Origin of the sequence: Streptomyces amritsarensis (assembly GCF_001953875.1) — a bacterium.
Taxonomy (GTDB): domain Bacteria; phylum Actinomycetota; class Actinomycetes; order Streptomycetales; family Streptomycetaceae; genus Streptomyces; species Streptomyces amritsarensis.
Genome location: NZ_MQUR01000056.1, coordinates 1 through 52,007, shown reverse-complemented (window position 1 = coordinate 52,007; position 52,007 = coordinate 1). Strand labels below are relative to the sequence as shown.

Below are 52,007 nucleotides of genomic sequence, written 5' to 3'. Positions count from 1 at the left end.
GGGGTGGGGGGGGAGGGGGGGGGGGGGCCGGGGTGACGGGGGCGGGGGTGCCGGCGCCGGCGGTGAGCCAGGGGGAGGGCTGGTGGGTCGTCGGCGGGGCGGGGGGCGCGGCGGGTGCGGGAGGTGCGGGCGGGGTGACGGCGGCTGCGGGAGCCGGCTCCTCGTCCACGCTGACCCCGAAGTCGGTCGCGATGCCGGCGAGGCCGTTCGCGTACCCCTGGCCGACCGCGCGGACCTTCCACACACCGCCGCGCTGGTAGATCTCCACGACGACAAGCGCGGTCTCGGTGGCCAGCTGCGGCGGGGTGAACGAGGCGATCACCGCGCCGCCGTCGGCATTGCGCACGGTGGCGGTGGGCTCGATGCCCTGGAAGGTCTGCCCGGCGGCGTCGGGGCTGGCGGTGACCACGATCCGCTCGATGCCCGGGGGCACCGCGGAGGTGTCCACGGTGACCGAGTCCGGCGCCGTGCCCCCGCCGGACCGGTAGGCGACACCGGGACCGGAGGGCTGGTTGAAGAAGATGAAGTCGGCGTCGGAGCGCACCTTGCCGTCCGCCGTGAGGAGCAGGGCGGACACGTCGAGCCGCACCGGCGCAGCCACGTCGACCGTCACGCGGACGGCGTTGAGCGGCAGGTTGGATCCAGGGGTCATAGCGGTCATGCCCGGAGAACGAGCGGAGGTGCTTTGCCGTTCCCTTACCTTCGGGGGATATTTCCGCGCCGGTTGCGGGGGTGGTTCTTCGCGGTGCGCTCGTTGCCGAACTTGTACGAGCCGGTCCAGCGGGCCATCACCAGCTGCGGATCCCCGGCCTCCACCTCGGCCAGGAAGGCGGCGGCGCGGTCCCCGCGCAGGGTGGCCGCGGTGCGGCCCTGGTGGGTGATGACGACGCTGCCGCCGCCGCGTCGGTCGTACGTGAACCCGTGTGGTCTCGGCATGGCCGCAGCCTGCCGCGCGCGGGGCGGGCGGGGCAACAGGATTGTTCGTGCGCGAAGGGCGGGGCGGCCGGCCCCGGGCCCGCGGGACCGGCGCCGCCCGGGCCCGCCCCGGGGCCGCTCGGTGGTCCTGGGCCCGCTCGGTGGTCCCGGGCCCGTTCCAGGGCCCCGGGCTCCATGGCCGTGGGCCCGCCCCGGGCCGGCCCGCCCCGGGCGCCCCGGGGGGCCCACGGGTGTTGGGGCGTCGGGGTCAGCCGCGGGTCACCCGGCGCGGCAGGCCCAGCGGATTGGCCTCGCGCAGCTCGGCCGGAAGGAGAGCGTCCGGCACCGACTGGTAGGCCACCGGCCGCAGCCAGCGCTCGATCGCCGTAGCGCCCACCGAGGTGGAGTGCGAGGTGGCGGCCGGGTACGGCCCGCCGTGGTGCTGGGCCGGCGCCACCGCGACCCCGGTCGGCCAGCCGTTGACCACGATCCGCCCCGCCAGCTGGGTGACCTGCCCGATCAGCTCGGTGGCCGGGCCCGGGGCGCCCTCGGCCTCGGCGGCCGACAGCTGGAGGGTGGCGCTCAGGTTCCCCCCGAGGCGGCCGAGGACCGCGCCCGCCTCGGCCTGCCCGGCGTACCGGACGACCACGGTGACCGGGCCGAAGCACTCCTCCAGGAGGATGTCGTGCCCGTCGCCCGCGAGGAGGTCCTCGGCCCGCACCGTCAGGTAGCCCGCACCCACCGTGTGCTCGCCGCCGGATCCCGGGGTGACGGGGGCCTCGACGCCGGGCAGCGCGGCCCGCTCGCGCACCCCGGAGACGAAGTTCTCCCGCATCCGGTGGTCGAGCAGCACCCCGGGCTCGGTCTCGCCGAGGGCCTTGGTGAGCTCTGCGGTGAGCCGGTCGCCGTCCGCGCCGTCGGGCACCAGGACCAGGCCCGGTTTCACGCAGAACTGGCCGACGCCCAGCGTGACCGAGCCCGCCAGACCGGCGCCGATCTCCTCGGCCCGCTCGGCGGCCGCGGCCGGGGTGACCACGACCGGGTTCAGGGAGCCCAGTTCGCCGTGGAAGGCAATGGGCACGGGCCGGGCGGCGGCCGCGTCGAACAGCGCCCTGCCGCCCCGGATGGAACCGGTGAATCCGGCGGCCGAGACCAGCGGGTGGCGGATCAGCTCCAGGCCCGCGTCGAACCCGTGGACCACACCGACCACTTCGGGCGGGAGCCCGTTCGCGACGGCAGCCCGGCGCAGCAGCGAGGCGCACAGCTCGGACGTGGCCGGGTGGTCGGGGTGCGCCTTGACCACCACCGGGCAGCCCGCGGCCAGCGCGCTCGCGGTGTCCCCGCCGGGGACGGAGAAGGCGAGCGGGAAGTTGGAGGCGGCGTAGACCGCGACCACGCCGAGCGGCACCTTGTAGCGGCGCAGCTCGGGGCGCGGCGGGGTGAGTGAGGGGTCGGCCCGGTCGATCCGGATGTCGAGGTAGGACCCTTCGTCGACGGCGTCGGCGAAGGCGCGCAGCTGGCCGGTGGTGCGGGCCAGTTCGCCGGTGAGCCGGCCCGGTCCGAGCGCGGTCTCGGCGTCGGCGGCCTCGACGACGTGGGCGGCGGCCTCGTCGAGCAGTGCGGCCGCGGTGCGCAGGAAGGCGGCGCGGACGGCGGCGTCCGCGAGCGGGCCGCGGGCGGCATGGGCCGCCCGCACGGCTTCGTCCACCTCGCGGCCTGTGGCTTCCACCGCAACCTGCTCGCGCTGCTTCCCGGTGCGGGGGTCCACACTCCAGACTGGTGTCGTTGTCATGGCCCACTGCCTCCTGGATCGTTCAGTATTCTGAACGCGGTTCCGGTGGATGAATGATCACATCTGCTGCGGACTCTATTTCCGGGTCCTCCGCGTGACAAGAGGCGACCAGAGGGGAAGCAGGCGCATGACGACGACCGACTCGGGGTTCCCCGCCCAGGCGGCACCGGTCAAATCGGCGGTCCGCACCGTCCTGCTGCTGGAGCACTTCGCCGCCAGGCCGGGGCTGCACAGCCTGGCCGACATCCAGAACGACCTCTCCCTGCCCAAGTCCAGCCTCTACATGCTGCTGCGCACGCTGGTGAACCTCGGCTGGGTGGAGACGGACGCGACGGGCACGCGGTACGGCATCGGTGTACGGGCCCTGCTGGTCGGCAGTTCGTACATCGACGGCGACGAGGTGGTCGCCGCGGCCCGGCCCACCCTGGACCGGCTCTCCGACGACACGACGGAGACCATCCACCTGGCGCGGCTCGACGGGACGAGCGTGGTGTACCTGGCCACCCGGCAGTCCCAGCACTACCTGCGGCCCTTCACCCGGGTCGGGCGGCGGCTGCCCGTGCACTCGACGGCGCTCGGCAAGGCGCTGCTCGCCACGCACTCGGACGCGGAGGTGCGGGCGCTGCTGCCGCGGCGGCTGGAGGCGGTCACCGAGCACACCATCACCGACCGGGAGCAGCTCATCGAGGAGCTGGAGCTGGTGCGGGAGCAGGGCTACGCGCTGGACCGGGAGGAGAACACCCTCGGGCTGCGCTGCTTCGGGGTGGCCGTGCCGTACCGTACGCCGGCCCGGGACGCGGTCAGCTGCTCGGTGCCGGTGGCCCGGCTGACGCCGGGGCACGAGCAGGTGATCAAAGCGGCGCTGTTCGAGGCGCGCGACCGGCTGTCGGTGGTCACGCGCCGCATGTGACGACCCGTCGGGCTGCCTGCGCCTCCCCCGCGTGGGGGAGGCGGTTCCCCATTGAGGGGGAGGTGGCGGGACGCTGCGCGCGGGACCGTTGGGGCATGACCACACGAGCCGTTCACACCACGCACGCACCGCAGTCCTACGACCCGGCCCCTGCACCGGCCCCTCCCGCTCCCGCGCCCGGGAGGCGCGTCCTCACGGCGGTGGCCCTGGCGGCCACGGTGCCGTATCTGGCCCTCAAGGCCGCCTGGCTGTCCGGCAGCCGGATCGGGATACCGGACGGCAGTGTGCTGCTGGAGGGCGGTACGTTCCTCACGGTGGCCAACGCCGTCACGCTGGCCATGGACGCGTGCGTGATCCTGCTCGTCCTGGTGCTCACCAGAGCCTGGGGGCTGAGAACGCCCGCCTGGATGCTGACCGTTCCGGTGTTCACCGCCACGGGCCTGCTGACCCCGATCCTCCTCGGGTTCCCGGGCCAGCTGCTCGTACGGGCCCTGGGCTTCGGGGCCGGCCCGGAGGCCGCGGCCGCGCGGGAGCCCTTCCTGGACTCCTGGGTCTTCATCGTCGTCTACACGGGATTCACCGTCCAAGGCCTCGCCCTGGCCGGGCTGTTCGTGCCCTATGCGCGGCGCCGCTGGGGCCGCAGGTGGCAGGGCGCGCTGGGAGAGCGGCTGCCGTCGCCCACGGGGGTGGTGGCGGCAGCCGCGGCCTCGGGCGCCCTGGTGTCGGCCGCCATCTTCCTCCACTGGGCCTTCGGCGGTACCGCCGGGCTGAGCGCCGAGCGGGCCGAGGCGTATGCGGTGGAGAGCGCCGTCGTGTCGGTCGCCCACGCCGTGTGCGCGCTCGCCGCCGGAGCGGGGGCGCTGCTCCTGGCCCGCGGCGGGGCGCTGCGGGCGCGGTGGCCGCTCGGGCTCGCCTGGGTCGGGGCCGCCGCGACCCTGGCATGGGGGGCCTGGATGCTGATCGCCTCGCTGGGGCCGCAGCCGGACGGCGGCGAAGGACCGTCCCCCGCAGCGCAGTTGATCTACGCTGGCCAGATGGCCACGGGATCGCTCACCACCGCCGTCCTCACCCGGTTCCTCATAGCGCGACGCGAGGGCTGATGCGCGACGGCCTGAGCCGGCTGCTGGGAGCGCGGGCCCGGCTGCGATGGGTGCACCAGATCCTCGGCGGCGCCCTGCTGATGCCGTACTTCCTCCTGGCCGCGGTGGGCGTCGGCATGGCGGCCGACGGAGCCAACGCACTGTCCTCCCTGCCGCTGTCCCTCGCGGCCTACGCCGCGGCGCTGCCGCTTGCCGCCGCCACCGGTGTGTACGGGCTGATCCGGCCGCTGTCGGTGAGTGCCGTCCGGGCCATGTGCGCGGTGCCGGGGGAGCGGCTCGCCGAAGGCCCGGCGCGGTCCTGGGCCGCTCGGGGGCGGGCCTCGGCCTGGTGGACCCTGCACCTGGGGGTCGGAGCGCTGGTCAGCGGCATGACCCTGGCGGTGCCGCCCATGGCGGTGGTGCTGATGGTGCTTCCGTTCGTGAGCGGTCTGCGCGAGGTCCGGCTGGGCTTCGGATGGTTCAACACCGGCGTCGAGACGTACACGGCCCCCCTCCTCGGGATCGGCCTGCTGGCCGCACTCGCCCTGTGCGCGGCCGGGGCCGGGGAGCTGCTGGGCCGGCTGGCGCCCGTACTGCTCGGGCCCACGGCGGCGGACCGGCTCCTGGCGGCCGAGGAGCGCGCAGCCGACCTGGCCGTGCGCAACCGGCTGGCCCGGGAGCTGCACGACGCGGTGGGGCACGCGCTCAGCGCCGTCACCCTCCAGGCGGCGGCCGCCCGGCGGATGCTGGAGCGCGATCCGGACTTCGTCCGGGAGGCGCTCGCCGCGATCGAGGACACCACGCGGCGGACCGTGGGCGAGCTGGACGCCGTACTGGGCCTGCTGCGCGAGGGGGACGCGGCCGGCCCGGACGGTCGGACCGCCCCCGCGCCCACCCTCGCCGCCGACCTCGACGGGCTGCTGGCCCGCACCCGCGCAGCGGGCACCACCGTCACCGCGCACCAGGATCCCGGCCCCGCGGGGGACTGGGCCCGGCTCCCGGAGATCACCTCGCGGGAGGCCTACCGGATCGTGCAGGAAGGCCTCAGCAACGCACTGCGCCACGGCACCGGCCCGGTGGACCTGCGGATCCTCGTCCGGGCCGGCCGCGACACCGGACCAGGAGAACTGGAGATCACCATGACCAATCCGCCCGCCCCGACCGAGGGCCGGGAGCCCCGCACCAGCGGGGGCCGCGGGCTGTGCGGCTCCGCGGAGCGGGCCGCACTGCTCGGCGGCAGCGTCGAGGCGGGCCCGCACCAGGACCGGTGGCGGCTGCGCGCGGTCCTCCCGCTGGCCGGAGACGACCGATGACCGCGGCCGCCCCGGCGGCGCGCCGGCCGCCCCTGCGCATCGTGCTCTGCGACGACGAGCGGATGGTCCGCACCGCGCTGCGGGCCATCCTTGAGGCCGAAGCCGACCTGGAGGTCGTCGGCGAGGCCGCCACCGGCGCCGAAGCGGTCCCGCTCGTGCGGTCCCTCGCCCCCGACGTGGTGCTGATGGACGTCCGGATGCCCGAGATCGACGGCATCCGGGCCACCGAGCAGATCCTCGCCACCATGGCGGAGCCGCCCCGGATCGTGGTCGTCACCACCTTCGAGAACGACGCCTACGTCTACGACGCGCTGCGCGCCGGAGCCGTCGGCTTCCTCCTCAAGCGCGCCGACCCCGACGAGCTGATCGGAGCGGTCCGGCTCGTCGCCCGCGGCGACTCGCTGCTCTTCCCGGCCGCCGTCCGCTCCCTCGCCGCCGCCCACGCGGCAGCCACCGCCCCCGCGCCCTGGATCGCCAGGCTCACGGACCGCGAGGCCGACGTACTGCGCCTGATGGCCACCGGACTGACCAATCACGAGGTGAGCGAACGCCTCGGGGTCGGCCCGCAGACCGTCAAGACCCACGTCGCGTCGGTCCTCGCCAAGACCGGCTCCCGCGACCGCACCCAGGCGGTCATCGCGGCCTACGAGGCAGGCTTCATCATGAGGAAAGTCTGAGAAGTCGGCCACAATCGGGGCAGAGCGGAACGCCCCGGGCCGGCGGGACGTCCTTTCGGGGGATGAACAAGACGATCAGGCGTGCGTCGGTCTTCTGTCTGCTCCTGGTGCTGGCCCTGCTGGTCCGGGTCACCTGGGTGCAGGCGTACCAAGGCCAGGCCCTCGCAGACGACAAGCACAACCGCCGCAACGTCATCGGGCAGTTCGAGAACCCGTTGGGCAACATCATCGTGGGCGGGGAGGCGATCACCGGCTCGGAGAAGACGGCCGGCAAGGACTTCGGCTACAAGCGGACCTATGTCGACGGCCCCCTCTACGCGCCCGTCACCGGCTACAGCTCCCAGGCCTACGGCGCGAGCATGCTGGAGGGCGTCTACAAGAACGTCCTCAACGGCTCCGACAGCCGGCTGAAGACCGTGATGGACACGCTCACCAACAAGCGGGCCGCCCCCGGCAACGTCCTGACCACGATCGACAAGGACGTGCAGAAGGCCGCCTACGACGCCCTCCAGGGCAAGCAGGGCGCGGCCGTGGCCGTCGACCCCGCCACCGGCGAGATCCTCGCCGTCGTGAACAACCCCTCCTTCGACCCGGGCAGCATCACCGGGGCCACCGACCAGAAGGCCTGGGACGCGCTCTCCGCCGACAAGGGCAAGGCCATGGAGAACGTGGCGCTTCGCAAGCCCCAGGCGCCCGGCTCCACCTTCAAGCTGGTCACCCTCGCCGCGGCCATCGAGAACGGCCTGGTCACCGACATCGACCAGCAGACCGGCATCCCCGACCCGTACACGATCCCCGGCACCCGTACCCCGCTGCCCAGCGAGGCGGGCTCCGCGGCCTGCAACAACGTCTCGGTGCGCACCGCCCTGCGCCTGTCCTGCAACAACGTGTTCGCCGAGCTCGCCTCCAAGCTCGGCCAGGACAAGATGCGCGCGACCGCCGAGAAGCTCGGCTTCAACACGCAGATCGACACCCCGGTCCGCACCAACCCGCCGAGCAGGTACCCCTCCAAGAAGATGTCGATCGACCAGGTCGCGCAGACGGGTATCGGCCAGTTCGACGTCCAGGCCACCCCGCTGCAGATGGCGATGGTCACGGCCGCGATCGAGAACGGCGGCAAGCTCGTCGCCCCGCACATGGTCTCCGAGGTCACCGACGCGGGCGGCAACGTGCTGGAGAGCTTCAAGGACCCGAAGTCCCAGCAGGTCATGAAGGAGAGGACGGCCTCGATGATCCGGGACGCCATGCGCACGGTCGCGACCGAGGGCGGCGGCAAGCCGGCCCAGGTGTCGGGCGCCGAGGTGGGCGGCAAGACCGGCACCGCGCAGCGCGGCGTGAACAACAGCCTCGCGCCGCTGGCCTGGTTCACCTCCTACGGCAAGGCGAACGGCAAGCAGATCGCCGTGGCCGTGGTGATCGAGAACTCCGACACCGACCGCTCCGAGATCGGCGGCGGCAAGCTGGCCGCGCCCATCGCGCAGAAGATGATGCAGGCCTGGCTGAAGAAGTAGGCGGACGCGGGCACGTGGGGCCGCGTGCCCGCCGCGCCGGGAACCGGCGGGCTTCCCGGCGCGTATCCGTCTTCATGATCAGGACTGCGCACCCCGCCGACCTCGACGCCATCGCCGCCCTCCACACCAGGGCCCGGGCCACCTACTACCAGGGCCGCATACCCGAAGAGGCCTACGCCGGAGAAGCCGAGCTGGCCCGCACCCGCGAGGGCTGGGCCCTCGCCGTCGCCCGCGAGCGCGCCGAGGGCGGAGTGCTGTGCGCCGAGGAGGACGGCGAGCTCACCGGTGTCGCCGCCCACCGCACGCGGGACGGCGTGACCACCCTCACCCAGCTCCACGTCGATCCGGTCCACTGGCGCCGTGGTACGGGGGCCGCCCTGCACGCCGCCTGCCTGGAGGTCTGGCGCCGCGCCGGCGTCCGCCGGGTCCGCCTGGAGGTCTACGAGCACAACCTCCGGGCCCAGGCCTTCTACGCCGCCCAGGGCTGGCTGGCCGATCCTGCCGCCGCCCCGTCGGGCAGCCACCGCACGCTCTGGCTGGACGTCGCCCGAAGCAGCCGCGCCGCCCCGCAGCGTCCCGGGGAATGAGACGGCAGGGCGGATGGTTCACACCACTGATCGTTGAACGGAAAACCGTCCCGTTCGGCGTCCCGTCAGCGACCCCGGAGAGAAGAAGGATCATGCGCGTCGAGATCTGGAGCGACATCGCCTGCCCCTGGTGCTACATCGGCAAGACCCGTTTCGCCAAGGGCCTGGCCGAGTTCGCGCACCGCGACGAGGTGGAGGTCGTCTTCCGGTCCTTCGAGCTCGACCCGGGCAGCCCCCGCGGCGTGACCGCCCCCGTCGTGGAGATGCTCGCCAAGAAGTACGGCCGCACCCTCGACGAGGCGCGCGGCATGGAGGAGCACGTCGCCGCGAGCGCCCGCGCCGAGGGGCTGGCGTACCGGACCGAGGGGCGCGACCACGGCAACACCTTCGACATCCACCGGCTGCTGCACCTGGCCGGCGCCAGGGGCCGGCAGGAGGAGCTGCTCGACCTCGCCTACCGGGCCAACTTCGCCGAGGAGCGCTCCGTCTTCGACCCCGAGGTGCTGATCGCGCTCGCGGTCGAGGCCGGCCTGGACGGGGCCGAGGCCCGCGCCGTCCTCGCCGACGGCTCCGCCTACGCCGACGAGGTCCGCGCCGACGAGCGCGAGGCCGCCGAGCTGGGCGCGAACGCCGTGCCCTTCTTCGTCCTCGACCGCCGCTACGGGATCTCCGGCGGACAGCCGGCCGAGGTGTTCACGCGGGCCCTGGAGCAGGCCTGGGCCGGGCGCGAGGTGGAGGAGCCGACGGCCGCGGCCGACGCGTGCGAGCCCGACGGGGCGTGCGCCGCCCCGCAGGCATAAGCACTCCTTTGGGGTGGCGGGTGAAACTCGGCAATGGACTTTGGGTCCTTCCTGGCGCAGAGTTGACGGCATGGATCTTCCGATCGCCGAAGCGACCCGTGCCGAGTTCGCCCACACCACCACCTACCTCAACTCCGCCAACTGCGGAGTGGTCCCGCGTGCCGCCGTCGCGGCCGTACGGGAGCTGGCCGAGGCGGCGGGGGCCGGGAGCCCCGCCGGATTCGGCGACTTCGACCGTGTGAACCGCGCCCGCGCCTCCTTCGCCCGCCTGGTCGGGGTGGACGCCGACCGCGTGGCCGTCGGCTCCGCCGTGTCCACCCACGTCGGCCTCGTCGCGGCCTCGCTCCCCTCCGGCGCGCAAGTGCTCTGCCCGGAAGGCGACTTCGCCTCCGTGATCAACCCGTTCGTCGTGCGCGACGACCTCACGGTGCGGTTCGCGCCGCTGGAGTCCCTCGCCGAAGCCGTCGGCCCGGACACCGCCCTGGTCTCGCTGAGCGCCGTACAGTCCGCGGACGGGCGCAAGGCCGACCTGGCGGCGGTGCGCGAGGCGACGGCGGCGCACGGGGCCCGGATGCTCGTGGACGCGTCCCAGGCGGCGGGCTGGCTCCCCTTCGACGCCTCGCCCTACGACTACACCGTCACCGTCGGCTTCAAGTGGCTGCTCAGCGTCCGCGGAGCCTCCTTCATGACCGTGTCGCGGGAGGCCCAGGACACCCTGACCCCGCTGCACGCCGGCTGGGTGGCCGCGGAGTCCATGTGGGACGCCGTCTACGGACCGATGTCGAAACCGGCCGACTCCGCACGGCGGTTCGACGAGTCCCCGGCCTTCCTCGCCTACCACGCCGCGGACGTCTCGCTCGCCCTGATCGAGCGGATCGGCATCGAGGCCGTGCACGCCCACAACACCGCCCTGGCCGCCCGCTACCGCGCCGGACTGGCCGGCCTCGGCCACGAGCCCGTGCCCGGCGACGCCGCCATCGTCTCCGTTCCGGGCCTCGCCGACCGGCAGCCCGCCCTGCAGGCGGCCGGCATCCTCACCTCGGCCCGCGCGGGCCTCCTGCGGGCCTCCTTCCACCTGTACAACACCGAGGTCGACGTGGACCGGCTCCTGGACGTGGTCTCCGCCTCCTGACGCCGCGGGGGCCGCACGTACAGTGCCGCCATGAGCGATGTGAGCGATGTGAGCGGCACGGGCGAGGTGCTGCACGTGAAGGGGCGGGTGCTGGTCGGGCCCGACGAGGTCCGCGACGAGCTCTGGGTGGTCGGCGGGCGCGTCTCCTACGAGCGCCCGCCCGGCGCCCGCGAGACCACCACGGTCACCGGCTGGGTCCTGCCCGGCCTGGTCGACGCGCACTGCCACGTGGGACTGGACGCCCACGGCCCGGTCGACGCCGACACGGCCGAACGCCAGGCCCTCACCGACCGGGACGCGGGCACCCTGCTGATCCGCGACGCCGGATCGCCCTCCGACACCCGCTGGATCGACGACCGCGAGGACCTCCCGAAGATCATCCGGGCGGGCCGGCACATCGCGCGCACCCGCCGCTACATCCGCAACTACGCCCACGAGATCGAGCCGGCCGACCTCGTCGAGTACGTCGGCCGCGAGGCGCGGCGCGGCGACGGCTGGGTGAAGCTGGTCGGCGACTGGATCGACCGCGACGCCGGCGACCTGACGGCGTGCTGGCCGCGCGCCGAGGTCGAGGCGGCCATCGCCGAGGCGCACCGGCTGGGTGCCCGGGTCACCGCGCACTGCTTCGCCGAGGACTCGCTGCGCGACCTCGTCGAGGCGGGCATCGACTGCATCGAACACGCCACCGGCCTCACCGAGGACACCATCCCGCTGTTCGCACAGCGCGGGGTCGCCATCGTCCCCACCCTCGTCAACATCGCGACCTTCCCGAAGCTCGCGGCGGGCGGCGACGCGAAGTTCCCCCGCTGGTCGGCACACATGCGCCGGCTCCACGAGCGCCGCTACGACACCGTCCGGTCCGCCTACGACGCCGGCATCCAGATCTACGTCGGCACCGACGCGGGGGGTTCCCTGCCGCACGGGCTGGTCGCGGCGGAGGTCGCCGAGCTGGTCAAGGCCGGGATCCCGGCATCGGACGCGCTCTCCGCGACGGCCTGGGCCGCACGCGCATGGCTCGGCCGGCCGGGGCTCACCGAGGGTGCGCCGGCGGACCTGGTGGTCTACGACGCCGACCCGCGGGCCGACGTGGGCGTCCTGGCGCAGCCGCGCCGGGTGGTCGTCGACGGCAGGGTCAGGGCCTGAACGCGGCGCGGTGAGCCGGGCCGCAAATCGAAACCCCGCACGGAAACCACCCTTTGGGGTGAAGTGCCCTCAGGTAGCTGCCCTGTCACCCACATTGAGTAAGGATTCCCAGGGTCGAAGCCGTCGGCGCGCGCGATGTCCCCCATTGGCCGCGCGACGGCACCCAACTCCCCGGGGGTTCCACACCTTGAACAGCAACACCTTCCGCATGCCCGCGGCCGCTCTGCTCGCCGCGGGAGCGGTCGTCCTGCTCACGGCACCGCCCGCCTCCGCCACAGGAGGCACCCCGGCCGGCGGAGAGGGCAAGGCCGGCGCCGTCGTCCTGCGCACCGGACTGGACGTGGGCCTGCTCAACAAGAGCGTGCACGTCCCGATGAAGGCGACCCTCAACGAGGTCACCGCCCCCGCGAAGGCCGAGAAGACGGCGCTGACCGTCACCCTGGACGGGGTCGAGGGGAACAGGCCGGTGAGCGTCCTGCGCGCGGACGTCGCCACCTCCAGGGCCACCGCGGACCGGACGAAGGCGGAGGCCGAGGCGAATCTGGCCACGGCGCGCGTGCACGTGCCCGGGCTGCCGCTGCTCTCGCTGATCGAGGTGGAGAAGGTCACCTCCAAGGCCGTCTGCGAGGCCGGCAAGAAGCCGGTGGCCAGCGCGAACGTCCTCGGCACGGTGACCGCGCTCGGCAAGAAGGTCACCCTGTCCGCGGGCGGCCCCACCAAGGTCGAGGTCCCGGGGGTGGGCATGGTCAGCCTGGAGCTGTCCGGCACCGAGACCACCTCCACCACGGCCGCCGCGGCCGCGCTCCGCCTGAAGGTGGCCGTGAACCCGCTGAACCTGAACGTGGCGCAGGTCGACGGCGAGATCGTGCTGGCCGAGGCGCACTGCGAGTCCCCCAAGGGCCCGGCCCCGACGACGAAGGTGCCCGAGCAGCCCGACATCAAGACCCAGACCGGGACGGGCACCGGCGGCGCCACCGCCGGCCCGGGCACCACCACCGGTTCCGCAGGCTCCGGCTCGGGCGGCCCCGCGGACGCCAACCTGGCCGAGACCGGGGGCGGTTCGCTCACCCCCTACCTCACGGGCGGCGCGCTGACCCTGCTCGTGCTCGGCGGCGGTGCGCTCTTCCTGACCCGCCGGGGCGGGACCCGGTAGAGCCGCCGGGCACCCCCGGTCCGCACCCCGGCCCGCCGCGCGGCGGGCCGGGCCACGGGAACCCCCGCCACCCGGCGAGCACATCGGAGGGGAGTGCTCAACGGGTGGCGTGGGCCAGTCCCTGCCCGCCCGCACCCCGCGACATCACGGCGTCGGTGACCTGCCGGTCGATCCGCGCGTACTCGTCCCGCTTCGCGGCCGGGAGCGCCTCGTCGGAGGCCGCGCAGGAGGCGCAGACGACGCGGAACGGCGGACCCATGTCCGAGTACTGCGTGAGGTACTCGGCCTTCACCACCTCCCAGCGGCCGGGACGGTCCGCCGCCGGGGCGAAGGTGAAGCGGGGCACCGAGGACTGGTTGCCGCGCAGCTTGGCGGCCGGGACGAAGCTGGCGACCTGGTCGCCCATGCCGAAGACCACCCAGGTGCCGTTGATCTTCTCGTAGGGCTGCGGCACGTGGTTGTGCGTGCCGATGATCAGGTCGATGTCGGGGAGGCCGTCGGCCGAGCGGGAGGCGGTCAGCGCCTGCGCCAGTTCCCTCTGCTGCGCGTCGGGCGCCGTCTGCCATTCGGTGCCCCAGTGGACGCTGAGCACCACCACGTGCGCGCCGCCCGCCCGGGCCGCGCGGGCGTCGGCGATGATCCGGTCCTGGTCGATCAGGTTCACGGCCCACGGCTTGTCGCGGGGGAGCGGGATGCCGTTCGTGCCGTACGTGTACGACAGCTGGGCGACCTGCGCGCCGCCAGCGGAGAGCAGGGCCGGGGCCTGGGCCTCCTGGGCGCTGCGCGCCGAGCCCACGTGCGGGATGCCGACCCGGTCCAGGTGGTCCAGGGTGCGGGCCAGGCCCTCGTAGCCGTCGTCCAGCGTGTGGTTCGAGGCGGTGGAACACCCGTCGTACCCGGCGTCCTTGAGGGCGTCCGCCAGCTGGTGCGGGGCCTTGAAGGCTGGATAGCCGGTGTAGGGGCCGCCGGGGCGCCCGTACGGTATCTCGTGGTGGCATATCGCCAGGTCGGCGGCGGAGACCAGGGGCTTCACCCCCGCGAGTATCTTCCGGAAGTCGTACTCCCCCGCCTGGCCGGCGTCCTCCCCCGCCCGCTGGATGATCGACGGGTAGGGGATGATGTCCCCGGTCGCCAGCAGGGTGAACGGCCGCCCCGCGGGGGCGGCGGGCGCCGCCGGCCGGGACGTCGTGGCACCGCCCGGCTCGCCCCCCAGCTGCTGCTGGGCGGAGCGCGCGCCGTCCCCGTCGAGCAGCTGCGGTACGGCGTACAGCGCGCCGCCCGCGGCCACCAGTGCGGCCAGCGCTGCGCCTGTCGCGGCGGATGCCCTCATCTGTGCCCCCGTCGTTTCGCGAACCGATGCGGGGATCCTCGGACGGCCCCGCCCCCGCGGCCATCGTAGGTGGGCCGTTCGAGTGGCCCCGCCCCGTGAGCTGCCAAGAACGTGCAGGTCAGGGAGGGCGGGGAGGGGGAAAGCGCCAGGTCAGCGGGAGGTCAGGGCCAAGGCGCGGTCCAGGGCCTGCAGCAGCCGGCCCGTCGTCGCCCGGTCGCGCACCGCCAGCCGGAGCCAGCTCCGGTCCAGCCCGGGGAAGGTGTCTCCGCGCCGGACCGCGAAGCCCAGGGCCCGCAGCCGGGTGCGGACCTCCGCACCGTCCGCCACCCGGATCAGGACGAACGGCCCCTCCGCCACGCCCGCGATGTCCACCTCGTCGAACTCCGCCAGCCCGGCCAGCAGATGGGCCCGGTCCACCGCGATCCGGCGCGCCGCCTCCTCCGCCTCGGCCAGCGCCGCCGGAGCCACGCAGGCCTCGGCCGCCACCAGAGCGGGCGTGGACACCGGCCACAGCGGCTGCGCCGCCGCCAGCTTCGCGATCACCTCGGGCTCGGCCAGCACGTAGCCGATCCGCAGCCCCGCCAGACCCCACGTCTTCGTCAGGCTCCTCAGCACCACCAGCCCCGGCAGGTCCGTCCGGCCCGCGAGGGCCTCCCGTTCGCCCGGGACGGCGTCCATGAACGCCTCGTCCACCACCAGGATCCGGCCCGGACGGGCCAGCCCGGCCAGGACCGCCGCCGGGTGCAGCACCGACGTCGGGTTGGTCGGATTGCCGACGACCACCAGGTCCGCGTCCGGCGGCACGGCCGCCGGATCGAGCCGGAACCCGTCCGCGGCCCGCAGCACCACACGCCCGACCCGGTGCCCGGCGTCCCGCAGGGCCGCCTCCGGCTCGGTGAACTGCGGGTGCACCACCACCGGCCGGACGGCGCCCAGGGCACGCGCGATCAGCACGAAGGCCTCCGCCGCCCCGGACGTCAGCAGCACCCGCTCGACCGGCAGCCCGTGCCGGGCCGCCACCGCCGCGCGGGCCGCCCGCCCGTCGGGATACGCGGCGAGGTCCCCCAGGGAGGCGGCGATCCGCTGCCTGAGCCACTCCGGGGGCGTGTGCGCCCGTACGTTGACCGCGAGATCCACCAGGTCGGAGCCCGCGTCCGCCACCTCGGCGTCCCCGTGGTGGCGCAGGTCGTGCGCCTCGGACGTCGCCACCGCGCAGGTCGCCGACACGGAGCGCCGCTTGGGCACGAGGAGTTCCCCGCCCGCCGCGAGTGCCGCGGCCTCCGCCACCGAGGGGGTCCCGGTCTCGGCCCGCACCGCCTCCGAGGGGTGCGGTACGGCGACCGCGGCCAGCCGATCCGCGGGATAGCCGAGAACGGGTACGCCGAAACGTTTCGCCGCGCCGGCGATCCCGGCCTCGGCCGCCTTGGAGTCCAGCGTGGCCAGCGCCGTGACCGCTTCCGCGGCCAACCCGGCGCCCCGCAGCGTCTCCTCGACCAGGGCGCAGACCTCCTCGACGGACACCCCCGCACGGCCGCCGACCCCGACCACCAGCCGCGTCGTGTACTCACCCACCGCGGGGCCTCCCTCCGTAGTCACGGTCACCGGCACATCACCGGACACCGGTCGTTCGTCAACACCGCTACGCCCACCACCCGCGCGCGGACGTGCGCACGGGCCGAGGAGTCTGTATTCAGGGGCACATGGCCGTGATCGTGGCGCTGGGCGCGTTCCTGATGACCCTGCTGGGCGGTTGGACGGCGCAGCGCGTCACCGACCGCCGCCACCTCGTGCTGGGCCTGGCGGGCGGGCTGATGCTCGGCGTCGTCGGCCTCGACCTGCTCCCGGAAGCCCTGCACGCGGCGGGCCGGGAGGTCTTCGGCGTCCCGCTCGCCCTGCTGCTCTTCGTGGCCGGCTTCCTGGTCGCCCACGTCGTCGAACGGCTGCTGGCCGTGCGGCAGGCCGCGCACGGCGCCGAGAACGGCGCGCGCGTCCCGCAGGTCGGGCTCACCGCGGCCGCCGCGATGGTCGGCCACAGCCTCGCCGACGGGGTGGCGCTGGGCGCGGCCTTCCAGATCGGCGGCGGAATGGGCGTGGCCGTGGCACTGGCCGTGATCACCCACGACTTCGCCGACGGGTTCAACACGTACACGCTCACCAGCCTCTACGGCAACGACCGCCGCAAGGCCCTGATGATGCTCTTCGCGGACGCCGTCGCCCCGGTGGTGGGCGCCGCGTCCACTCTGCTGTTCACCCTTCCGGAGGAACCCCTCGGCGCCTACCTCGGCTTCTTCGGAGGCATCCTGCTCTACCTCGCTGCCGCCGAGATCCTGCCCGAGGCGCACCACAAGCACCCCGCCCTGTCCACGCTGATGTGCACGGTGGGCGGGGTGGCCGGGATCTGGCTCGTGGTGGGCGTCGCGGAATGAGCCGGCGGGGTTCACGGCCGTGCTGCCGCGTCTTCCCGCACGGTCGCCGTCCACGCGGCAGCGGCCTCGGCGAAACGGCGGGCGACCGACGGCTGCGCCGCCCAGTGCGTGTGCAGATAGCTGGCGTGCACGCCCTCCCGGACGAAGCCCTCGACCCGGCGCTCCGGGTGCGTGAACCCCCACGCGGGAGCCGATCCGGCGCCCGGCTCGATCACCGTCCGGTGGAACTCGTGCCCGCGCAGCCGGGTACCGGCCGCCGCCAGCGAGCTGTCGGACACCGCCACCGCCTCGCGGTAGCCGAGGGTCAGCCGCTCCGACATCCGCGCGTCCGCGTCGAGCACCCCGCACATGGGCTTGCCGTCCAGCGACCGCGCCAGGTACAGCAGCCCGGCGCACTCGGCCGCCACCGGACCGCCGGCCGCGGCGAACGCGGAGACCGCCTCGCGCAGTGCCCGGTTGGCGGACAGCTCGGGCGCGTACACCTCCGGGAAGCCGCCGCCGATCACCAGGCCGCCGGTCCCCTCGGGCAGCGCCTCGTCCCGCAGCGGGTCGAAGGTGACGACCTCCGCCCCGGCGGCGGTGAGCAGTTCCGCGTGCTCGGCGTACGAGAACGTGAACGCGGCCCCGCCGGCGACCGCGATGACGGGTCGGCCGTGCCGTGCGGCGCCGTTGCCGTTGCCGTGGCTGCGCCCCGCCCCCGGCGCCTGCGACGCCGGCGACCACGGCTCGCAGGACAGCGGCGGGGCCGTCCGCGCCAGTGCCATCAGCGCGCCCAGGTCACAGCCCGCCCTGACCTGCTCGGCCAGCGCCGCCACGGCGGCCAGCGCGTCGGTGTGCCGCTCCGCCACCGGCACCAGCCCCAGGTGGCGCGAGGGCGTGGCCACCTGAGGGGCCCGCCGCAGGACACCGAGCACCGGCATCCCCGCCTCCTCCAGGGCCTCCCGCAGCATCACCTCGTGCCGGTCGGAGCCGACCTTGTTGAGGATCACGCCGCCGAGGCGCACCTGCGGGTCGAAGGACGCGAAGCCGTGCACCAGCGCCGCCACCGACCGCGACTGCGAGGACGCGTCGACCACCAGCACCACCGGCGCCCGCAGCAGCTTCGCCACCTGCGCCGTCGACGCCAGCTCGCCCCGGCCCGCGGCTCCGTCGTAGAGCCCCATCACGCCCTCGACCACGGCCAGGTCGCACCCGGCCGCCCCGTGCGCGAACAGCGGGGCGACCAGCTCGGGCCCGCACATGAAGGCGTCGAGGTTGCGTCCCGGCCGACCGGTGGCCAGCGCGTGGTAGCCGGGGTCGATGTAGTCGGGCCCGGCCTTGTGCGGGGACACGGCGAGGCCGCGCTCCGCGAAGGCCGCCATCAGGCCCGTGGCCACGGTGGTCTTGCCGCTGCCCGACGACGGCGCGGCGACGACCAGCCGGGGCATGTCGAACGAGGTCACCACTCGATGCCCTTCTGGCCCTTCTGGCCGGCATCCATCGGGTGCTTCACCTTCGTCATCTCGGTGACGAGGTCGGCGAACTCCACCAGCTTCTGCGGCGCGTTGCGGCCCGTGATCACCACGTGCTGGGTCCCGGGCCGGTTCCGCAGCACCTCGATGACCTCGTCGACGTCGATCCAGCCCCAGTGCATCGGGTACGCGAACTCGTCCAGCACGTACAGCCTGTGCGTCTCGGCGGCCAGGTCGCGCTTGACCTGCTCCCAGCCCTCCTTCGCCGCCTGCTCGTTGTCGAGCTGCGCGTCCCGCTGCACCCAGGACCAGCCCTCGCCCATCTTGTGCCAGACCACGGCGCCGCCCTCGCCGGAGGCGCCGAGCACCTTCAGCGCGTTCTCCTCGCCGACCTTCCACTTCGCCGACTTGACGAACTGGAACACCCCGATCGGCCAGCCCTGGTTCCAGGCGCGCAGCGCCAGCCCGAAAGCCGCCGTGGACTTGCCCTTGCCGGGCCCGGTGTGGACGAAGACGAGCGGGCGGTTGCGCCGCTGTCGGGTGGTGAGTCCGTCGTCCGGAACGACGGACGGCTGTCCCTGAGGCATTACGCGGCCCTCCTGGTGGTGTGGGAAGCGGGAGTTGTCACAGCGGTACGTACGTCCTTCACGAGCCCGGCCAGGGAGTCGGCCCGCAGCCCGTCGAGCGTGACGGCCGGCCCGCCGAGGTCGGCGGCCAGCGCCCCGGCCAGTCCCAGCCGGACCGGCCCCGACTCGCAGTCCACGACGACGGACGCGACCCCGTCGGCGGCCAGCAGCCGCGCACTGCGCGCCGTCAGCTCGCGCGGGTCGCCGCCGAGGGCACCGGCCGAGGTGGCCCGCCCGTCGGTGACCACGACCAGCAGCGGCCGCCGGCTCGGATCCCGCAGCCGCTCGATCCGCAACACCTCGCGGGCCTTCAGCAGCCCGGACCCGAGCGGGGTGCGGCCGCCGGTGGGCAGCTTCTCCAGCCGGGCGGCGGCCGCGTCCACCGAGGAGGTGGGCGGCAGCGCCAGCTCCGCGCCGGCGCCGCGGAAGGTGACCAGGCCGACCTTGTCCCGGCGCTGGTAGGCGTCCAGGAGCAGCGACAGCACGGCGCCCTTGACCGCGCTCATCCGCTGCCGGGCGGCCATGGAGCCGGAGGCGTCCACCACGAACAGGACGAGGTTGCCCTCGCGGCCCTCCCGGGTGGCCTGGCGCAGGTCGTCCTTGCGGATCACCAGGCCGCGCCCGGCGCGGCCGCGCGCCTTCTGGTGCGGGGCGGCCGCGTGCACGGTCGCCGCCAGATGCAGCTTCGTGAGCTGGCCGCGGGGGCGCTGGGCGCCGGTGGTGCGGCCGTGCGCGGTCCGGGCGCGCGAACGCCGCCCGGCGGCGCCCTCACCGAGCCCCGGAACGCTCAGCATCTTGGTCCGGAACGGCTCCGCGGCCCGTACGGCGGCCTGCTCGGGGCCGCCGGCCTCCTGGGCGGGGGACTGCGGGGCGGCCTCGGGGGAGTCCGCGGGAGCCCCGGCGGGCTCCGCCGGGGGCTGCGCGTCCTGGGGTCCGCCGCCCCCCTGCGGGGGCACCCCGCCGCCGTCGGGGCCGCCCCCGTCGTCCGGGCCGCCGTCGGGGCCGTCGGGGCCGGGATCCGGGTCCGGTTCCGGGTCCGGGTCGGGCTCGTCCTGCGGCTCCTCGTCGGGGAACCGGTCGAGGATCTCGTCCAGCTTGTCCTCGTCCAGGCCCGGCGCGTCGAAGGGGTTGCGGCGCCGGCGGTGGGGGAGCGCGAGCAGCGCGGCCTGCCGCACGTCCTCCTTCAGCACGGCCGTCCGCCCCGCCCAGGCGGCCAGCGCGGTCGCGGTCCGCGCCATCACGATGTCGGCCCGCATGCCGTCGACCTCGAAGCCGGCGCAGGTCGCGGCGATCTGCAGGAGCGCGGTGTCCCCGAGGCGGACCTGCGGCAGCAGCGCCCGCGCGGCCACGATCCGGGCGCGGACCTCGCTCTCGTCCCCCGACCAGCGGGCGGCAAAGCCCGCGGGATCGTCCTCGTAGGCGAGCCGGCGGCGGACGACCTCCACCCGCTGGGCGGGCTCGCGGGAGGCGGCGACCTCCACGGTCAGCCCGAAGCGGTCGAGGAGCTGCGGCCGCAGCTCGCCCTCCTCGGGGTTCATGGTGCCGACGAGCAGGAACCGGGCCGCGTGCCGGACGGAGACGCCCTCGCGCTCCACGTAGGAGGCGCCCATCGCGGCGGCGTCGAGGAGGACGTCCACCAGATGGTCGTGGAGGAGGTTCACTTCATCCACGTAGAGGATCCCGCGGTGGGCGTCGGCGAGCAGGCCCGGCTCGAAGGCCTTCACGCCCTCGGCGAGGGCCCGTTCGATGTCGAGGGCGCCGACGAGACGGTCCTCGGAGGCGCCGACGGGCAGCTCCACCATGCGGGCCGGCCGGGCGCCGGCGGGGCCGGACGCGTGCGGACCGTCGGGGCAGCCCGGGTCCGGGGCGGCGGGCGCGCAGGAGAACCGGCAGCCGGGCACGACGTCGACGGCCGGCAGCAGCGCGGAGAGCGCGCGCACGGCGGTGGACTTGGCGGTCCCCTTCTCGCCGCGTACGAGCACCCCGCCGACCGCCGGGCTCACGGCGTTCAGCAGGAGCGCCAGCCGCAGGTCGGTCTGGCCGACCACCGCGGTGAACGGATAGGGCGTGCTCATGCGTTGCCTCTCTCTGGGCGGATGTGGGTCTGGGTGCCGGCGCGGTCGCGGGCGGGCGGGTCGGCCCAGGGCCGTGGGCGGGCTGCCGCCGCGCGGGGCCGTCCCCCACCCGCCGTTCGCCCGTTCCCCGGGGCTCCGCCCCGGATCCCGCTCGTCGAACGCCCGACGGGCCGGCCTGTCGGCCTCGCCGGCGTCCGCGGCACGGGTCCGGGCAGAGCCCGGTTGCGGCGAGGGGCGGGGTGGGGCGGTGCCGGCCGGAGGCCGACCGCCTTCACGGGGCGCCCGGCGGGAGGAAGGGCAGGCCGGTGGGGGCGCCGGTCTCGATCAGGCTCAGCAGCGCATGCGTATCGGCGTGTTCCTCGATCAGGTCGCCCAGCAGGTCGAGCTGTTCCTCGCGCAGCGCGGCGAAGGACGTGTCGGGGGCCGGTACGAACCGCCGCCCGGCGGCCGCCGCCACCTCCCGCAGGAACGCCCGGCGGAAGCCGTCCGACTCCAGCGAGCCGTGCCAGTGCGTGCCCCACACCGCACCCACCCGGCAGCCGTCCAGGAACGGCTCCCCGCCCAGGACCTCGGCCACCCCGTGGTGGATCTCGTACCCGTCGACCGGCTCGCCGAGCGCGGTTCCGGTGGGCCGGGCCAGGGTCTTCTCGGGCGCGAAGCGCACCCGTACCGGCAGCAGTCCGAGGCCCTCCACCGAGCCCGCCCGCGATTCGACGTCGTCCTCGATGTGCTCGCCCAGGGCCTGGAAGCCGCCGCAGATGCCCAGCACCGGCCGGCCCTCGGCGGCCCGCCGTGCCAGCGCGTCCGCCAGTCCCCGTGCGCGCAGCCACGCCAGCGCCTTCACCGTCCCGCGGGTGCCCGGCACGACGACCAGGTCCGCGTCGGCCAGCTCCTCGGCGCGGTCCACGAAGCGCACCACGACCCCCGGCTCGGCCGCGAGCGCGTCGACGTCCGTGAAGTTCGACATCAGCGGCACCGCGCACACGGCGACCCGGAGCACGTCCTCGCCCACCGGCGGCGCCACCACGGATTCGCGGACCGCGCCCCGCAGCGAGACGCGCAGGCCGTCCTCCTCGTCGATGCCCAGCCCGTGCCGGAACGGCAGCACCCCGTAGGTGGCCCGACCGGTCAGGCCGCGGAGCATCTCCATGCCGGGCTCCAGCAGCGTCACGTCGCCGCGGAACTTGTTGACCATGTATCCGGCGATCAGCGACTGGTCCTCGGGCGAGAGCAGCGCCGTCGTCCCGAAGAACGAGGCGAAGACCCCGCCGCGGTCGATGTCGCCGACCACGACCACCGGGAAGCGCGCGGCCCGCGCGATGCCCATGTTCACGATGTCGGTCCGGCGCAGGTTGATCTCCGCCGGACTGCCCGCCCCCTCGCAGATCACGGCGTCATACGTGCCCCGCAGCTGCTCCAGGCAGTCCGTGACGATGCCGAGGAGCTGCTCCTGGCGCCCGCCGTGGTAGCCGCGGGCGCTCATCTCGCCCACCGGCTTGCCCAGCAGCACCACCTGGCTGCTGCGGTCGCTGCCGGGCTTGAGCAGTACCGGGTTCATCAGCGCGGTCGGCTCCACGCGGGCCGCCTGGGCCTGCATCGCCTGGGCGCGGCCGATCTCGGCGCCCTCCCGGGTGACGAAGGAGTTCAGCGACATGTTCTGCGCCTTGAAGGGCGCCACCTTCACCCCCTGGCGGGCCAGCCAGCGGCAGATGCCCGCCGTGACGACGCTCTTGCCCGCGTCCGACGTCGTACCGGCGACCAGCAGTCCGCCGCCGCGCCCCGTGCCGCTCATGCGCGTCCCCCTCGTGCCCCTCGTACCCGTCCGACCAGCAGCCGGGTGGCCACGCAGGCGCCCAGGGCGAGCCACGTCACCTGCCGCGACAGCCGTACCGCCCGTTCGATGTCCGCGACCTCCACCGGTCGCCCCGCCCCGCCGTTCAGTACGGCCCGGTGCTCCACCCGGCCGCCGTAGGCCAGGGTCCCGCCCAGTCTGACGCCGAGCGCCCCGGCGAAGGAGGCCTCGACGGGACCGGCGTTCGGGCTCGGGTGCGCGGCGGCGTCCGCGCGCCAGGCCCGTACGGCTCCGCGCCGGTCGGGGCCCGCCACCACGGCGGCCAGGGCCGTCAGCCGGGCGCCGGGCCAGCCGGCGAGGTCGTCGAGCCGGGCGGAGGCCCAGCCGTAGCGCAGGTAGCGGGGGGACTTGTGGCCGACCATCGCGTCCAGGGTGTTGACGGCGCGGAACGCCAGCAGTCCGGGGACCCCGGCGGCGGCGCCCCACACCAGGGCGCCGACCACCGCGTCGGAGGTGTTCTCGGCGACGGACTCCACGACGGCCCGGGCCATCTGCTGCCCGTCCAGGGCGTGCGGGTCGCGGCCGCACAGGTGCGGGAGCCGCTCGCGGGCCACCTCGACGTCCCCGGCGGCGAGCGCGCCGCCGATGGCGCGGGCCTCGCGGCCCAGCGAGGTGCCGCCCACGACGGCCCAGGTGGCGGCGGCGGTCAGGGCGATACGGGCGGCCGCGGGCCGGGAGCGCGACGCGCGGGCGGCCAGCGCGCCGACGGCGGCGGCGCCCCCGGCGCACAGCAGGGTGTGCAGGACGCCCCGGCCGCGGTCGTCGCGCCACAGGGAGCGCTCGACTGCGGCGGCGGCTCGTCCGAAGGCGGCCACGGGGTGCCCTCGGCGGGGATCACCGAGGATCCGGTCGCCGATCAGGCCCGCCGTGGCGCCGTACGCGAAGACGCGATCGGCACGCATGGTGGCAGGTATGTCCTCACTCAGGGTCCGCGCCCTGGTTCGACGTGTCCGGCGGCGGGAGTTCCTGGCTCCCGGGGCGCACGCACGGTGCGTGCTCCCCGGTGACAGTGGCGGGACCGCGCCGGATTCGCACCGGACTTCCTCTCCATGCCGCCGTATTGGCTCGGGCAGTCCACCACGCACCCGGAAGGCCCGTCAACTCGCCGTTGACCTGCGGCGCGGCAGGGTCGGGAGATGCGAAAGCTCCCCCCGGGACGAACCCGGAGGGAGCTCTCACGCCTGACCCGCGCTGCCGCGGGCGATCAGGCGACGATCAGGTAGATCCCGTACGTCACGGCTGCCGCGACGAGCGCGAAGCAGAGGTACGCGCCGCTGCGGGCCAGGGTGGCGGTGCCGCCCTGCTCGGTGGCGGCCTCGTGCTTGGACAGGCCCACCAGGCCCAGGGTGAAGAGGGCCACGAGGGCGACGGTGGCGAAGAGGCTGACCCCGAAGACGGAGCCGAGCGCTTCCCAGTCGATCTTCATACTGCCGTTTCCTCTGTGTGTCTCTGTCTCGGTCAGACCGCGGCGGCCGGAGCCGCCGGGGTCTGCGTCGCGGCCGGGATGGTGGCCTTGAGCTCTTCGTCCGTGACCGCGGCGGTCGTGCCGGCGGCGTTGGTGCCGGCCGCGGCGACGGTGGGCGGGACGGTGACGGCCGCGATCGCCGTGGTGACGACGCCCGGCTCCTCGGTGTCCGCCTGCTCGACGTCGTTGACGTTGTGGTGGTCGACGACCTGGCGGCGCGAGATGAGCCAGATGGCCAGGCAGGAGCCGACCAGGAAGACGGTGACGGCGGCGATGCCGATGTCACCGGCGCGCATGACCAGCTCGGCACCGGCCGAGACCAGCGCCGCGGCCGGCAGGGTCAGGCCCCAGGCGACGAACATGCGGGTCGCGGTGGACCAGCGGACCACGCCGCCCTTGCGGCCCAGGCCCGCACCCATGACCGCACCGGAGCACGAGTGGGTGGTGGAGAGCGAGAAGCCCAGGTTCGAGGAGGCGAGGATGACGGACGCGGCCGAGGTCTGGGCGGCGAAGCCCTGCTGCGGCTGCAGGTCGGTCAGGCCCTTGCCCATGGTGCGGATGATGCGCCAGCCGCCCAGGTAGGTGCCGAGCGCGATGGCCACACCGGCCGAGACGATGACCCAGACCGGCGGGTTCGCGTCGGGCGCGAGCGCGCCGCCGGCGATGAGGGCCAGGGTGATGATGCCCATCGTCTTCTGCGCGTCGTTGGTGCCGTGCGCGAGGGAGACCAGACCGGCCGAGGCGATCTGACCGGCGCGGTAGCCCTTGGCCGAGGTCTTCTCGCCGACCCTGTCGCCCAGCTTGTAGGTGAGCTTGGCGGCGAGGTACGCGGCGATGCCGGCGACCAGCGGGGCGGCGATCGCGGGGATGAGGACCTTGGTCACGACGACCCCGCCGTTGACCGCGCCCATGCCGGCGGAGGCGACCGCGGCACCGATCAGGCCGCCCATCAGGGCGTGCGAGGAACTGGACGGCAGACCGACCAGCCAGGTGACGAGGTTCCAGAGGATCGCGCCGACCAGCGCGGCGAAGATCACCTCTGGCTGGATGCCTTCCTCGTTGACGAGGCCCTTGGAGATCGTCTTGGCGACCTCCACGGACATGAACGCGCCGACGAGGTTGAGCACGGCGGACATGGCCACCGCGGTCTTGGGCTTGAGGGCGCCGGTCGAGATGGTGGTGGCCATCGCGTTGGCCGTGTCGTGAAAACCGTTCGTGAAGTCGAACACGAGAGCGGTGATGATCACGATCCCGAGGAGAAGCGTTATGTGCTCCATTTACCCAGGCTTCTGTTTGGCGTCAGTGGCTCGGTGAACGTAGGCAACCTGGATGAACGGAAGGTGAACTGACTCCGGCGGAGCGGTGTACTGGCACGGGGCGCGATCGGGACATTCGTCCCGATTCTTGCGCAGATTTCAGCATTAATGCACGTCAAAGCCGGGTGAATGAGTCCCTCCGCACGTCCCCCGCGGCGCTCGCGGCCACCCCGGGTGTCCCTCGAAAGAGACCCAGATCACTCTCCCCGCGTAGACCCGGAAGGGCAGCCTCCGGTGGCTCGCCGGACTCTGCGCGACCACACTGGAACGGTGCGTACCGTGACAGCGACGGCAGCGGCCGTCACGACGACCCTCCTCGGGGCGGGCGCGGCCGCCGTGGCGGCCGGCCGGTACGCCGCCGACGCCGCCCTGCGCCCCCGGCCCGGCGTCCCCCTCCCCGGCGGCCCGCGGCTGAGCGTCCACCGCGCCGGCGACGGCGAGGTCGCGCTGACCCGCTCCCTCGCCTCCCTGCGCCCCGGCGTGTACGGCCTGGCCGCGCCCGGTGTGCACGCCGTCGTCGGGCCCGTCCTCCCGGACGCCGCCCACGGCCCCGACACCGTCGTGCGCCGGCTCCTCTCCGTCACCCACGGCAGCCTCGACCCCGGCACCCGGGTCACCCTCACCCCCCAGGTCCACATCGGCGATCCGCGCACCGCACTCGGACTCGACCACGCCGACGTGGACGTCCCCGGCGAGCTGGGCGCCCTGCCCGCGTGGTTCGTGCCCGCCGCCCGGGACACCTGGGTGATCACCGTGCACGGGCTCGGCGCCGGCCGCGAGCACCCGATGGTCGTCATGCCCCTCCTGCACCGGCACCGGCTGCCCGTCCTGGACCTCGGCTACCGCGGCGACCTCGGCGCCCCCGAACCCCCCGACGGCCTCGGCCACCTCGGCGAATCGGAGTGGCGGGACCTGGACGCCGCCATCCGCTACGCCCTGCGCTACGGAGCCCGGCGCGTGGTCCTGCACGGCTGGTCCACCGGGGCCACCATGGCCCTGCGCGCCGTCGAGCGCTCGGCGCTCGCCGACCGGATCTCCGGCCTGGTGCTCGACTCTCCCGTGCTCGACTGGCACACCACCCTGCGGGCACTCGCCGCGGCGCGCCGCACCCCTGCCCCGGTGCTGCCGCTGGCGGTGCGGGCCGCCGAGGGCCGCGCGGGACTCCGTGCGGACCGCCTGCCGCCGGGCGCCGACCCCGGAGCGCTCAAGGTCCCCGTACTGATCTTCCACGGACCGGACGACGCCCTCGCCCCGTGGGAGCCCTCCCGCAGGCTCGCCGCCGCCCGCCCCGACCTGATCACCCTGCACACGGTGCGGGAGGCCGGGCACGGGGCGATGTGGAACGCCGATCCCGCCGGATACGAGGAAGCCCTGCGCCGCTTCCTCACCCCTTTGATGTGAACGCCGTGTGACGGACCGCGCCCTGCGGGCGGGTTGTCCCGGTCTGCCCCCGGGGCAGGTGGGGAAGGAGCCGATTCCGTTTGGGCTTTCGGCCAGTGACGGGCGAGACTGCTTCCGTGACGTCCCGAAAGCCTGATGAGCAGTTGGCTCGCGACTCCAGACTCCGACTCGTCTCCCCGCGCTCCGTCGCCGCGGCGCGCAAGGCGGTGACCGACCGCCGCACCCGCCCCGCCCCGCGCCCGCCGGCGGGCACCCCGGCCACCGCCGACCTCGCGAACCGGGCCCGGGCCTCGCTGGCGGACGCCGTGCGCCTGACCCGCTGGGCGGAACGCAACCTCGGCGCGGTGGACGGCGGCCGGCCCGCCCCCACGGGAGCCCTGCCCGCCGCCGACGTCGAACGCGCCGCCGCCGAACTGGGCCTGACACACGGCCAGATCCGGGTCGGCTGGGACCGGGCCCGCCTCGCCGGCCTGGTCGAGGTGCACGGCGGCCACGCCCGGCCCGGCTGGCGGCTGCGTGCCTGGGACCGCGACGACACCGCCGTACTGCGCGGCTGGGTCGCCCTCTTCGACGCCTGGTCGCTGGTCCACCCGGCCCCCGCCGACATCGCCCCCGCGGCCGTCGCCGAGGTCGTCGAGGCCATGCCCCAGCTGCTGTCCCTGCTCCAGCTGTCCGCCGGCCCGGTGACCGTCCCCGACCTGCTGGACCTCCTCGGGCAGCGCGTCACCGAACTGCGCGACGAGCGCTGCGAGATCCCCTACGAGGCCGAGCCCGCGGCGGCGCTGACCTCCGCGGCCGGCTCCGCCGAGGCCCGCCCCGTCCCCCTCGCCCGGCTGCTGCGCTGGGCGCTCGGCGGCCTCGCCGCCGTGGACGCCGTCACCCTCGGACCCGCCCGCGCCACCCTCACCCCGCTCGGCAGCTGGGCCGTCTGGGTCAAGCTGGAACAGATCTGCGTCGCGGCGCAGAGCCCCGCCGGGAACATCGAGCAGTCCGCAGCCGCCATGCTGCACGGCTGCGCGCGGCTCACCCCCGGACCGGCCCGCGCCGAATACCAGGCCTGGCTCGCCGCCCGGCCCGTCGGCCACGCCGTCGCCGAGCTGCTCCAGGCCGCCCGCGGCGAGGACGCCCTGCTGCGCGGCCTCGCCTTCGAGGCGCTGCGGGTGGTGGGCGCCCCCGCGGAACCCGAGGTGCGCGCCGCCGTACGCGAGCCCGCGCTGCGCCCGTACGCGCTGCTCTGGCTCGCCGTGCACGACGGCGTCGACCCCGACGAGGCGCAGGACGTGCTCACCGCGGAGGAGTCGACCTGGCTCTGGGTGGACACCGCCGCCGCCATCGCCGACCACGGCGAGGCCGAGCTGCTGGCCCGCCACCTGGACTCGGCCGTCCGCACCACCGTCCCCCGGCTGCTGGACGAGGTCCGCGCGGTCGGCCATCCCCGCACCGTGCAGGTCCTGGTCGCGCTCGCCGCCGCCCACCCGGATCCGGCTCTGGCCAAGGCGGTCCGCCGGGCCGCCTTCCAGGTCCACACCGGCGGCGCCTGACACCCGCGCTACGCGCGTACGCGCCGAGACCCGCGGCGTATACGCCGCGGGTCTCAGGCCTGCGGCGCGTAGGTGCCGAAGCTCCAGATGTTGCCCTCGCCGTCCCTGGCCATGTAGTCGCGGGAGCCGTAGTCCTGGTCGGTGGGCCCCATCAGGATCTCCACGCCGTGCTCGACGGCCCGCCGGTGGTGGGCGTCCACGTCGTCGACCACGACGTACACCCCCGACGGGCCGGCGCCCTCCATGGCCTTGTCGAAGGCCCCGCCCGTGCCCTTGCTGCCCAGCATCACCACACCGTTGCCGTACGCCAGCTCCGCGTGCACCACCGAGCCGTCGTCCCCCTCGTACACCGCGACCTGGCTGAAGCCGAAGGCCTCGGTCAGCAGCTTGATCGCCGCCTTCGCGTCGCGGTAGACCAGCGTGGGACAGATGGACGGAACGCCTGCCATGACGATCACTCCCTCTCGTGACGGTGACCCGCGTCACACAGCATGGCAGGCGCCGCCGACGGTCAGCGGAAGGTGTCGCACCGGGCCATGTCGCCCGTGCGGTAGCCCTGGTAGAACCACCGCTGCCGCTGCTCGGCCGAGCCGTGCGTCCAGGACTCCGGGGTCACCCGGCCCTGGAACTGCTCCTGGATCCGGTCGTCGCCGACCGCGGCCGCCGCGTCCAGCCCGTCCCTGATGTCCTGGTCGGTCAGCGAGGTGATCAGGGGCCGCCCGGTGGACTCGTCCGGGGTCCGCGTCGCGTGGTGCGCCCACACCCCCGCGTAGCAGTCGGCCTGCAGCTCGACCTTGACCGCGTTGCTGTTCGCGCCCTGCCGCCCGTCCTGGGCCCGCTGGAGGGTGCCGGTCAGGTTCTGGATGTGGTGCCCGTACTCGTGGGCCACGACGTACGCCTGGGCGAAGGGCCCGCCGCTCGCGCCGAACGTGGTCCGCAGCTCGTCGAAGAAGCCCAGGTCCAGGTAGACCTGCCGGTCGGCGGGGCAGTAGAAGGGGCCCACGGCCGAGGTGGCGGCCCCGCACGCGGTGTTCACCCGGCCGGTGAAGAAGACCGTCGACGCCGGGCCGTACCGGCCTCCGCGCCGCGTGAACTCCTGCCGCCAGAAGTCCTGGGTGCTGTTGACCACCGCGACCAGTCGGCAGTCCTCGCGCGCGTTCGCGTCCCGCCCCGTCCGGCACGCCTGCTGCACCTGGTTGACGGAGGACGCGGCGGGAGCCGGCTCCTCGTCCCCCGAGGACAGCCCCAGCTGCTCCGGACCCACGCCGAAGAGCAGGCCCATGACGAGCGCGATGAGGCCGACGAGGCCGCCGCCGACGGTTGCCTTCCCGCCCGGGATGCGACTGCCACGCACATCCTTGACCTCGGACGTGTCCAGACCGGCGTTGTCGTCGAACTGCATCCCGCACCGCCCTCCATCCGTGCACCCGGCCATCCGTGCACCCGGCGCGGCCGCGCGGCCGCCTGCGGCGAGTATCAGCCCATTCGCCCCCCTACGCGCCTCGGCCCCTTCCGGCGGCGCCCGGGCCGAACGGGGGACACCGGGGGAGCGGACGGCCGTGACCGGGGGTGCGGCCGCCGCCCCGGAAACCAGTTGCACACCCCCGGTAGAATGTCTCCCATGGCAAATCTCCTCGCGGATTAACGGCGTCGAAGCCTCGCGTCCCGCCCCCTTCCGCCGTCCCGACCCGCCCTGGAGTATTTCCGTGATCACCGCCACCGGCATCGAGCTGCGCGCCGGCGCCCGCGTCCTCATCGAGTCCGCCTCTTTCCGCATCGCCAAGGGCGACCGCATCGGCCTGGTCGGCCGCAACGGCGCAGGCAAGACCACCCTCACCAAGTGCCTCGCGGGAGAGGGCCAGCCCGCCGGCGGCTCCATCACCCGTTCGGGCGAAGTGGGCTACCTCCCGCAGGACCCCCGCACCGGCGACCTCGACGTCCTCGCGCGCGACCGGATCCTGTCCGCCCGCGGCCTCGACGTCCTCATCAAGAAGATGCGGATGAACGAGGAGCGCATCGCCACCGGCTCCGGCGCCACCCGCGAGAAGGCGCTCAAGCAGTACGAGCGCCAGGAGACCGAGTTCCTTACCAAGGGCGGGTACGCCGCCGAGTCAGAGGCCGCGACCATCTCGGCCGCCCTCAGCCTGCCGGACCGGGTCCTCGGCCAGCCGCTGCACACCCTCTCCGGTGGTCAGCGCCGCCGCGTCGAGCTGGCCCGGATCCTCTTCTCGGACGCCGACACCCTGCTCCTCGACGAGCCGACGAACCACCTCGACGCCGACTCCATCGTCTGGCTGCGCGACTACCTCAAGAACTACCGCGGCGGCTTCGTCGTGATCTCCCACGACGTCGACCTCGTCGAGACCGTCGTGAACAAGGTGTTCTACCTGGACGCCAACCGGTCCGTGATCGACGTCTACAACATGGGCTGGAAGCTCTACCAGCAGCAGCGCGAGGCCGACGAGAAGCGCCGCAAGCGCGAGCGCCAGAACGCCGAGAAGAAGGCCGCGGCCCTGAACTCCCAGGCCGACAAGATGCGCGCCAAGGCCACCAAGACGGTCGCCGCGCAGAACATGGCCAAGCGGGCCGAGCGGCTGCTGTCCGGCCTGGAGGCCGTCCGCGTCTCCGACAAGGTCGCCAAGCTGCGCTTCCCGGACCCGGCACCCTGCGGCAAGACCCCGCTGACCGCCGAGGGCCTGTCGAAGTCGTACGGCTCCCTGGAGATCTTCACCGACGTCGACCTGGCCATCGACAAGGGCTCCCGCGTGGTCATCCTCGGCCTCAACGGCGCCGGCAAGACCACCCTGCTGCGCCTGCTCGCGGGCGCCGAGCAGCCCGACACCGGCTCGGTGGTACCCGGGCACGGCCTCAAGCTCGGCTACTACGCCCAGGAGCACGAGACCCTGGACCCTGACCGCACGGTGCTGGAGAACATGCGCTCCTCCGCACCCGACCTGGACCTGGTCGACGTGCGCAAGACGCTCGGCTCCTTCCTGTTCTCCGGGGACGACGTCGACAAGCCCGCGGGGGTCCTCTCCGGCGGCGAGAAGACCCGTCTGGCCCTGGCGACGCTGGTCGTCTCCTCGGCGAACGTGCTGCTCCTCGACGAGCCCACGAACAACCTCGACCCGGCCAGCCGCGAGGAGATCCTGGGCGCGCTGCGCACCTACAAGGGCGCCGTCATCCTCGTCACGCACGACGAGGGCGCCGTGGAGGCGCTGGAGCCGGAGCGCATCATCCTGCTCCCGGACGGCGTCGAGGACCTGTGGGGACCGGACTACCGGGACCTGGTGGCCCTCGCCTGACCCCCGCCCGACCCGCCCGGTCCTGCCGGCGGGGGTGCCGGGATGCCGTCCCGGCCCTGATCCAGTTCCTTATGGATCATTCGGCTCAGGGGTGATCCATCATCTGAGTGAGACGGTCTCGTACCGTTGCGCGTCGTCCGACGGCCCCGGCCGCCCCCGCGAGGGGGCGCGACCGGGGCCGTCGTCTTCCCGCGGTTCGGCCTCTGACCTGGAGATTCCCGCAGGGGGCGGTGAAGTGTGACGGAAGTCATGCAGCGGAAGGGGAGATTCCGTTCTGCTCGGGTGTCCACGGCTCGGGAAATGCCGCCGTACCGACCTTGCTGAATGGGTGGCCAGGAAGCCGGGGAGGGGTGATCATGAGAAGTCCAGAGCGCACTTCCCATGAGGAGGCACGGGTGGCCGAGACTCTGAAGAAGGGCAGCCGGGTGACCGGCGCCGCGCGCGACAAGCTCGCGGCAGACCTGAAGAAGAAGTACGACTCCGGTGCGAGTATCCGGGCGCTGGCCGAAGAGACCGGCCGGTCCTACGGATTCGTCCACCGGATGCTCAGTGAGTCCGGGGTCTCGCTGCGCGGCCGCGGTGGCGCGACGCGTGGCAAGAAGGCGGCTACGGCCTGACCCCCGGTCCATCGGATCCAACGCTCCAACGGCTTCAAGGCTCACATGATCCGCCGTTCCCTTCGGTGACCCCCGGTCGGCCTCCCGGTCGACTGGGTGGTTACTGTGCAGTCACTTAGGCCGAGCTTGCGGCCGACTGCACACCGGAGGCACACGGATGGCTCTGCTCGACAAGGACGGCGTACGACTCACCGTCGACGACACGGTCGCCACGGTGACACTGACCAATCCGGCCAAGCGAAATGCCCAATCCCCCGCGCTCTGGCGGGCTTTGGCCGAGGCGGGCAGGTCGTTGCCGGGCACCGTCCGGGTCGTCGTGCTGCGCGGCGAGGGCAAGTCCTTCTCCGCCGGGCTCGACCGGCAGGCGTTCACCCCCGAAGGCTTCGAGGGCGAGCCGTCCTTCCTCGATCTGGCGCGCGGTTCGGACGAACTGCTCGACGCCACGATCTCCGAGTACCAGGAGGCGTTCACCTGGTGGAGGCGTAACGACATCATCTCCGTCGCCGCCGTGCAGGGGCACGCCATCGGCGCCGGCTTCCAGCTCGCGCTCGCGTGCGACCTGCGCGTGGTCGCCGACGACGTGCAGTTCGCCATGCGCGAGACCAGCCTGGGCCTGGTCCCCGACCTGGCCGGCACCCAGCCGCTGGCCTCCCTGGTCGGGTACGCCCGCGCGCTCGAAATCTGCGCGACGGGCCGCTTCGTGCATGCCGAGGAGGCGGAGCGCGTCGGCCTCGCCAACCTGGTGGTCCCGGCGGACGAGCTCGACGCCGCCGTCCAGGACCTGACCACCGCCCTGCTGGCCCCGCCGCGCGACGCCGTGATCGAGACCAAGACCCTGCTGCGCGGTGCGCGCACCCGCACCTACGACGACCAGCGCGCCGCCGAGCGCGCGGCCCAGGCCCGTCGCCTGCGGGACCTGGCGGGCCTCTCGGACTGACCGGTCGTCCCGCCGCCACGAACCCGCAGCGCCTCGGGGCCACGCCGGTCGGCGTAGGTCCCGGGGCGCTCCGGGCTCCGCGGGCCTAACGTGGTGCGCAGTGAGTCCGTACACGTGAAGGGACACGCGATGACCGAAACCTCATCAGGGGGCTCCCACAAGGCTCCGGGAGACCGGGGCCGCACGACCATCGCGGACGGGGTGGTCGAGAAGATCGCCGGCCTGGCGGCCCGGGAAGTGGTCGGCGTGCACGCCCTGGGCAGCGGCCTCTCCCGCACCTTCGGCGCCGTCCGCGACCGGGTTCCCGGCGGCGGCGGAGGGAAAGCCGCGGTCAGCCGTGGCGTCAAGGCCGAGGTCGGCGAGGTCCAGACGGCCCTCGACCTGGAACTCGTCGTCGATTACGGCGTGTCGATCCGTGACGTGGCACGGGCTGTCCGTGAGAACGTCGTCTCCGCGGTCGAGCGGATGACCGGCCTGGAAGTCGTCGAGGTCAACATCGCCGTGAGCGACGTCAAACTGCCCGACGAGCCCGACGAGGAGCCGGAGTCCCGACTCCAGTAGCCGAGAGGAGCCCGCACATGAGCATGGCGGTCGCCGGCATGTTGGCCGGCATGGCCCTGGGGTTCGCCGGCTATTTCGGCGGATTCGGCGCCTTCCTGCTGGTGGCAGCCCTCGGAGCCGTGGGCTTCGTCGCCGGCCGCTTCCTCGACGGAGACCTCGATCCCGGGGACCTCTTCCGCCGCCGCGACGACCGGCGCAGGTGAGGCGTGATGAGCACCCCGCCGCAGGCCACCCCGCCGGGCCCCGCCGTGCCGGGGGCCGCCGCACGGGCGACCCCGCACGCGGTGGCCGCCGCCGACCGCGGGGCCACCCGCATCGCCGACCGGGTCGTCGCCAAGATCGCCGCGCAGGCCGCCCGGGAGGCACTCCCCGGGGGCCCCGGCGCGCCCCCGCAGGCCACCGTCACCGTGCACCACGACATCGCGCGGGTCCGGGTGAGCCTGGAGCTTGCCTACCCCGGCGACCTCGCCGCCCAGTGCGCGGCCGTACGCAGGCGGGTCGTCCGCCGCGTCGAGGAGTGCGCGCAGATGTCCGTCCCCGAGGTCGACATCGACATCGAGCACCTGCACTCCGCGCACACCCGAACCGCCGCCGGGCGGGACCGGCGGCTGCGGTGACGGCCACCCGGTTCCGGTCCGCCCGCCGCATCCCCGCGGCCCTCGTCGCCCTGGCCGTACTCGGGGTGGCGGGGCTGTTCCTGTACGACCTGGCCGCCGTACGGGCCGACCGTCCCGCCATGGCGTGGCGGCGGGAACTCGCCCGCCGGCTGGAAGTACACACCCCGGCGGACCTGGCGGTGCAGCTGGCCGGCGGGGCGCTGGCCGTGGCCGGGGCGGTGCTCCTGCTGCTGGCCGTCACCCCCGGGATCCGCAGGATCCTCCCCATGCTGAGCCCTGAACGGGACGGGGAAGCGGGCGCGGGCCCCCCGCTGCGCGCCGGGATCGGCCGCAGGGACGCGGCCCAGGTCCTGCGCGACCGGGCCATGGAGGTGCCCGGCGTGCGGTCGGCCCGAGTCAGGATGGGCCGCTCCCGCGTCCGGGTACGGGCCAGGTCCCACTTCCGGGAACTGGAGGAGGTACGGGCCGACCTTGACGCGGTACTGGCCGTCGGCATCGAAGAGCTGGGCCTCGTGCACCCGCCGCGGCGGCGCGTACGGGTCAGGAGGTGAGCGGGTTGCTCGGGACGGTGAACCGGATCCTGCTGGCGGTGGCCGGCGCGGTCCTGCTGGCGGCCGGGGTCGTGCTGCTGACGGCGGCACGACCGCTCAAGGGCCGTGCGGAACCGCTGCTGAGCGCCGAGGACCGGCGCCGGTACCTGCACGCCGACGGCTGGGGCTGGTGGGTGCTGGTCGCGGCCCTCGCCCTGTGCCTGCTGCTGGCGCTGTGGTGGCTGCTGTCCCAGCTGCGGCGCTCCAGGCTGCGGGAGGTCGCCGTGGACACCGGGGACGGGGCCTTCGCCGTGCTGCGCGGGCGGGCCCTGTCCGACGCCGTCGCCGCGGAGGCCGGAGCCCTGGACGGGGTCGCCGGCTGCCGGGTCGTCCTGCGCGGGCGGCGCGGTGCGCCCGCCCTGCGGGTGGCCGTCGAGCTGGAGCCCCACGCGGTCCCCGCGGACGCGCTGGCGGGCCTGGCGGGGCCGGTCCTCACCCACGCCCGGACCTCGGCGGGCCTCCCGGACCTGCCCGCGGAGGCCCGCTTCAAGGTGGCGTCCCACCGGGCCCAGCGCGTCAGCTGAGGACGCGCCGGGGCCGGCTGCGGCGTGCCGTGCCGCGGCGTGCCGGGGCGTGACCGGCCGGGGCGTGGACGGACGGTCAGAAGCCGTGCCGGGAGCCGCCGTCGACCGGGAGCATCACGCCGGTCAGGTACGAGGCGGCCGGCGAGAGCAGGAACGCGGCCGCGCGCCCGAACTCCTGCGGGGAGCCGTACCGGCGCAGCGGGATGCGGGACTCGTTGCCCGCGCGGGCGGCGGCGGCGTCGCCGGACAGCGCGTCGAGCTCCCGCACCCGGTCGGTGTCGATGCGGGCCGGCAGCAGGCCGATGACGCGGATCCCGCGCGGACCGAGTTCCACCGAGAGGGACTTCGCGAAGCCGGCCAGGCCCGGGCGCAGGCCGTTGGAGATGGTCAGTCCCGGGATCGGCTCGTGGACCGAGCCCGACAGGACGAAGCCGATGACCCCGCCCTCGCCCAGCACCGCGGCGGCCGCCCGGGCGAGGCGTACCGCACCGAGGAAGACCGACTCGAAGGCGGCCGACCACTGCTCGTCGGTGCTGTCGACGGCGAAGCCCGGGACGGGGCCGCCGACGCTGATGAGGATGCCGTCGAAGCGGCCGAAGCGCTCGCGCGCCGTGGCGATCAGCCGCCCGGCCGCCGCCGGGTCCGCGTTGTCAGCGGCCGCCCCCACGGCGTTCGGGCCGAGTTCGGCGGCGGCGTCGGCCGTCCGCTTCTCGTCCCGTCCCGTCACGAGGACCTTCGCGCCGTCGGCGACCAGTTCCCGGGCGGAGGCGAAACCGAGGCCGCGCGTGGCCCCGGTGACGATGTAGACACGGTCTTTCAGTCCAAGATCCATGCCCGACACGCTACGCCGTCGCGGGCTCCTGTTCGGCCGCTTCGGCCCGGGCCGCGGCCTCCTCGCGGTCGCGCTTCTCGCGCCGTACGAGGACCAGCCAGCCCACCGGCACCGCGGAGGCGAACAGCCACCACTGGACCGCGTACGCCATGTGCGCGCCGATCGAGTCGTGGTCGGGGTCGGCGACGGTCTCGGGGCTGCCGTCCGCCGGTGCCGGATCGGTCAGTTCCAGGTACCCGCCGAGGACCGGCCGGCCCAGGGACTCGGCCTGCTGCTCGCTGTTGATGAGCATCACCTGGCGGTCGGGCAGGCCCTTGCGGTCCTTGATGCCGCTGCCGCCGCTGGTCTCGTCGGCCTTCAGCCGGCCGGTGACCGTGACCTCGCCCGCGGGCGGGGCCGGCACCGGCGGGTAAGCACGCGGGTCGCCGCCGCCCGGCACCCAGCCGCGATCGACCAGCACCACCTTGCCGTCGGCGAGGACGAGGGGGGTCAGGACGTGGAAGCCGACCTTGTCGTCGTTCGAGGTCCGCATCCGCACGACCACCTCGCGCGCGGAGTCGTACGTGCCGGTGGCGGTGACCGCGCGCCAGAAGTCGGCGCGGGGGACCTTGTGGCCGGGGGAGGTGACCTCCGTCACCGGGACCGGCTTCGCCCGCAGGTTCGCCTCGATCAGCTGGTTCTGCGCGACCCGGTGCACATGGCGGTGGTACTGCCAGAACCCGAGCTTGATCATCACAGGGATGAGGACGAGGGCGATGAGGGTGAGGGACACCCACTGCCGGGTCAGCACAAAGCGGTACACGCCCACGACGGTACCCCGGCCGACGGCGACCCCGGCGGCCGGGTGGCCCTCCGGGGTCGCGGGGAGGAGGAAGAAGGGGGTCAGACGTGGTCGACGATGCCCACCTTCCCTTCCGCTCGGGCGCAGTGCCCGCCGCAGAACCACTGCCCCTCGACCTCGACGCCCTGTCCGATGATCTGGACCCGGCAGTGCTCGCAGATGGGCGCCATGCGGTGGATGGCGCAGGAGAAGCAGTCGAAGACGTGCACGGCGCCCTGCGCGTGCACCTCGAAGGACATGCCGTAATCGTTTCCGCAGACCTCACAACGTGCCATGCGCCGCATGCTGCGCACGGCGGAGCAGCGGAACAAGATCCACCCTGGTGAGTCGCCGCGCGGACACCCGCCCGGACCAACGGCCGGGGGCCGGTCCGCTCACCCGCCGCTCATCGGCCGGTCATTCCCCGGCCGGGGCGACGTCCCGCAGTAGCTGCGTGAAGGCCGCCTCGTCGACCACCGGGGTGCCGAACGCCTTCGCCTTGACCGTCTTCGAGGTCGCCGAGTCCGGGTCGTTCGTCACCAGGAGGCTGGTGAGCCGCGACACGCTCGTCGCGACGTGCAGGCCCGCCTCGACCGCCCGGTCCTCCAGCAGCTCCCGCTCCACCGAGGTGTCACCGGAGAAGGCCACCCGCATGCCCTGCTTCAGCGGCTTGCCGTCCTCGAAGCGCCCCGGATTGGGGTGCGGGCACGGCGGCCGCCTGCGCGAGGGCCGCCAGCTGCCGCCCCGGTACGACGCCTGGTGGCCCACGCGCGGGGCGGCGGCCGAGTCCGACCACTCGGTCAGCGGCCGGCATTCCAGCAGCGGCAGCCGTACGCCGCCCCGCGCGGCGGCGTGCAGCGACGGACGGAAGGCCTCCGCGAGCACCCGGGCGTCGTCGAGGGCGTGGTGGGCGCGCTGCTGGACGACACCGAAGTGTGCGGCGAGCGACTCCAGCTTGTGGTTGGGCAGCGGCAGGTCCAGCTCCTTGGACAGGGCGATGGTGCACAGCCGCTGACGGACCGGCGCGGTCGTCTCGGCACGCGCGTACTCCCGGGCGATCATCTGCCAGTCGAAGATGGCGTTGTGCGCGACCAGCACGCGGTCCGCGAGCCTGCCGGCGAACTCCTCGGCGATGTCCTTGAAGAGCGGCGCACCTTCGAGCACATCACTCGTCAGACCGTGGATCCACACCGGCCCGGGGTCGCGCTGCGGGTTGACCAGGCTGTACCAGTGGTCCTCCACGTTGCCCTGGGCGTCGAGCCGGTAGACGGCGGCGGAGACTATCCGGTCGTCGCGAGCGAGCCCGGTGGTCTCCACGTCGACGACCGCGTACCCCTGTGGGTACGCGGTCGGCCACGTCGTCTCTGCGGTCGTACGGTCGTCGAGCATGGTCACAGAGGATATCGGCACGGACTGACACCGCGGCCCCACCCTCGGTCAGCGGTTCACCGGCCGGTCCTCGGCGCGGGCGCCGGGTGTGCCAGCAGGGCCGTCACCAGGGCCCGTACGGACAGCAGGAAGAGCCGTTCCGGATCCGCGGGCCGGGCCAGTGCGCGGGCGAGGGCCGGGTCGTGGGGGGCCGCCGCCGGGTCCCACAGCTCGCTCTCGGCCGGGACCTGGGCGGGGGAGCGCTCGCGGTTGCGCTCGACCAGCAGGAACCCGACGATCTGGAACTGCACCGCGCGCACGGCGTCGGCCGCCCGGGCGCCGCGCAGGCCCGCGGCGTGCACCTCGTGGACCAGCGCCTGCTGCGCGGGCAGGAACATCCGCTCCGTGAGGCCGCGTTCGTGGACCATCGCGATCAGGTGCGGCCGTCCGCGCAGCTCGCGGCGCAGGATCCGGGCCACCGACTCGATCCGCTCGGCCGGGGTGCGCCCGACCGGGGAGATCGCGCCCATCTCCTGCACGGTCCGCTCCACGACGGCGTCGAGGAGCGATTCGCGGTTGCCGACGTGCCAGTAGATGGACGTGACCGCGGTGCCCAGCGCGGCGGCGAGCCCCCGCATCGTCAGGGCGGCCGGCCCGCGCTGCCTGACCAGGGACGCGGCGGCGTCCAGCACCTCGTCGCGGGTCAGCGAGGATCTGGCCATGTCAGCGGTCCACCGATCTGTTGGTGCGTCAATTCTGGTGCATGCGCGGGGGTTTACCCTTCATCGGCTGCGGTGTAACTGTGTTACAGACCCGAACCGAGAGGTGGTGCGAGACATGGCACGCGTACGGTACGGAGCGCGCACCGAGGCCGAGATCGCCGCGTCGCGCGAGAAGAGTTCCAAGCTCCCCGACATCTGGTCCACCGGCGTGGTCGCCGTCTGGGAGACCGATCCCGACGTGGTCGCCGCGGTCCTCCCGCCGCCGCTCAAACCGTCCGAGCGGCCCCTCGTACGGGCGAACATCAGCCAGGTCGACCTGCCCGGCTACCCGCTCGGCGCCGGCTCGGTGGCCGTCGCCGCCCGGCACGACGGCGTGGAGGGCTGGTACCCGCTGGTCATGCCGATGACCCACGAGCGCGCCCTGACCGGCGGCCGCGAGGTCTTCGGCGAACCGAAGAAGCTGGGCGAGGTCACCGTCGAGCGCGACGGCCTCGTCGTACGCGCCGCCCTCGCCCGGCACGGCATCGCCTTCGTCGAGGTCCGCGGCGCCGTGGACCGCCCGCTCCCCCTGCCCGAGCCCACCCGGAAGACCGACTTCTACTTCAAGTTCCTGCCCACCGTCGACGGTTCGGGCCTCGACGGGGACCCGGTCCTCGTGCACTGCGTCCGTCACGAGAAGGTCCGCAGGCTGGAGCACGTCACCGGCGACATCGTCCTGCGCGAGTCGATGTTCGACCCCGTGGCCGACCTCCCCGTCCGCCGGATCGTGGAGATCACCCTCGGCGAGAAGACCACCGACCAGAAGGGCCGGGTCGTCGAGCGGGTCAGCGCACAGGCCCTGCTCCCGTACATCCACCAGCGCTACGACGACCCCCTGCAGATCCTCGACGGCCCGCCGGAAGGGAGCCTGTGAGATGCGGCTCGAACCGGGACGGACGGCCGTCGTCACAGGTGCGGCGAGCGGCATCGGCCTCGCCATGGCCCGCCGCTTCGCCGCCGAGGGACTGAACGTGGTCCTCGCCGACGTCGAGGAGGCCGCCCTGCGCCAGGCCGCCGGCGAACTCGCCGCGGACGGGGCGCAGGTGCTCGCCCGGACCGTGGACGTCAGCGACCGCGAGTCGGTGCTCGCCCTCGCCGACGCGGCCTACGACACCTTCGGCGCCGTCCACGTCCTGTGCAACAACGCGGGCGTCGGCTCCGGCGCCGAGGGCCGGATGTGGGAGCACGAGCCCAACGACTGGAAATGGGCCTTCTCCGTCAACGTGTGGGGCGTCTTCCACGGCATCCAGGCCTTCGTCCCCCGCATGATCGCCGGCGGCGCCCCGGGCCACGTCGTCAACACCTCCTCCGGCGACGGCGGCATCGCCCCGCTGCCCACCGCCTCCGTCTACGCCGTCACCAAGGCCGCCGTGGTCACCATGACCGAGTCCCTCTACGCCCACCTCAAGGCGGAAGGCGCGGCCGTCGGCGCCTCCGTGCTCTTCCCCGGCCCGCACATGCTGCGCACCGGCCTGTGGGAGTCCCACCGCAACCGGCCCGAGCGGTACGCGAAGCAGCGCCCGCGCAGGACCCCGTACCGCCGCCTCGACCAGTACGAGGCCGCGATGAAGCAGGCCGGCCACGAGGTGCACTTCACCCCGGTCGAGGAGGTCGCGGAGCACGTCGTCGCCGGCATCCGCGCCGACCGCTTCTGGATGCTGCCGCCGAGCGAGCACAGCGACCGGCAGATCCGCGCCCGGTCGCAGTCGATGCTCGACCGCGCCGACCCCGCCTACCTGGAGAGCTTCATCCTCGACTGAGGAGCGTCCGCCATGAGCGACACCACGAGGACCACCGCGACCGACACCGCGACTGACACCCCGTACGAAGACCCGTACCTGATCATCTCCTCCGACTGCCACGCAGGCCTGCCCACGGAGCAGTACCGCCCCTACCTCGACTCCCGCTTCCACCGCCGCTTCGAGGAGTTCCTCGGCCAGCGCGACGCCCGCCGCGCGGAGGCCACCCGGCTGGGCGTCCGCAACGAGGCCTTCGCCGAGAAGTGGTTCCACGATCACGAGGAGGGCCTGCGGGGAGGCTGGGACACCGGGCAGCGGCTGAAGGAGCTCGACGGCGACGGCGTGGCCGGCGAGGTCGTCTTCCCCGACGCCGACGCCGTCGACAGCCAGACCGCCGCCCCCTTCGGGGTGGGCCTCGGGCTCTCCGGCGACCAGGACCCCGAGCTCGGCATGGCGGGCGCGCAGGCGCACAACCGCTGGCTGGCCGAGTTCGTCTCCCAGACCCCCGAGCGCCACTGCGGCGTCGCCCTGCTGCCCATCACCGGCGAGCCGGACACGGTCGTCGCCGAGATCCACCGCGCCAAGGAGTCCGGGCTGGGCGCGCTGATGATCCCCGCCATGTGGGTGGACAAGGCGCCCTACCACGACCGCCGCTACGACCCGGTCTGGGCGGCGGCGGCCGAGACGCGGATGCCGATCGTCACCCACTCCGGGTCCTCGCCGCGCCACGAGTACGGCGACCACCTGGGCATCTTCGTCTCCGAGGTCACCTGGTGGCCGGCCCGCCCGCTGTGGTTCCTGCTCTGGTCCGGAGTGTTCGAGCGGCACCCGGGCCTGAAGTTCGGGGTCGCCGAGTCGGGCTGCTGGTGGCTGCCGAACCAGCTGTGGTTCATGGACCGGCTCTACCTCGGCGCGCACGGCGGCAAGAAGCTCTCGCCCTTCGAGGAGCTGAAGCGGCCGCCGAGCGAGTACCTGGACCGCCAGGTGTTCGTCTGCGCGACGAACACCAAGCGGCGGGAACTGGCCCAGCGCTACGAGATCGGCGTGGACAACATCCTGTGGGGCTCGGACTTCCCGCACCCCGAGGGCACCTGGCCGAACACCCGGAGCTGGCTGAGGAACACCTTCCACGACATCCCCGTCGACGAGACCCGCCGGATGCTGGGCCTCGCCGCGGCCGAGGTCTTCGGCTTCGACACCGCCAAGCTGGCCCCGACCGCCCGCCGGATCGGCCCCACCCCGGCCGAGCTGGACCAGTCCCGGGACCAGGCGGCGGTGGCGGCGTCCTGGGCGCGCTCGCGCGAGGTGGGCCGGCACTGGCTGACCGGACACGACTTCCCGGTACTGGGGGTTGCGCAGTGACCGGCTTCGCGGCGACCGGCGACGACCGCTACACCGTGATCTCGGCGGACTGCCACGCGGGCGCCGACCTCCTGGACTACAAGCCGTACCTGGAGAAGCGGTACCACGACGAGTTCGACGCCTGGGCCGCCACCTACGTGAACCCCTACGAGGACCTCCTCGCCGACACGGCGGACCGCAACTGGAACTCCGCGCGGCGCCTGGCGGAACTGGAGGCGGACGGCATCGTCGCCGAGGTCGTCTTCCCCAACACCGTCCCGCCGTTCTTCCCCAAGGCCTCCCTGATGGCGCAGCCGCCGACAGCCGCGGAGTTCGCGATGCGGTGGGCCGGCCTGCAGGCCCACAACCGCTGGCTGGCGGACTTCTGCGCGGACGCACCAGGACGGCGGGCGGGCGTCGCGCAGATCCTCCTCAACGACGTCGACGCGGCGGTGCGGGAGATCCGCCGCACGAAGGCGGCGGGCCTGACGGGCGGCATCCTGCTGCCCGGTGTGCCGCCCGGCTCCCCCGTCCCCGAGCTGTACTCGGCGGCCTACGACCCCATCTGGGCGGTGTGCGAAGAGCTGGACGTCCCGGTCAACCACCACGGCGGCTCGGCGTCGCCGCCGCTCGGCGACGAACCGGCGGCCCGGGCCGTCTTCATGGTGGAGACGACCTGGTTCTCCCACCGGGCCCTGTGGCACCTCGTCTTCGGCGGGGCGTTCCGGCGCCACCCGGGCCTGAAGCTGGTCCTGACGGAACAGGGCTCCGGCTGGATCCCGGGCGTGCTGGAGATGCTGGACTACTACCACGGCCGCCTGGTCGCGGCCTCGGCCACCGCCGAGGCGAAGTTCGGGGCCGGCCTCGCCGAGGCGATGGGCCGGGGCCCGAGCGAGGTCTGGCGGGACAACTGCTTCGTGGGGGCCAGCTTCATGCGCCCCCACGAGGTCCCGCTGCGGGACCGGATCGGCCTCGACAAGATCATGTGGGGGAGCGACTACCCCCACGACGAGGGCACGACCCCGTACTCCCGCGAAGGCCTCCGCATCGCCTACGCGGGCCTCCCGCGGGACGAGGTCGCCGCGATGGCCGGCGGCAACGCGGCCCGCGTGTACGGCTTCGACCTGACCCTGCTGGACGCCCTCGCGGCCAAGCACGGCCCGCTGGTCTCGGAGATCGCCGAACCCCTGACCCGGATCCCGCCCGGGGCCACCAGCCCGGCCTTCGCCAGGGGCGGCTCGGTCCGGGTCTGGTGACGGACGGCTCCCGCCGGGGCGGCTCGGATCCGATACCCGAGCCGCTCCGGCGGGAACAGCTCCGCACCAAGCAGGTCGCCGGGGGCCGTACCCCTCGGGGGCCGCCGCGTCCACCGGGCCCGGTACGGCGAAGGCGTCGCCGACCCGCGGCCACCGCCGCCAGGCGATCGTGTTGCGGGAGGCCGGCGGTGGCCTCGTCCATGCGGGTCGCGAGGGCTTCGCTCAGGCGGCGGAACCCACCCATCCCGAACCGACGGTAACCCCGATGGATACCGATCGGTAACAACCCCTGGCGGCAGCCCCCGAGGCGCCCTATGGTGCGGACATGCCGAACCTGCCCGATGTCGTGCTGTGGTCCATACCCGCCTTCGTGCTGCTCACCGTCATCGAGCTGGTGAGCTACCGCCTCCATCCCGACGACGACGCGGCCGGCTACGACACGAAGGACGCCGTCACCAGCATCAGCATGGGACTCGGCAGCATCGGTTTCGACCTGCTCTGGAAGATCCCGGTGGTCGCCGTCTTCACCGCCGTCTACGAACTCACCCCGCTGCGGGTGCCATTGCTGTGGTGGACCATCCCGCTGATGCTGCTCGCACAGGACTTCCTCTACTACTGGCAGCACCGCGGCCACCACGTCATCCGCATCCTGTGGGCCTGCCACGTGGTCCACCACAGCAGCCGGAAGTTCAACCTCACCACCGCCCTGCGCCAGCCCTGGACCAGCGCCACGACCTACTGGTTCTACCTGCCGATGGTGGCCGTCGGGGTGCACCCGGCCGTGATCCCGTTCTGCTACGGCATCAATCTGCTCTACCAGTTCTGGGTCCACACCGAGCGCATCGGGAAGCTGCCCCGGGCCTACGAGTACGTCTTCAACACCCCCTCCCACCACCGCGTCCACCACGCGTCCCAGGGCGGCTACCTCGACCGCAACTACGGCGGCATCCTGATCATCTGGGACCGGATGTTCGGCTCCTGGGTGGGGGAGACCGACAAGCCCGTATACGGCCTCACCAAGAACATCAACACCTACAACCCGCTGCGCGTCGCCACCCACGAGTACGCCGCCATCGCGCGGGACGTCCGCGCCGCCCGGAGCTGGAGCGAGCGGGCCGGCCGGGTCTTCCGCGGCCCGGGCTGGCAGCCCGCGGCATCGGCCCAGGCACCCGTGCCGGAGCAGGCCCCCGCCGCCCCCGCCAAGGCTCCCGCGGCGCCTGCCGCCGCCGAGGTCACCGCGCCCGCCCCCGCCGCCCGCGCCGAGGCCCCCGCGGGCGTGCCCGCCGCCGATCCGGCCGCCGCCGTACAGGAGACCACCGCGTGAGCACCGCAGAGTCCACCGGCCGCCCCGGCCCCTCCTGGGCGGCCCACGGGGCGGCGGCCGGCCGCGAACGGCTCGGCCGCGTCGCCCTCGGGTCCTTCGCCGTGGCCGCCGCGGCCGACCTCGGCTCGCTGCTGGCCGACTGGCACCTCGGGCACGTCATCGCCAAGCCGCTGCTGATGCCGCTGCTCGTCGCCTACGTGATCACGCGCGGCGCGCCCCGCCTGCTGGTCGCCGCCCTGCTGTTCGGCTGGGGCGGGGACCTGGCCCTGCTCTTCGACGCCGAGGCCGCCTTCCTCGTCGGGATGGGCTCCTTCGCCGTCGGTCACGTCTGCTACCTCGTCCTGTTCGGCAAGCGGCCCGCGAACGCCCTGCTCGGGGGCGCCTACGTGCTGGCGCTCCTCGGAACCGTCGCCCTGCTGTGGCCCGATCTGCCCGCGTACCTGCGGATCCCCGTGGCCGGCTACAGCCTGCTGCTGACCGCCATGGCCTTCCGCTCCAGCGCCCTCGGCCTGCGGGCCGGCATCGGCGGAGCGCTGTTCCTGCTGTCCGACACCCTCATCGCCACCGGCGTCGCCGCATGGCCCCAACTGCCCCGCCCCGACTTCTGGATCATGGCCACCTACCTGGCCGCCCAGTACCTGCTGGCCACCGCGGCGACCGACCGCGAAAGCAGGCGTACCGTAGGACGGCCATCAGTCGTACAGGACTGAACAACCCCGAGCCGGAGGACTGCACCACCATGCGCGCCACCGTCATCCACGCCCCGCACGACATCCGCGTGGAGGAGGTGCCCGACGCTGCGATCCAGCGCCCCGAGGACGCCGTCGTCCGCGTCCTGCGCGCCTGCATCTGCGGCAGCGACCTGTGGGCCTACCGGGGCGAGGCCCAGCGCCGGCCGGGCCAGCGCATCGGCCACGAGTTCCTGGGCGTCGTCGAGGAGACCGGCCCGGCCGTGTCCGGCGTGCGCGCCGGCGACCTGGTCGTCGCGCCCTTCATGTGGTCGGACGGCACCTGCGCGTTCTGCAAGGAGGGCCTCTACACCTCCTGCGACCACGGCGGCTTCTGGGGCTCGGTCGGCCACGACGGCGGCCAGGGCGAGGCCGTCCGCGTCCCGCACGCCGACGGAACACTGGTGAAGCTGCCCGCCGACGCCGCCTCCGACGACCACCTGCTCACCGGCCTGCTCGCCCTCTCCGACGTCATGGGCACCGGCCACCACGCCGCGCTGGGCGCGGGGGTGCGCCCGGGCTCCACGGTCGCCGTGGTCGGCGACGGCGCGGTCGGCCTGTGCGCGGTCCTCGCCGCCAAGCGCCTCGGCGCCGAGCGGATCATCGCACTGGGCCGCCACGCGGTCCGCACCGACATAGCCAGGCTCTTCGGGGCCACCGACGTCGTCGCCGAGCGCGGCGAGGCCGCCGAGGCGGCGGTGCGCGAGCTCACCGGCGGCCGCGGGGCGCACTGCGTCGTCGAGGCCGTCGGCACCGAGCAGTCCATGCGCACCGCGGTGGGCATCACCCGCGACGGCGGGGCCGTCGGCTACGTCGGCGTCCCGCACGGCAGCGCTTCCGGCCTCGACCTCGGCGTCATGTTCGACCGCAACATCACCCTGCGCGGCGGTGTCGCCCCGGTCCGCGCCTACATCCCGGAGCTGCTGGAGGACGTGCTCAGCGGGGCGATCGACCCGGCGCCCGTCTTCGACCGCGCCGTGTCCCTGGACGAGGTCCCGGACGGCTACCGCGCGATGGACGACCGCAGCGCGCTCAAGGTGCTGATCAAGCCCTGACCCACCGCGGGCACAGGCCCTGATCCGCCGCGGGCACAGGATCCGGCCCGCGGCGGGCTGGAGTACGGACGGGCCGGGCGGGGTGGTCCCCGCCCGGCCCGTCCGTCCGTTCGCCGGGTCGGACTACTTCACGGCCTTGAGGGCGTCCACGACGCCGTAGCCGTAGTAGCCGGTCTGGCCCCACTTGGCCTGGCAGGTGGTGGCGTTGATCAGCGCACCCTTGGCGTCGTATATCTGGGCCGGGCAGGTCGCCTTGGTGGACTGCGCCTTCAGCATCGCCTGGAGCTGCGACGGCGTGGCCGAGGGGTGGGCGCTCTTGAGCAGCGCTGCGACGCCCGCGACGTGCGGGGCGGCCATGGAGGTGCCCTGCTTGTAGCCGTAGCCGCCGCCCAGGACGGTCGACAGCACGCGCCCGTTGGCGTCCGGGGTGGCCGGGACCTGCCACTTGTCGCCGCCGGGGGCCGCGACGTCCACGACCCCGAGGCCGTAGCTGGAGTAGTAGGAGCGCAGGCCCTGGTCGCCGGTCGCGGAGACGGTGACCACGCCGGGCAGCTGCGTGGGCAGGTCCAGGCAGACCTTCGGGTCGATGGTGCGGGTGACCGGGGTGGTGTCGTTCGGGCTGGTGGTGTCCTCCAGGGAGGCCGCGGCCAGGTCCTGGTTGGAGTTGCCGGCCGAGGCCACGTGCAGCGTGCCCTTGCGCTCGGCGTACTTGGTCGCCCGCCCGATGGCCTCCACCAGCGCCTTCTGGTCGTCGTCGGTCTTGCAGTTGAAGAGCCACGGGTCGACGTAGTAGCTGTTGTTGGTCACCTCGATCCCCTTCTCGGCGGCGAACATGAAGCCGCAGACGACCGCCTCGGTGTAGAAGAGGCTGGTCCCGGGCTCGCTCACCTTGATCGCGGCGATCTTCACGCCGGGTGCCACACCGCTGATGCCGATGCCGTTGCGGGGGGCGCCGATGGTGCCGGCCACGTGCGTGCCGTGGTCGCTGCCGTCCGCGTACGGGCGCCAGGCGCCCTCGGTGGTGTCCGCGACGCCGCCGACGCAGTTGGCCGACTGGCTCTTGGAGAAGTTCGGGGCGAGATCGGGGTGGGTGTCGTCCACGCCCGTGTCGATGATGCCCACGGTGACGTCCTGGCTGCCATCGTTGATCTTGTGAGCCTCGTCGGCCTTGATCGTCCGCAGGTCCCACTGGTTGGGCTCGAGCGGTTCCTGACCCTCCTGGGCCTGCGCCGCCGCCTTGGCGGCGTCCGCCTCGCCCAGCCGCTGGGTCGCGCCCTCCTCGGTGGTCTGCACGGCGGACATCGGGGCCGTCCGGGTGGCGCCGACCGACACGAACAGCCCGCGCTGGGCGCGCAGCTGCCGGGCGAAGTCCGGGTTCTGGGAGTGTGCGACGACGACACCGATCTGCTCATAGGCCGTCACCACCGTTCCGCCGGCCCGCTCGACGGCCTTCTTCGCCGCCTTCACCGTGGCGTACGCGTTCAGGTTCGCCACGTAGGACAGCTTGGGGCCGTCGGCCGCGGCCTTCGAAGCCGTCGCCGTGCCCGCGGTGCCGTCCAGCGGAGCGGCGGAGGCCGACACCGAGGGCAGCAGGGCGAGCGAGGCGGTGAGCACCAGGCCGACCGGTACGGCGAGGGCACGCCGGCGGGCGGATCCCAGATGAGCCATGGGTTCTCCAGATCATCTTGAAAAAGCCGTCCGCGCGCGGTCGCGCCGGACGGGTCCATGACAAGTGAACCTAGTGCCGCCGTTCCCCTCTCCGCCATCAGTTCGAGAAATCAGTTCACGAAAGATCCCTGGGCGTTGAACCGTCCCGACACGCCGGCCGTGCCGTTGACAGAGGGGGCTCAGCGCCATCGACCCCCCCCACACGGAGGTTGCTTTGTCCGTCGTCCCCACCGCACCTGCGTCACAAGGAGATCCCCCCGTGACCACCGAAGCAGCGCCGCCCCCGGGCAGCGCGGGAACACCCCTGGCGGGCCCCACGGCCGATGAGTTCGTGAGCGTCCAGCAGAGCCCCGAGTTCGCCGAACTCCGCCGCTCCTACCGCTCCTTCGCCTTCCCGCTCACCGTGGCCTTCATCGCCTGGTACCTGCTCTACGTCCTGCTGTCCAACTACGCCGGCGGCTTCATGGGGACCAAGGTCTTCGGCAACATCAACGTCGCCCTGGTGCTCGGCCTCGCACAGTTCGCGACGACCTTCCTCATCGCCTGGCTGTACGCGCGGCACGCCGCCGCCAAGCTCGACCCCCGGGCGGCGGCCATCAAGGCGCGGATGGAGGCCTCCGAATGAGCGGCGCGCACCACCTGACGACGGTCGCGGCCGGCGCCTCCGAGCACCGGCCGCTGATCATCACCCTGTTCGGGTTGTTCGTCGTCGCCACCCTGATCATCACGGTCTGGGCCGGCCGCCAGACCAAGGACGCCGCGGACTTCTACGCGGGCGGCCGCCAGTTCACCGGCTTCCAGAACGGCCTCGCCATCTCCGGCGACTACATGTCGGCCGCGTCCTTCCTCGGCATCGCCGGCGCCATCGCCCTCTTCGGGTACGACGGCTTCCTGTATTCCATCGGCTTCCTCGTGGCCTGGCTGGTCGCCCTGCTGCTCGTCGCCGAGCCGCTGCGCAACTCCGGCCGCTACACGATGGGCGACGTCCTCGCGTACCGGATGCGCCAGCGGCCCGTACGCACCGCCGCCGGCACCTCCACCATCGTGGTCTCGATCTTCTACCTGCTCGCCCAGATGGCCGGCGCCGGCGTCCTGGTCTCCCTGCTCCTCGGCATCACCAGCGACGGCGGCAAGGTCGCGGTCGTCGCGCTGGTCGGCGTCCTGATGATCGTCTACGTGACCATCGGCGGCATGAAGGGCACCACCTGGGTCCAGATGATCAAGGCGGTCCTGCTGATCGCGGGCGCCCTGCTGATCACCCTCCTGGTGCTGGTGAAGTTCAACTTCAACGTCTCCGACCTGCTGGGCAAGGCGGCCGAGAACAGCGGTCAGGGAGTCAAGTTCCTCGAACCGGGCCTCAAGTACGGCAAGGACGCGACCTCGAAGCTGGACTTCCTCTCCCTCGGCCTCGCCCTCGTCCTCGGCACCGCCGGCCTCCCGCACATCCTGATCCGCTTCTACACCGTGCCCACCGCGAAGGCCGCCCGCAAGTCCGTGAACTGGGCCATCGGCATCATCGGCGCCTTCTACCTCATGACCATCGCCCTCGGCTTCGGCGCCGCGGCCCTGCTGGAGCGCGCCGACATCCTCGCCTCGAACAAGGCCGGCAACACCGCCGCGCCCCTGCTGGCCCAGGCCGTCGGCGGCGGCGCGGACTCCACCGGCGGCGCCGTCCTGCTCGCCGTGATCTCCGCCGTCGCCTTCGCCACCATCCTCGCGGTCGTCGCGGGCCTCACCCTCGCCTCCTCCTCGTCCTTCGCCCACGACCTGTACGTGAACGTGATCCGCAGGGGCAAGGCCACCGAGCAGGAGGAGGTGCGCGCCGCCCGCTGGTCCACGGTCGTCATCGGCGCGATCGCCATCGGCCTGGGCGCGCTGGCCCGCGACCTGAACGTGGCCGGGCTCGTCGCCCTCGCCTTCGCGGTCGCCGCCTCCGCCAACCTGCCGACGATCCTCTACAGCCTCTTCTGGAAGCGCTTCAACACACAGGGCGCGCTCTGGTCCATCTACGGCGGGCTGGTCTCGGCGGTCGGCCTGGTGCTGTTCTCCCCGGTCGTGTCCGGCAAGCCCACCTCGATGTTCAAGGACGCGGACTTCTTCTGGTTCCCGCTGGAGAACCCGGGCATCATCTCCATCCCCCTCGGCTTCCTCCTGGGCTGGCTGGGAACCGTCCTCGCCAAGGAGAAGGCCGACCCGCGGAAGTTCGCCGAGCTGGAGGTGCGCTCCCTCACCGGGACGGGGGCGCACTGACATCGTCCGAACACCCAGCGTGGCCGTGTCGTACGTCCCTACGACACGGCCCCGCAACGTCTCGTTCGTTCGGGCACCACGGAACGACACATGCGTCCCGTAGTCTCGGAACAGAGAACGCGTGCAGTGGATCCCATGTCGCGCGTATGTCTACTTCCGGACAGGGGAGGGGGCCCACAGTGCTTCTCGACACCTATGGCCGCGTGGCCACTGACCTGCGCGTCTCGCTCACCGACCGGTGCAATCTGCGCTGTACGTACTGCATGCCCGAAGAAGGCCTGCAGTGGCTCGGCAAGTCCGATCTGCTCACCGACGACGAGATCGTCCGGCTGATCCGCATCGCGGTCACGCAGCTGGGCATCACCGAGGTCCGCTTCACCGGCGGCGAGCCGCTGCTGCGGCCCGGCCTGGTCGGGATCGTCGAGCGGTGCGCGGCGCTGGAGCCGCGCCCCAAGATGTCGCTCACCACCAACGGCATCGGCCTGGGGCGCACCGCGCAGGCCCTGAAGGCGGCCGGCCTGGACCGGGTGAACGTCTCCCTCGACACCCTGCGCCCCGAGGTCTTCAAGACCCTCACCCGCCGCGACCGGCACAAGGACGTCATCCAGGGCATGGCCGCGGCCCGCGAGGCCGGCCTCACCCCCGTCAAGGTCAACGCCGTGCTCATGCCCGGGCTCAACGACGACGAGGCCCCCGACCTGCTCGCCTGGGCCGTCGAGAACGAGTACGAGCTCCGCTTCATCGAGCAGATGCCCCTCGACGCCCAGCACGGCTGGAAGCGCGACGGCATGATCACCGCCGGCGACATCCTGGAGTCGCTGCGCACGCGCTTCACGCTCACCGAGGAGGGAGCCGACGAGCGCGGCTCCGCCCCGGCCGAGCGCTGGGTCGTCGACGGCGGCCCCGCCACCGTCGGCGTGATCGCCTCGGTCACCCGCCCGTTCTGCGGCGCCTGCGACCGCACCCGGCTGACGGCCGACGGCCAGATCCGTACGTGCCTGTTCGCCACCGAGGAGTCCGACCTTCGCTCCGCCCTGCGCTCGGGCGCCCCGGACGAGGAGATCGCCCGGCTGTGGAAGGTGGCGATGTGGGGCAAGAAGGCCGGCTCCGGCCTCGACGACCCGTCGTTCCTCCAGCCTGACCGCCCCATGTCCGCGATCGGCGGCTGACCGGTTGCCGGTTGCCGGCGGCCGGCCGGCCCGCCGGTCCGTACCGGCGG

Annotated in this window: 51 protein-coding genes and 1 riboswitch; of the genes, 31 read left to right on the top strand and 20 right to left on the bottom strand. The window is 73.7% G+C overall.

Annotated elements, in window-relative coordinates; translation table 11 throughout:
• The 3 genes from AVW11_RS22570 to AVW11_RS22560 all read right to left on the bottom strand — a co-directional run.
• The coding region (locus tag AVW11_RS22570; RefSeq protein WP_143568878.1) for a TerD family protein at positions 1-652 on the bottom strand (652 nt) is incomplete at its 3' end.
• Between the two features lie 44 nt (positions 653-696).
• The gene (locus AVW11_RS22565; RefSeq protein WP_030849585.1) at positions 697-936 is read right to left on the bottom strand and encodes a hypothetical protein; all 240 of its coding nucleotides are present in this window, start codon (positions 934-936) and stop codon (positions 697-699) included.
• 247 nt (positions 937-1,183) lie between these two features.
• The gene (locus AVW11_RS22560) at positions 1,184-2,707 is read right to left on the bottom strand and encodes an aldehyde dehydrogenase (NADP(+)) (RefSeq protein ID WP_076045560.1); all 1,524 of its coding nucleotides are present in this window, start codon (positions 2,705-2,707) and stop codon (positions 1,184-1,186) included.
• 127 nt (positions 2,708-2,834) lie between these two features.
• Between AVW11_RS22560 and AVW11_RS22555 the strand changes: the two genes are divergently transcribed.
• The 10 genes from AVW11_RS22555 (at position 2,835) to AVW11_RS22510 (ending at position 13,012) form a co-directional block, all read left to right on the top strand.
• Positions 2,835-3,617, top strand: coding sequence for an IclR family transcriptional regulator (locus tag AVW11_RS22555; RefSeq protein ID WP_076045558.1), 783 nt, complete (start codon positions 2,835-2,837; stop codon positions 3,615-3,617).
• A 95-nt stretch (positions 3,618-3,712) separates the two neighbouring features.
• Positions 3,713-4,717, top strand: coding sequence for a hypothetical protein (locus AVW11_RS22550; protein ID WP_076045556.1), 1,005 nt, complete (start codon positions 3,713-3,715; stop codon positions 4,715-4,717).
• Positions 4,717-6,009: a sensor histidine kinase gene (locus AVW11_RS22545; RefSeq protein ID WP_076045554.1), complete on the top strand. Its 1,293-nt coding sequence runs from the start codon at positions 4,717-4,719 to the stop codon at positions 6,007-6,009. The genes AVW11_RS22550 and AVW11_RS22545 overlap by 1 nt, the downstream gene beginning before the upstream one ends.
• Positions 6,006-6,686 (top strand): response regulator transcription factor, encoded by a 681-nt coding sequence (locus tag AVW11_RS22540; protein ID WP_060180256.1) that lies wholly within the window; start codon positions 6,006-6,008, stop codon positions 6,684-6,686. Before AVW11_RS22545 ends, AVW11_RS22540 begins: the two co-directional genes overlap by 4 nt.
• 62 nt (positions 6,687-6,748) lie before the next feature.
• Complete coding sequence (locus tag AVW11_RS22535) at positions 6,749-8,197, top strand: peptidoglycan D,D-transpeptidase FtsI family protein (protein WP_060180255.1); 1,449 nt, start codon at positions 6,749-6,751, stop codon at positions 8,195-8,197.
• Positions 8,198-8,271: 74 nt separating this feature from the next.
• Complete coding sequence (locus AVW11_RS22530; RefSeq protein ID WP_076045552.1) at positions 8,272-8,784, top strand: GNAT family N-acetyltransferase; 513 nt, start codon at positions 8,272-8,274, stop codon at positions 8,782-8,784.
• Between the two features lie 92 nt (positions 8,785-8,876).
• Positions 8,877-9,584, top strand: coding sequence for a DsbA family oxidoreductase (locus AVW11_RS22525; RefSeq protein WP_076045550.1), 708 nt, complete (start codon positions 8,877-8,879; stop codon positions 9,582-9,584).
• A 70-nt stretch (positions 9,585-9,654) separates the two neighbouring features.
• Entirely contained in the window at positions 9,655-10,716 is a 1,062-nt protein-coding gene (locus AVW11_RS22520; protein ID WP_076045548.1) for an aminotransferase class V-fold PLP-dependent enzyme, read from the top strand.
• A gap of 30 nt (positions 10,717-10,746) precedes the next feature.
• Positions 10,747-11,859, top strand: a complete 1,113-nt coding sequence (locus AVW11_RS22515) for an amidohydrolase family protein (protein WP_051700481.1) — start codon at positions 10,747-10,749, stop codon at positions 11,857-11,859.
• 187 nt (positions 11,860-12,046) lie between these two features.
• Positions 12,047-13,012 (top strand): SCO1860 family LAETG-anchored protein, encoded by a 966-nt coding sequence (locus AVW11_RS22510; RefSeq protein WP_076045546.1) that lies wholly within the window; start codon positions 12,047-12,049, stop codon positions 13,010-13,012.
• A 97-nt stretch (positions 13,013-13,109) separates the two neighbouring features.
• Here AVW11_RS22510 and AVW11_RS22505 read toward each other — a convergent pair whose 3' ends face one another.
• On the bottom strand, positions 13,110-14,342 hold the full coding sequence (locus AVW11_RS22505; protein ID WP_076045544.1) for a CapA family protein: 1,233 nt from the start codon (positions 14,340-14,342) through the stop codon (positions 13,110-13,112).
• Between the two features lie 150 nt (positions 14,343-14,492).
• Positions 14,493-15,914, bottom strand: coding sequence for an Rv2231c family histidinol phosphate aminotransferase CobC (cobC, locus tag AVW11_RS22500; RefSeq protein WP_225884693.1), 1,422 nt, complete (start codon positions 15,912-15,914; stop codon positions 14,493-14,495).
• A 128-nt stretch (positions 15,915-16,042) separates the two neighbouring features.
• Here cobC and AVW11_RS22495 point away from each other — a divergent pair, with 128 nt between their 5' ends.
• Positions 16,043-16,768, top strand: coding sequence for a ZIP family metal transporter (locus AVW11_RS22495; RefSeq protein WP_076045542.1), 726 nt, complete (start codon positions 16,043-16,045; stop codon positions 16,766-16,768).
• An 11-nt stretch (positions 16,769-16,779) separates the two neighbouring features.
• Here AVW11_RS22495 and AVW11_RS22490 read toward each other — a convergent pair whose 3' ends face one another.
• The 7 genes from AVW11_RS22490 to AVW11_RS22460 form a co-directional block, all read right to left on the bottom strand.
• Positions 16,780-18,195 (bottom strand): cobyrinic acid a,c-diamide synthase CobB, encoded by a 1,416-nt coding sequence (locus AVW11_RS22490; RefSeq protein ID WP_076045566.1) that lies wholly within the window; start codon positions 18,193-18,195, stop codon positions 16,780-16,782.
• Positions 18,196-18,206: 11 nt separating this feature from the next.
• On the bottom strand, positions 18,207-18,806 hold the full coding sequence (cobO, locus tag AVW11_RS22485; protein WP_060180248.1) for a cob(I)yrinic acid a,c-diamide adenosyltransferase: 600 nt from the start codon (positions 18,804-18,806) through the stop codon (positions 18,207-18,209).
• Positions 18,806-20,920 (bottom strand): putative cobaltochelatase, encoded by a 2,115-nt coding sequence (locus tag AVW11_RS22480; RefSeq protein WP_060180247.1) that lies wholly within the window; start codon positions 20,918-20,920, stop codon positions 18,806-18,808. Before AVW11_RS22480 ends, cobO begins: the two co-directional genes overlap by 1 nt.
• Before the next feature lie 271 nt (positions 20,921-21,191).
• Positions 21,192-22,712 carry a cobyric acid synthase gene (locus AVW11_RS22475; RefSeq protein ID WP_060180246.1) on the bottom strand — a complete coding sequence of 507 codons (1,521 nt, stop codon included), beginning with the start codon at positions 22,710-22,712 and terminating at the stop codon, positions 21,192-21,194.
• Positions 22,709-23,674: a cobalamin biosynthesis protein gene (locus tag AVW11_RS22470; RefSeq protein ID WP_030849639.1), complete on the bottom strand. Its 966-nt coding sequence runs from the start codon at positions 23,672-23,674 to the stop codon at positions 22,709-22,711. The genes AVW11_RS22475 and AVW11_RS22470 overlap by 4 nt, the downstream gene beginning before the upstream one ends.
• A gap of 58 nt (positions 23,675-23,732) precedes the next feature.
• A riboswitch (cobalamin riboswitch) is annotated at positions 23,733-23,818 on the bottom strand.
• Positions 23,819-23,976: 158 nt separating this feature from the next.
• Complete coding sequence (locus AVW11_RS22465; RefSeq protein WP_030849642.1) at positions 23,977-24,198, bottom strand: hypothetical protein; 222 nt, start codon at positions 24,196-24,198, stop codon at positions 23,977-23,979.
• Between the two features lie 32 nt (positions 24,199-24,230).
• Positions 24,231-25,514 carry an inorganic phosphate transporter gene (locus AVW11_RS22460; protein WP_030849645.1) on the bottom strand — a complete coding sequence of 428 codons (1,284 nt, stop codon included), beginning with the start codon at positions 25,512-25,514 and terminating at the stop codon, positions 24,231-24,233.
• A gap of 309 nt (positions 25,515-25,823) precedes the next feature.
• Between AVW11_RS22460 and AVW11_RS22455 the strand changes: the two genes are divergently transcribed.
• Complete coding sequence (locus tag AVW11_RS22455) at positions 25,824-26,954, top strand: alpha/beta hydrolase family protein (protein ID WP_030849648.1); 1,131 nt, start codon at positions 25,824-25,826, stop codon at positions 26,952-26,954.
• Positions 26,955-27,070: 116 nt separating this feature from the next.
• On the top strand, positions 27,071-28,495 hold the full coding sequence (locus AVW11_RS22450; RefSeq protein WP_078096158.1) for a hypothetical protein: 1,425 nt from the start codon (positions 27,071-27,073) through the stop codon (positions 28,493-28,495).
• Between the two features lie 53 nt (positions 28,496-28,548).
• Here the strand turns inward: AVW11_RS22450 and AVW11_RS22445 are convergent, their stop codons facing one another.
• Complete coding sequence (locus AVW11_RS22445) at positions 28,549-28,944, bottom strand: VOC family protein (RefSeq protein ID WP_030849654.1); 396 nt, start codon at positions 28,942-28,944, stop codon at positions 28,549-28,551.
• Positions 28,945-29,006: 62 nt separating this feature from the next.
• Positions 29,007-29,897 carry a KPN_02809 family neutral zinc metallopeptidase gene (ypfJ, locus tag AVW11_RS22440; protein WP_076045541.1) on the bottom strand — a complete coding sequence of 297 codons (891 nt, stop codon included), beginning with the start codon at positions 29,895-29,897 and terminating at the stop codon, positions 29,007-29,009.
• A gap of 304 nt (positions 29,898-30,201) precedes the next feature.
• On the opposite strand from ypfJ, the gene AVW11_RS22435 reads away from it, so the two are divergent.
• From AVW11_RS22435 to amaP, 8 genes are all read left to right on the top strand, one after another.
• Positions 30,202-31,800: an ABC-F family ATP-binding cassette domain-containing protein gene (locus AVW11_RS22435; protein WP_060180243.1), complete on the top strand. Its 1,599-nt coding sequence runs from the start codon at positions 30,202-30,204 to the stop codon at positions 31,798-31,800.
• A 395-nt stretch (positions 31,801-32,195) separates the two neighbouring features.
• Positions 32,196-32,417, top strand: coding sequence for a helix-turn-helix domain-containing protein (locus AVW11_RS22430; protein WP_030010789.1), 222 nt, complete (start codon positions 32,196-32,198; stop codon positions 32,415-32,417).
• A 157-nt stretch (positions 32,418-32,574) separates the two neighbouring features.
• Positions 32,575-33,354 (top strand): enoyl-CoA hydratase/isomerase family protein, encoded by a 780-nt coding sequence (locus AVW11_RS22425; RefSeq protein ID WP_030849668.1) that lies wholly within the window; start codon positions 32,575-32,577, stop codon positions 33,352-33,354.
• Between the two features lie 129 nt (positions 33,355-33,483).
• Positions 33,484-33,915 carry an Asp23/Gls24 family envelope stress response protein gene (locus tag AVW11_RS22420; RefSeq protein ID WP_030849670.1) on the top strand — a complete coding sequence of 144 codons (432 nt, stop codon included), beginning with the start codon at positions 33,484-33,486 and terminating at the stop codon, positions 33,913-33,915.
• A 17-nt stretch (positions 33,916-33,932) separates the two neighbouring features.
• A complete protein-coding gene (locus AVW11_RS22415; RefSeq protein WP_030662934.1) occupies positions 33,933-34,118 on the top strand; it encodes a hypothetical protein in 186 nt (61 codons plus the stop codon).
• 6 nt (positions 34,119-34,124) lie between these two features.
• Entirely contained in the window at positions 34,125-34,532 is a 408-nt protein-coding gene (locus AVW11_RS22410) for an Asp23/Gls24 family envelope stress response protein (protein WP_234362357.1), read from the top strand.
• Positions 34,529-35,083: a DUF6286 domain-containing protein gene (locus tag AVW11_RS22405; RefSeq protein WP_076045539.1), complete on the top strand. Its 555-nt coding sequence runs from the start codon at positions 34,529-34,531 to the stop codon at positions 35,081-35,083. Before AVW11_RS22410 ends, AVW11_RS22405 begins: the two co-directional genes overlap by 4 nt.
• Positions 35,080-35,646 carry an alkaline shock response membrane anchor protein AmaP gene (gene amaP / locus AVW11_RS22400; RefSeq protein WP_030849678.1) on the top strand — a complete coding sequence of 189 codons (567 nt, stop codon included), beginning with the start codon at positions 35,080-35,082 and terminating at the stop codon, positions 35,644-35,646. The genes AVW11_RS22405 and amaP overlap by 4 nt, the downstream gene beginning before the upstream one ends.
• Positions 35,647-35,722: 76 nt before the next feature.
• On the opposite strand, the gene AVW11_RS22395 is transcribed toward amaP, so the two are convergent.
• The 5 genes from AVW11_RS22395 to AVW11_RS22375 form a co-directional block, all read right to left on the bottom strand.
• A complete protein-coding gene (locus AVW11_RS22395) occupies positions 35,723-36,478 on the bottom strand; it encodes an SDR family oxidoreductase (protein ID WP_076045564.1) in 756 nt (251 codons plus the stop codon).
• A 10-nt stretch (positions 36,479-36,488) separates the two neighbouring features.
• Positions 36,489-37,280: an SURF1 family cytochrome oxidase biogenesis protein gene (locus AVW11_RS22390; protein WP_060180279.1), complete on the bottom strand. Its 792-nt coding sequence runs from the start codon at positions 37,278-37,280 to the stop codon at positions 36,489-36,491.
• Between the two features lie 80 nt (positions 37,281-37,360).
• A complete protein-coding gene (locus AVW11_RS22385) occupies positions 37,361-37,594 on the bottom strand; it encodes a hypothetical protein (RefSeq protein WP_075972011.1) in 234 nt (77 codons plus the stop codon).
• 121 nt (positions 37,595-37,715) lie between these two features.
• The gene (locus AVW11_RS22380) at positions 37,716-38,693 is read right to left on the bottom strand and encodes a DEDDh family exonuclease (protein WP_060180241.1); all 978 of its coding nucleotides are present in this window, start codon (positions 38,691-38,693) and stop codon (positions 37,716-37,718) included.
• A 50-nt stretch (positions 38,694-38,743) separates the two neighbouring features.
• Positions 38,744-39,388 (bottom strand): TetR/AcrR family transcriptional regulator, encoded by a 645-nt coding sequence (locus AVW11_RS22375; protein WP_060180240.1) that lies wholly within the window; start codon positions 39,386-39,388, stop codon positions 38,744-38,746.
• 115 nt (positions 39,389-39,503) lie between these two features.
• Between AVW11_RS22375 and AVW11_RS22370 the strand changes: the two genes are divergently transcribed.
• The 7 genes from AVW11_RS22370 to AVW11_RS22340 all read left to right on the top strand — a co-directional run bounded on the left by AVW11_RS22370 (position 39,504) and on the right by AVW11_RS22340 (position 46,870).
• Entirely contained in the window at positions 39,504-40,301 is a 798-nt protein-coding gene (locus AVW11_RS22370; RefSeq protein ID WP_076045537.1) for an acetoacetate decarboxylase family protein, read from the top strand.
• Between the two features lies 1 nt (position 40,302).
• Positions 40,303-41,187: an SDR family NAD(P)-dependent oxidoreductase gene (locus AVW11_RS22365; protein ID WP_076045535.1), complete on the top strand. Its 885-nt coding sequence runs from the start codon at positions 40,303-40,305 to the stop codon at positions 41,185-41,187.
• A gap of 12 nt (positions 41,188-41,199) precedes the next feature.
• Positions 41,200-42,528 (top strand): amidohydrolase family protein, encoded by a 1,329-nt coding sequence (locus AVW11_RS22360; protein ID WP_076045533.1) that lies wholly within the window; start codon positions 41,200-41,202, stop codon positions 42,526-42,528.
• Positions 42,525-43,763, top strand: a complete 1,239-nt coding sequence (locus AVW11_RS22355; protein WP_076045531.1) for an amidohydrolase family protein — start codon at positions 42,525-42,527, stop codon at positions 43,761-43,763. The genes AVW11_RS22360 and AVW11_RS22355 overlap by 4 nt, the downstream gene beginning before the upstream one ends.
• Before the next feature lie 325 nt (positions 43,764-44,088).
• The gene (locus AVW11_RS22350) at positions 44,089-45,087 is read left to right on the top strand and encodes a sterol desaturase family protein (protein ID WP_076045529.1); all 999 of its coding nucleotides are present in this window, start codon (positions 44,089-44,091) and stop codon (positions 45,085-45,087) included.
• Entirely contained in the window at positions 45,084-45,797 is a 714-nt protein-coding gene (locus tag AVW11_RS22345) for a lysoplasmalogenase (protein WP_076045527.1), read from the top strand. Before AVW11_RS22350 ends, AVW11_RS22345 begins: the two co-directional genes overlap by 4 nt.
• A 29-nt stretch (positions 45,798-45,826) precedes the next feature.
• Positions 45,827-46,870, top strand: a complete 1,044-nt coding sequence (locus AVW11_RS22340; protein ID WP_076045525.1) for a zinc-dependent alcohol dehydrogenase family protein — start codon at positions 45,827-45,829, stop codon at positions 46,868-46,870.
• Positions 46,871-46,993: 123 nt separating this feature from the next.
• On the opposite strand, the gene AVW11_RS22335 is transcribed toward AVW11_RS22340, so the two are convergent.
• Positions 46,994-48,538 carry a S8 family serine peptidase gene (locus AVW11_RS22335; RefSeq protein WP_076045523.1) on the bottom strand — a complete coding sequence of 515 codons (1,545 nt, stop codon included), beginning with the start codon at positions 48,536-48,538 and terminating at the stop codon, positions 46,994-46,996.
• A 259-nt stretch (positions 48,539-48,797) separates the two neighbouring features.
• Between AVW11_RS22335 and AVW11_RS22330 the strand changes: the two genes are divergently transcribed.
• From AVW11_RS22330 to moaA, 3 genes are all read left to right on the top strand, one after another.
• Positions 48,798-49,163, top strand: a complete 366-nt coding sequence (locus AVW11_RS22330) for a DUF485 domain-containing protein (RefSeq protein WP_030962185.1) — start codon at positions 48,798-48,800, stop codon at positions 49,161-49,163.
• Positions 49,160-50,788: a solute symporter family protein gene (locus AVW11_RS22325; protein ID WP_060180237.1), complete on the top strand. Its 1,629-nt coding sequence runs from the start codon at positions 49,160-49,162 to the stop codon at positions 50,786-50,788. Before AVW11_RS22330 ends, AVW11_RS22325 begins: the two co-directional genes overlap by 4 nt.
• A gap of 179 nt (positions 50,789-50,967) precedes the next feature.
• Entirely contained in the window at positions 50,968-51,957 is a 990-nt protein-coding gene (gene moaA / locus AVW11_RS22320) for a GTP 3',8-cyclase MoaA (protein WP_030849720.1), read from the top strand.
• Positions 51,958-52,007: the final 50 nt, after the last annotated feature.

Bases quoted from the DNA above. Each gene is read 5' to 3' on its own strand.
- AVW11_RS22565 (WP_030849585.1), bottom strand. From the start codon at position 936: ATGCCGAGACCACACGGGTTCACGTACGACCGACGCGGCGGCGGCAGC.
- AVW11_RS22560 (WP_076045560.1), bottom strand. From the start codon at position 2,707: ATGACAACGACACCAGTCTGGAGTGTGGACCCCCGCACCGGGAAGCAG.
- AVW11_RS22555 (WP_076045558.1), top strand. From the start codon at position 2,835: ATGACGACGACCGACTCGGGGTTCCCCGCCCAGGCGGCACCGGTCAAA.
- AVW11_RS22550 (WP_076045556.1), top strand. From the start codon at position 3,713: ATGACCACACGAGCCGTTCACACCACGCACGCACCGCAGTCCTACGAC.
- AVW11_RS22545 (WP_076045554.1), top strand. From the start codon at position 4,717: ATGCGCGACGGCCTGAGCCGGCTGCTGGGAGCGCGGGCCCGGCTGCGA.
- AVW11_RS22540 (WP_060180256.1), top strand. From the start codon at position 6,006: ATGACCGCGGCCGCCCCGGCGGCGCGCCGGCCGCCCCTGCGCATCGTG.
- AVW11_RS22535 (WP_060180255.1), top strand. From the start codon at position 6,749: ATGAACAAGACGATCAGGCGTGCGTCGGTCTTCTGTCTGCTCCTGGTG.
- AVW11_RS22530 (WP_076045552.1), top strand. From the start codon at position 8,272: ATGATCAGGACTGCGCACCCCGCCGACCTCGACGCCATCGCCGCCCTC.
- AVW11_RS22525 (WP_076045550.1), top strand. From the start codon at position 8,877: ATGCGCGTCGAGATCTGGAGCGACATCGCCTGCCCCTGGTGCTACATC.
- AVW11_RS22520 (WP_076045548.1), top strand. From the start codon at position 9,655: ATGGATCTTCCGATCGCCGAAGCGACCCGTGCCGAGTTCGCCCACACC.
- AVW11_RS22515 (WP_051700481.1), top strand. From the start codon at position 10,747: ATGAGCGATGTGAGCGATGTGAGCGGCACGGGCGAGGTGCTGCACGTG.
- AVW11_RS22505 (WP_076045544.1), bottom strand. From the start codon at position 14,342: ATGAGGGCATCCGCCGCGACAGGCGCAGCGCTGGCCGCACTGGTGGCC.
- AVW11_RS22495 (WP_076045542.1), top strand. From the start codon at position 16,043: ATGGCCGTGATCGTGGCGCTGGGCGCGTTCCTGATGACCCTGCTGGGC.
- AVW11_RS22490 (WP_076045566.1), bottom strand. From the start codon at position 18,195: ATGCCCCGGCTGGTCGTCGCCGCGCCGTCGTCGGGCAGCGGCAAGACC.
- cobO (WP_060180248.1), bottom strand. From the start codon at position 18,806: ATGCCTCAGGGACAGCCGTCCGTCGTTCCGGACGACGGACTCACCACC.
- AVW11_RS22480 (WP_060180247.1), bottom strand. From the start codon at position 20,920: ATGAGCACGCCCTATCCGTTCACCGCGGTGGTCGGCCAGACCGACCTG.
- AVW11_RS22475 (WP_060180246.1), bottom strand. From the start codon at position 22,712: ATGAGCGGCACGGGGCGCGGCGGCGGACTGCTGGTCGCCGGTACGACG.
- AVW11_RS22470 (WP_030849639.1), bottom strand. From the start codon at position 23,674: ATGCGTGCCGATCGCGTCTTCGCGTACGGCGCCACGGCGGGCCTGATC.
- AVW11_RS22465 (WP_030849642.1), bottom strand. From the start codon at position 24,198: ATGAAGATCGACTGGGAAGCGCTCGGCTCCGTCTTCGGGGTCAGCCTC.
- AVW11_RS22460 (WP_030849645.1), bottom strand. From the start codon at position 25,514: ATGGAGCACATAACGCTTCTCCTCGGGATCGTGATCATCACCGCTCTC.
- AVW11_RS22445 (WP_030849654.1), bottom strand. From the start codon at position 28,944: ATGGCAGGCGTTCCGTCCATCTGTCCCACGCTGGTCTACCGCGACGCG.
- ypfJ (WP_076045541.1), bottom strand. From the start codon at position 29,897: ATGCAGTTCGACGACAACGCCGGTCTGGACACGTCCGAGGTCAAGGAT.
- AVW11_RS22425 (WP_030849668.1), top strand. From the start codon at position 32,575: ATGGCTCTGCTCGACAAGGACGGCGTACGACTCACCGTCGACGACACG.
- AVW11_RS22420 (WP_030849670.1), top strand. From the start codon at position 33,484: ATGACCGAAACCTCATCAGGGGGCTCCCACAAGGCTCCGGGAGACCGG.
- AVW11_RS22415 (WP_030662934.1), top strand. From the start codon at position 33,933: ATGAGCATGGCGGTCGCCGGCATGTTGGCCGGCATGGCCCTGGGGTTC.
- AVW11_RS22410 (WP_234362357.1), top strand. From the start codon at position 34,125: ATGAGCACCCCGCCGCAGGCCACCCCGCCGGGCCCCGCCGTGCCGGGG.
- AVW11_RS22395 (WP_076045564.1), bottom strand. From the start codon at position 36,478: ATGGATCTTGGACTGAAAGACCGTGTCTACATCGTCACCGGGGCCACG.
- AVW11_RS22385 (WP_075972011.1), bottom strand. From the start codon at position 37,594: ATGGCACGTTGTGAGGTCTGCGGAAACGATTACGGCATGTCCTTCGAG.
- AVW11_RS22375 (WP_060180240.1), bottom strand. From the start codon at position 39,388: ATGGCCAGATCCTCGCTGACCCGCGACGAGGTGCTGGACGCCGCCGCG.
- AVW11_RS22370 (WP_076045537.1), top strand. From the start codon at position 39,504: ATGGCACGCGTACGGTACGGAGCGCGCACCGAGGCCGAGATCGCCGCG.
- AVW11_RS22365 (WP_076045535.1), top strand. From the start codon at position 40,303: ATGCGGCTCGAACCGGGACGGACGGCCGTCGTCACAGGTGCGGCGAGC.
- AVW11_RS22360 (WP_076045533.1), top strand. From the start codon at position 41,200: ATGAGCGACACCACGAGGACCACCGCGACCGACACCGCGACTGACACC.
- AVW11_RS22350 (WP_076045529.1), top strand. From the start codon at position 44,089: ATGCCGAACCTGCCCGATGTCGTGCTGTGGTCCATACCCGCCTTCGTG.
- AVW11_RS22340 (WP_076045525.1), top strand. From the start codon at position 45,827: ATGCGCGCCACCGTCATCCACGCCCCGCACGACATCCGCGTGGAGGAG.
- AVW11_RS22335 (WP_076045523.1), bottom strand. From the start codon at position 48,538: ATGGCTCATCTGGGATCCGCCCGCCGGCGTGCCCTCGCCGTACCGGTC.
- AVW11_RS22325 (WP_060180237.1), top strand. From the start codon at position 49,160: ATGAGCGGCGCGCACCACCTGACGACGGTCGCGGCCGGCGCCTCCGAG.